The 55,371-nt window shown below is 72.7% G+C and carries 52 protein-coding genes (1 of these 52 cut by a window edge); 16 read left to right on the top strand and 36 right to left on the bottom strand.

What is annotated here, in order from left to right:
• Positions 1–2,306, top strand: the 3' portion of a protein-coding gene (locus ACFYMU_RS02030; protein ID WP_388366701.1) for a dolichyl-phosphate beta-glucosyltransferase. Its footprint begins 151 nt before the window's first position; the window shows 2,306 of its 2,457 coding nt (coding positions 152–2,457); its start codon lies beyond the left edge, outside the window; it ends in the stop codon at positions 2,304–2,306.
• Positions 2,307–2,375: 69 nt separating this feature from the next.
• Complete coding sequence (locus tag ACFYMU_RS02025) at positions 2,376–3,026, top strand: hypothetical protein (protein WP_388366699.1); 651 nt, start codon at positions 2,376–2,378, stop codon at positions 3,024–3,026.
• Between the two features lie 169 nt (positions 3,027–3,195).
• On the opposite strand, the gene ACFYMU_RS02020 is transcribed toward ACFYMU_RS02025, so the two are convergent.
• Positions 3,196–4,479 carry an adenylosuccinate synthase gene (locus ACFYMU_RS02020; RefSeq protein WP_388366698.1) on the bottom strand — a complete coding sequence of 428 codons (1,284 nt, stop codon included), beginning with the start codon at positions 4,477–4,479 and terminating at the stop codon, positions 3,196–3,198.
• A 194-nt stretch (positions 4,480–4,673) separates the two neighbouring features.
• Here ACFYMU_RS02020 and ACFYMU_RS02015 point away from each other — a divergent pair, with 194 nt between their 5' ends.
• Positions 4,674–5,570 carry a diacylglycerol kinase gene (locus ACFYMU_RS02015; protein WP_388366696.1) on the top strand — a complete coding sequence of 299 codons (897 nt, stop codon included), beginning with the start codon at positions 4,674–4,676 and terminating at the stop codon, positions 5,568–5,570.
• Between the two features lie 34 nt (positions 5,571–5,604).
• Here ACFYMU_RS02015 and ACFYMU_RS02010 read toward each other — a convergent pair whose 3' ends face one another.
• Positions 5,605–6,102 (bottom strand): GbsR/MarR family transcriptional regulator, encoded by a 498-nt coding sequence (locus tag ACFYMU_RS02010; RefSeq protein WP_388366694.1) that lies wholly within the window; start codon positions 6,100–6,102, stop codon positions 5,605–5,607.
• Positions 6,103–6,206: 104 nt separating this feature from the next.
• On the opposite strand from ACFYMU_RS02010, the gene ACFYMU_RS02005 reads away from it, so the two are divergent.
• Together ACFYMU_RS02005 and ACFYMU_RS02000 are read left to right on the top strand one after the other, a co-directional pair.
• Positions 6,207–7,136 (top strand): ATP-binding cassette domain-containing protein, encoded by a 930-nt coding sequence (locus ACFYMU_RS02005; RefSeq protein WP_388366692.1) that lies wholly within the window; start codon positions 6,207–6,209, stop codon positions 7,134–7,136.
• Positions 7,133–8,743, top strand: coding sequence for an ABC transporter permease (locus tag ACFYMU_RS02000; protein WP_388366690.1), 1,611 nt, complete (start codon positions 7,133–7,135; stop codon positions 8,741–8,743). The genes ACFYMU_RS02005 and ACFYMU_RS02000 overlap by 4 nt, the downstream gene beginning before the upstream one ends.
• 17 nt (positions 8,744–8,760) lie before the next feature.
• Here ACFYMU_RS02000 and ACFYMU_RS01995 read toward each other — a convergent pair whose 3' ends face one another.
• The 9 genes from ACFYMU_RS01995 to ACFYMU_RS01955 form a co-directional block, all read right to left on the bottom strand.
• Positions 8,761–9,312 carry a Uma2 family endonuclease gene (locus ACFYMU_RS01995; protein WP_388366953.1) on the bottom strand — a complete coding sequence of 184 codons (552 nt, stop codon included), beginning with the start codon at positions 9,310–9,312 and terminating at the stop codon, positions 8,761–8,763.
• Between the two features lie 100 nt (positions 9,313–9,412).
• Positions 9,413–10,633, bottom strand: a complete 1,221-nt coding sequence (locus ACFYMU_RS01990; protein WP_388366688.1) for a cytochrome P450 — start codon at positions 10,631–10,633, stop codon at positions 9,413–9,415.
• 203 nt (positions 10,634–10,836) lie between these two features.
• Complete coding sequence (locus ACFYMU_RS01985; protein WP_388366687.1) at positions 10,837–11,511, bottom strand: response regulator; 675 nt, start codon at positions 11,509–11,511, stop codon at positions 10,837–10,839.
• Positions 11,508–12,851, bottom strand: coding sequence for a sensor histidine kinase (locus tag ACFYMU_RS01980; RefSeq protein ID WP_388366685.1), 1,344 nt, complete (start codon positions 12,849–12,851; stop codon positions 11,508–11,510). Before ACFYMU_RS01980 ends, ACFYMU_RS01985 begins: the two co-directional genes overlap by 4 nt.
• A gap of 100 nt (positions 12,852–12,951) precedes the next feature.
• A complete protein-coding gene (locus ACFYMU_RS01975) occupies positions 12,952–13,626 on the bottom strand; it encodes a response regulator (RefSeq protein WP_388366683.1) in 675 nt (224 codons plus the stop codon).
• A complete protein-coding gene (locus ACFYMU_RS01970) occupies positions 13,623–15,044 on the bottom strand; it encodes a histidine kinase (protein WP_388366681.1) in 1,422 nt (473 codons plus the stop codon). The genes ACFYMU_RS01975 and ACFYMU_RS01970 overlap by 4 nt, the downstream gene beginning before the upstream one ends.
• Positions 15,045–16,200: 1,156 nt before the next feature.
• Positions 16,201–17,397, bottom strand: a complete 1,197-nt coding sequence (locus ACFYMU_RS01965; RefSeq protein ID WP_388366951.1) for an acyltransferase — start codon at positions 17,395–17,397, stop codon at positions 16,201–16,203.
• Positions 17,398–17,551: 154 nt separating this feature from the next.
• Positions 17,552–18,577: an alpha/beta hydrolase gene (locus ACFYMU_RS01960; protein WP_388366679.1), complete on the bottom strand. Its 1,026-nt coding sequence runs from the start codon at positions 18,575–18,577 to the stop codon at positions 17,552–17,554.
• Between the two features lie 182 nt (positions 18,578–18,759).
• Entirely contained in the window at positions 18,760–19,716 is a 957-nt protein-coding gene (locus ACFYMU_RS01955) for an alpha/beta hydrolase family protein (protein WP_388366677.1), read from the bottom strand.
• Between the two features lie 300 nt (positions 19,717–20,016).
• Between ACFYMU_RS01955 and ACFYMU_RS01950 the strand changes: the two genes are divergently transcribed.
• Positions 20,017–20,697, top strand: a complete 681-nt coding sequence (locus ACFYMU_RS01950; protein WP_388366675.1) for a TetR/AcrR family transcriptional regulator — start codon at positions 20,017–20,019, stop codon at positions 20,695–20,697.
• A 210-nt stretch (positions 20,698–20,907) separates the two neighbouring features.
• Here the strand turns inward: ACFYMU_RS01950 and kynU are convergent, their stop codons facing one another.
• Together kynU and ACFYMU_RS01940 are read right to left on the bottom strand one after the other, a co-directional pair.
• Positions 20,908–22,110, bottom strand: a complete 1,203-nt coding sequence (kynU, locus tag ACFYMU_RS01945; RefSeq protein WP_388366673.1) for a kynureninase — start codon at positions 22,108–22,110, stop codon at positions 20,908–20,910.
• Entirely contained in the window at positions 22,103–22,960 is an 858-nt protein-coding gene (locus ACFYMU_RS01940; protein ID WP_388366671.1) for a tryptophan 2,3-dioxygenase family protein, read from the bottom strand. Before ACFYMU_RS01940 ends, kynU begins: the two co-directional genes overlap by 8 nt.
• A gap of 327 nt (positions 22,961–23,287) precedes the next feature.
• On the opposite strand from ACFYMU_RS01940, the gene ACFYMU_RS01935 reads away from it, so the two are divergent.
• On the top strand, positions 23,288–24,277 hold the full coding sequence (locus tag ACFYMU_RS01935; protein WP_388366669.1) for an aldo/keto reductase: 990 nt from the start codon (positions 23,288–23,290) through the stop codon (positions 24,275–24,277).
• A 13-nt stretch (positions 24,278–24,290) separates the two neighbouring features.
• Here ACFYMU_RS01935 and ACFYMU_RS01930 read toward each other — a convergent pair whose 3' ends face one another.
• Positions 24,291–24,854 carry a cysteine hydrolase family protein gene (locus ACFYMU_RS01930; protein ID WP_388366668.1) on the bottom strand — a complete coding sequence of 188 codons (564 nt, stop codon included), beginning with the start codon at positions 24,852–24,854 and terminating at the stop codon, positions 24,291–24,293.
• 170 nt (positions 24,855–25,024) lie between these two features.
• Here ACFYMU_RS01930 and ACFYMU_RS01925 point away from each other — a divergent pair, with 170 nt between their 5' ends.
• Positions 25,025–25,675 (top strand): hypothetical protein, encoded by a 651-nt coding sequence (locus ACFYMU_RS01925; protein ID WP_388366666.1) that lies wholly within the window; start codon positions 25,025–25,027, stop codon positions 25,673–25,675.
• 237 nt (positions 25,676–25,912) lie between these two features.
• Here ACFYMU_RS01925 and ACFYMU_RS01920 read toward each other — a convergent pair whose 3' ends face one another.
• From ACFYMU_RS01920 to ACFYMU_RS01900, 5 genes are all read right to left on the bottom strand, one after another.
• Positions 25,913–26,299 (bottom strand): toxin-antitoxin system, toxin component, PIN family protein, encoded by a 387-nt coding sequence (locus ACFYMU_RS01920; RefSeq protein ID WP_388366664.1) that lies wholly within the window; start codon positions 26,297–26,299, stop codon positions 25,913–25,915.
• Positions 26,289–26,945, bottom strand: a complete 657-nt coding sequence (locus ACFYMU_RS01915) for a DUF433 domain-containing protein (RefSeq protein WP_388366662.1) — start codon at positions 26,943–26,945, stop codon at positions 26,289–26,291. The genes ACFYMU_RS01920 and ACFYMU_RS01915 overlap by 11 nt, the downstream gene beginning before the upstream one ends.
• Positions 26,946–27,030: 85 nt before the next feature.
• A complete protein-coding gene (locus ACFYMU_RS01910; protein WP_388366660.1) occupies positions 27,031–27,927 on the bottom strand; it encodes a hypothetical protein in 897 nt (298 codons plus the stop codon).
• A gap of 283 nt (positions 27,928–28,210) precedes the next feature.
• A complete protein-coding gene (locus tag ACFYMU_RS01905; RefSeq protein ID WP_388366659.1) occupies positions 28,211–28,342 on the bottom strand; it encodes a DUF397 domain-containing protein in 132 nt (43 codons plus the stop codon).
• Entirely contained in the window at positions 28,305–28,931 is a 627-nt protein-coding gene (locus tag ACFYMU_RS01900) for a Scr1 family TA system antitoxin-like transcriptional regulator (RefSeq protein WP_388366658.1), read from the bottom strand. The genes ACFYMU_RS01905 and ACFYMU_RS01900 overlap by 38 nt, the downstream gene beginning before the upstream one ends.
• Before the next feature lie 178 nt (positions 28,932–29,109).
• Between ACFYMU_RS01900 and ACFYMU_RS01895 the strand changes: the two genes are divergently transcribed.
• Both ACFYMU_RS01895 and ACFYMU_RS01890 read left to right on the top strand, forming a co-directional pair.
• The gene (locus ACFYMU_RS01895) at positions 29,110–29,658 is read left to right on the top strand and encodes an ATP-binding protein (protein WP_388366656.1); all 549 of its coding nucleotides are present in this window, start codon (positions 29,110–29,112) and stop codon (positions 29,656–29,658) included.
• Between the two features lie 12 nt (positions 29,659–29,670).
• Positions 29,671–30,090, top strand: coding sequence for a DUF3151 domain-containing protein (locus ACFYMU_RS01890; protein WP_388366654.1), 420 nt, complete (start codon positions 29,671–29,673; stop codon positions 30,088–30,090).
• Positions 30,091–30,189: 99 nt separating this feature from the next.
• Here ACFYMU_RS01890 and ACFYMU_RS01885 read toward each other — a convergent pair whose 3' ends face one another.
• The 7 genes from ACFYMU_RS01885 to ACFYMU_RS01855 all read right to left on the bottom strand — a co-directional run bounded on the left by ACFYMU_RS01885 (position 30,190) and on the right by ACFYMU_RS01855 (position 38,042).
• Positions 30,190–31,698 (bottom strand): MFS transporter, encoded by a 1,509-nt coding sequence (locus ACFYMU_RS01885; protein WP_388366652.1) that lies wholly within the window; start codon positions 31,696–31,698, stop codon positions 30,190–30,192.
• An 87-nt stretch (positions 31,699–31,785) separates the two neighbouring features.
• Complete coding sequence (fbaA, locus tag ACFYMU_RS01880) at positions 31,786–32,817, bottom strand: class II fructose-bisphosphate aldolase (RefSeq protein ID WP_388366650.1); 1,032 nt, start codon at positions 32,815–32,817, stop codon at positions 31,786–31,788.
• 167 nt (positions 32,818–32,984) lie between these two features.
• Positions 32,985–33,536 (bottom strand): orotate phosphoribosyltransferase, encoded by a 552-nt coding sequence (pyrE, locus tag ACFYMU_RS01875; protein WP_388366648.1) that lies wholly within the window; start codon positions 33,534–33,536, stop codon positions 32,985–32,987.
• Between the two features lie 66 nt (positions 33,537–33,602).
• Positions 33,603–34,391 carry an aldose 1-epimerase gene (locus ACFYMU_RS01870; RefSeq protein WP_388366646.1) on the bottom strand — a complete coding sequence of 263 codons (789 nt, stop codon included), beginning with the start codon at positions 34,389–34,391 and terminating at the stop codon, positions 33,603–33,605.
• 130 nt (positions 34,392–34,521) lie between these two features.
• On the bottom strand, positions 34,522–35,661 hold the full coding sequence (locus ACFYMU_RS01865) for an SRPBCC family protein (protein WP_388366644.1): 1,140 nt from the start codon (positions 35,659–35,661) through the stop codon (positions 34,522–34,524).
• A 76-nt stretch (positions 35,662–35,737) separates the two neighbouring features.
• Positions 35,738–37,390: a polyamine aminopropyltransferase gene (locus ACFYMU_RS01860; protein WP_388366642.1), complete on the bottom strand. Its 1,653-nt coding sequence runs from the start codon at positions 37,388–37,390 to the stop codon at positions 35,738–35,740.
• Positions 37,391–37,484: 94 nt separating this feature from the next.
• The gene (locus ACFYMU_RS01855; RefSeq protein WP_388366640.1) at positions 37,485–38,042 is read right to left on the bottom strand and encodes a DUF2617 family protein; all 558 of its coding nucleotides are present in this window, start codon (positions 38,040–38,042) and stop codon (positions 37,485–37,487) included.
• A 684-nt stretch (positions 38,043–38,726) separates the two neighbouring features.
• Here ACFYMU_RS01855 and ACFYMU_RS01850 point away from each other — a divergent pair.
• The 3 genes from ACFYMU_RS01850 to ACFYMU_RS01840 all read left to right on the top strand — a co-directional run bounded on the left by ACFYMU_RS01850 (position 38,727) and on the right by ACFYMU_RS01840 (position 41,669).
• Positions 38,727–39,005 (top strand): hypothetical protein, encoded by a 279-nt coding sequence (locus ACFYMU_RS01850; RefSeq protein ID WP_388366639.1) that lies wholly within the window; start codon positions 38,727–38,729, stop codon positions 39,003–39,005.
• A 66-nt stretch (positions 39,006–39,071) separates the two neighbouring features.
• Positions 39,072–40,253, top strand: a complete 1,182-nt coding sequence (locus ACFYMU_RS01845) for a pyridoxal phosphate-dependent aminotransferase (protein WP_388366638.1) — start codon at positions 39,072–39,074, stop codon at positions 40,251–40,253.
• Positions 40,254–40,466: 213 nt separating this feature from the next.
• The gene (locus ACFYMU_RS01840) at positions 40,467–41,669 is read left to right on the top strand and encodes a mannosyltransferase family protein (RefSeq protein WP_388366636.1); all 1,203 of its coding nucleotides are present in this window, start codon (positions 40,467–40,469) and stop codon (positions 41,667–41,669) included.
• 12 nt (positions 41,670–41,681) lie between these two features.
• Here ACFYMU_RS01840 and ACFYMU_RS01835 read toward each other — a convergent pair whose 3' ends face one another.
• A complete protein-coding gene (locus ACFYMU_RS01835) occupies positions 41,682–42,209 on the bottom strand; it encodes a YbjN domain-containing protein (protein WP_388366635.1) in 528 nt (175 codons plus the stop codon).
• Between the two features lie 214 nt (positions 42,210–42,423).
• Here ACFYMU_RS01835 and ACFYMU_RS01830 point away from each other — a divergent pair, with 214 nt between their 5' ends.
• Complete coding sequence (locus ACFYMU_RS01830; RefSeq protein WP_388366633.1) at positions 42,424–42,798, top strand: hypothetical protein; 375 nt, start codon at positions 42,424–42,426, stop codon at positions 42,796–42,798.
• Positions 42,799–42,805: 7 nt separating this feature from the next.
• On the opposite strand, the gene clpB is transcribed toward ACFYMU_RS01830, so the two are convergent.
• Positions 42,806–45,403, bottom strand: a complete 2,598-nt coding sequence (clpB, locus tag ACFYMU_RS01825) for an ATP-dependent chaperone ClpB (protein WP_388366632.1) — start codon at positions 45,401–45,403, stop codon at positions 42,806–42,808.
• 138 nt (positions 45,404–45,541) lie between these two features.
• Between clpB and ACFYMU_RS01820 the strand changes: the two genes are divergently transcribed.
• Positions 45,542–45,955, top strand: a complete 414-nt coding sequence (locus tag ACFYMU_RS01820; protein ID WP_388366630.1) for a pyridoxamine 5'-phosphate oxidase family protein — start codon at positions 45,542–45,544, stop codon at positions 45,953–45,955.
• A gap of 134 nt (positions 45,956–46,089) precedes the next feature.
• On the opposite strand, the gene ACFYMU_RS01815 is transcribed toward ACFYMU_RS01820, so the two are convergent.
• Positions 46,090–46,425, bottom strand: a complete 336-nt coding sequence (locus ACFYMU_RS01815) for a hypothetical protein (protein WP_388366629.1) — start codon at positions 46,423–46,425, stop codon at positions 46,090–46,092.
• Positions 46,422–46,634 (bottom strand): hypothetical protein, encoded by a 213-nt coding sequence (locus ACFYMU_RS01810; RefSeq protein WP_388366627.1) that lies wholly within the window; start codon positions 46,632–46,634, stop codon positions 46,422–46,424. The genes ACFYMU_RS01815 and ACFYMU_RS01810 overlap by 4 nt, the downstream gene beginning before the upstream one ends.
• A 235-nt stretch (positions 46,635–46,869) precedes the next feature.
• Between ACFYMU_RS01810 and ACFYMU_RS01805 the strand changes: the two genes are divergently transcribed.
• Complete coding sequence (locus ACFYMU_RS01805; RefSeq protein WP_388366626.1) at positions 46,870–47,862, top strand: helix-turn-helix transcriptional regulator; 993 nt, start codon at positions 46,870–46,872, stop codon at positions 47,860–47,862.
• 416 nt (positions 47,863–48,278) lie between these two features.
• Here ACFYMU_RS01805 and ACFYMU_RS01800 read toward each other — a convergent pair whose 3' ends face one another.
• The 6 genes from ACFYMU_RS01800 to dnaK all read right to left on the bottom strand — a co-directional run bounded on the left by ACFYMU_RS01800 (position 48,279) and on the right by dnaK (position 55,371).
• Positions 48,279–49,316: a LuxR C-terminal-related transcriptional regulator gene (locus tag ACFYMU_RS01800; RefSeq protein WP_388366625.1), complete on the bottom strand. Its 1,038-nt coding sequence runs from the start codon at positions 49,314–49,316 to the stop codon at positions 48,279–48,281.
• A gap of 398 nt (positions 49,317–49,714) precedes the next feature.
• Positions 49,715–50,821 (bottom strand): sugar ABC transporter substrate-binding protein, encoded by a 1,107-nt coding sequence (locus ACFYMU_RS01795; RefSeq protein WP_388366624.1) that lies wholly within the window; start codon positions 50,819–50,821, stop codon positions 49,715–49,717.
• Positions 50,822–51,186: 365 nt separating this feature from the next.
• On the bottom strand, positions 51,187–51,639 hold the full coding sequence (locus tag ACFYMU_RS01790; protein ID WP_381084320.1) for a heat shock protein transcriptional repressor HspR: 453 nt from the start codon (positions 51,637–51,639) through the stop codon (positions 51,187–51,189).
• A gap of 4 nt (positions 51,640–51,643) precedes the next feature.
• On the bottom strand, positions 51,644–52,825 hold the full coding sequence (gene dnaJ / locus ACFYMU_RS01785) for a molecular chaperone DnaJ (protein WP_388366622.1): 1,182 nt from the start codon (positions 52,823–52,825) through the stop codon (positions 51,644–51,646).
• A 51-nt stretch (positions 52,826–52,876) separates the two neighbouring features.
• A complete protein-coding gene (grpE, locus tag ACFYMU_RS01780) occupies positions 52,877–53,536 on the bottom strand; it encodes a nucleotide exchange factor GrpE (RefSeq protein WP_388366620.1) in 660 nt (219 codons plus the stop codon).
• The gene (gene dnaK, locus ACFYMU_RS01775; RefSeq protein ID WP_388366618.1) at positions 53,533–55,371 is read right to left on the bottom strand and encodes a molecular chaperone DnaK; all 1,839 of its coding nucleotides are present in this window, start codon (positions 55,369–55,371) and stop codon (positions 53,533–53,535) included. Before dnaK ends, grpE begins: the two co-directional genes overlap by 4 nt.

Raw genomic sequence — 55,371 nt, 5'->3', positions numbered from 1 at the left:
TCGGCACCTGGGAGGTCGTCGTCGTCGACGACGGGTCCACCGACGGCACCCGGGACATCGTCACCGCGGCCTCGGCCCGCGAGACGCGCGTGCAGCTCGTCACCAGCCCCCGCAACCGCGGCAAGGGCAACGCCCTGCGCCTGGGCGTCCTCGCCTCCTACGGCCGCCGCGTCCTGATCACGGACGCCGACCTGGCCGCACCCATCGAGGAACTGGAGGCGCTCGACAAGGCGATGGGCGAGGGCCACGCGGCGGCGATCGGCTCCCGCAGCGCACCCGGCGCGACCATAGAGCGGCACCAGCACCGGATGCGGGAACTGCTCGGGCGCGCCGGCAACGTCCTGATCCGCCGGATCGCCGTGCCCGGCATCCGCGACACCCAGTGCGGCTTCAAGCTCTTCCACGGCGACCGCGCCCGCGAGGCGTTCGCCGCCTCCCGGCTCAGCGGCTGGGGCATCGACGTGGAGATACTCCAGCACTTCCGCCGCTCGGGCTGGCCGGTCGCCGAGGTGCCGGTGCGCTGGGCGCACCAGCCCGGCTCGAAGGTGCACGCCCTCGACTACGCCCGGGTGCTGGCCGAGCTGACCGTGCTCAAGGTCCGCTCCGTCCGCCCCGCCGACGTCCTCGCGGCGGCCGCCTTCCTGCTGATGGCGCTGGCGCTGTACTCGGGCCGCTGGGCGGGCCCCGACCACCGCTACCTGCCGGACTCGCTGCAGGACCAGAACCAGTGGGAGTGGTTCTTCGCGGTGACGGCCGACAACGTGGCCCACCTGCGCAACCCGCTCTTCACCACCCTCCAGGGCTTCCCCGACGGCGTGAACCTCATGGCCAACACGGTCATGCTCGGCCTGACCGTGCCCTTCGCACCGGTCACGCTGCTGTTCGGCCCCGCGATCTCCCTCGCGCTGGTGATGACGCTCGGGCTGGCCGCCACCGCCGCCGCCTGGTACCGGCTGATCGCCCGGCGGGTGGTGCCGCACCGGGGCGCGGCCTTCACCGGCGCGGCGCTCGCCGCGTTCGCGCCCCCGATGGTCAGCCACGCCAACGCGCACCCCAACTTCGTCGTCCTGTTCATGATCCCGCTGATCGTCGAGCGCGTGCTGCGGCTGTGCGCGGGCGCGAGGGTCGTGCGGGACGGGGTGGTCCTCGGGCTGATGACGGCGTACCAGATCTTCCTCGGCGAGGAACCGCTGCTGCTGGCGTCCCTGGGCATGGTGCTGTTCGCGGGCGCCTACGCGGTCGTGCGCAGGGACGTGGCGAGGGCGGCCTGGCGCCCGCTGCTGAAGGGCCTGGCGATCGGCGCGGGGGTGTGCCTGCCCCTGGTCGCGCTCCCCCTGTACTGGCAGTTCTTCGGCCCGCAGAGCTACCGGAGCGTGCTGCACGGCGACAAGGCGGGCAACAGCCCGCTCGCGCTGTTCTCCTTCTCCGGGCGCTCCCTGGTCGCGGGTGACGACGCGGTGGCGAACGCGCTCTCCCTCAACCCCACCGAGCAGAACGCCTTCTACGGCTGGCCGCTGGCCGCCCTGGCCTTCGCGATCGTGATCCGGCTGTGGGAGCACGCCCTGGTCAAGGCGCTGGCGTTCACGGCGGTGGCCGCCGGGCTGCTCTCCCTGGGCCCGCGCTTCCAGATCCCGCTCAGCCACTCCACGCTCCCGGGGCCGTGGGCGCTGCTCGCGGACAAGCCCCTGTTCGAGTCGGTCATCGAGGGCCGGGTCGCGATGATCTGCGCGCCCGCGCTCGGCATGCTGGTGGCGTTGGCGGTCGAACGGCTGGTGCGCACGCCGAACGTCGGCAACCAGTTCATCGGTCTGACGGCGGTCGCCGCCGCGCTCATCCCGATCGTTCCGGCACCGCTCCGGGCGGTCGAGCGCGCTCCGGTGCCGGCCTTCATCGCGGACGGGACGTGGAAGTCGTACGTGGGCAGGGACGAGACGCTCGTGCCCGTCCCGCTGCCCGACTCGGGCAACGCGGAGGCACTGCACTGGCAGACCGCGGCGGACCTGGAGTTCAAGCTGCCCGGCGGCTACTTCAACGGCCCCTACGGCAGCGAGCGCATCGGCATCTACGGCGCCGCACCCCGCTACACCTCGAACATGCTGCGCGACATCAGCTTCACCGGCGTGGCCCCCGTGATCGGCGAGAACTGGCAGGCGCAGGCGCGCCGCGACTTCGCCTACTGGAAGGCGGGGGTGCTGGTGCTGCCCCCGCAGCAGTACCAGGACAAGCTGCGTGAGACCGTGGACAAGCTGGTGGGGCGGCCCGGTAGGTGGGTCGGCGGGGTGTGGGTATGGGACCTGCACGGCTGAGGCACCGCGCCCTCGCGCCCACGACCACTACGCTGCCCGCACCGCACCGACGACCTGAGGAGCTTACTGTTGGCCTGTGACCTCTGGCTGGTCCCGCTCGTCGACGTGTTGTGCCACACGCCCGACAACCCCTTCGCCGAGGAACTCGCCCTCTACGACAAGGCGCTGGCCGAGGCCGGGCTGCCACCGGTGCCGGTGTACCAGTACATGCCGGGACTGACCGGCGATGTCGCGCCGGTCGCGGGCTTCGACTACGACGCGCTGCACTTCCTGCGCCGCGCCTACCTGCTCCAGGTGTGCGGTCTCGCCGTGACCCCGGTCGACGAACTGGGCGGGGACTACGAGCAGTTGCTGGAGATGTTCGAGTCGACGGCCCAGCAGTCCCACCTGGTGTGGCACTACGACCACGCGGGCGCCTACGTCCCGGTGGACTTCCCGCACCCCCTGTCCGACGACGAACTCCTCGCCGGCGGCGGCCCCCTGGGTTCCTCCCAGGCCCTGCTGCGGGAGCTGGAGCTGGTGGCGCCGTCGATCGGCATCGACCCGGCGAACCCGCCCGCCGCCCCCGACCCGCCGCTCGCGCCCACCGCGCTGGAGGAACCCGCGCTGCCCGCCCCCTACGACCCGAGCCCCTTCGCCCGCGAACGGCACGTGTGGCTGGGCCTGCACGCGGCGGCGACACGGAGCCTGGCCCAGGGCTCGATGATCGTCTTCAGCTGAGCCGCCGGTGCCGGGGGCCCGGGCTCCGGCACACGCCGTGCCCGGTTCCGGACCATGCCGGTCCGGGCCGGGGACGCGTCGGCGGGGCCCGCACCACCGCCAGGACATGTGGGCCCGCGACACGGTCGCGGGGCCCACACGCGGGGCGGGGCAGGGGGCGATGTGCGCGTCAGAGGAAGGAGTTGACCTCGATCGTCTCGTCGCGGCCCGGGCCGACGCCGATCGCCGAGATCGGGGCGCCCGACATGTCCTCCAGCGCCTTGACGTAGGTCTGGGCGTTCTTCGGGAGGTCGGCGAAGGTCTTGGCCTTCGTGATGTCCTCCTGCCAGCCCGCGAGGTACTCGTAGATCGGCTTCGCGTGGTGGAAGTCCGTCTGGGAGTAGGGCAGCTCCTCGACGCGCTTGCCGTCGATCTCGTAGGCGACACAGACCGGGATCTGCTCCCAGCCGGTGAGCACGTCCAGCTTGGTGAGGAAGAAGTCGGTCAGGCCGTTGACCCTGGTCGCGTAGCGGGCGATCACCGCGTCGAACCAGCCGCAGCGGCGGTCACGGCCGGTGGTGACACCACGCTCGCCGCCGATCCGGCGCAGCGCCTCGCCGTCCTCGTCGAACAGCTCGGTCGGGAAGGGGCCCGAGCCGACACGGGTCGTGTACGCCTTCAGGATGCCGATCACGCGGCTGATCTTCGTCGGGCCGACGCCGGCGCCCGTGCAGGCACCGCCCGCGGTCGGGTTCGACGAGGTCACGAAGGGGTACGTGCCGTGGTCGATGTCCAGCAGGGTGCCCTGACCGCCCTCGAAGAGGACGACCTTGCCGTCCTCGAGCGCCTGGTTGAGGACCAGGACGGTGTCGGCGACGTACGGCTCCAGCTTCTCGGCGTAGCCCAGCAGCTCCTCGACCACCTGGCCGACGGCGATCGCGCGCCGGTTGTAGAGCTTGGTGAGGATCTGGTTCTTGACGTCGAGGGCCGCCTCGACCTTCTGCGTCAGGATCGACTGGTCGTACAGGTCCTGGACCCGGATGCCGACGCGGTTGATCTTGTCGGCGTAGGTCGGGCCGATGCCGCGGCCCGTCGTACCGATCTTCCGCTTGCCGAGGAAACGCTCGGTCACCTTGTCGACCGTCACGTTGTACGGCGTGATGACGTGCGCGTTCCCGCTGATCATGAGCTTGGACGTGTCGACGCCACGCTCGTTCAGACCGCTCAGCTCGGAGAGCAGGACCGACGGGTCGACGACGACGCCGTTGCCGATGACGGGCGTGCATCCGGGCGAGAGGATTCCGGAAGGGAGGAGATGGAGGGCATACTTCTGGTCGCCCACGACCACCGTGTGGCCGGCGTTGTTGCCGCCCTGGTAGCGCACCACATAGTCCACCGAGCCACCGAGCAGGTCGGTGGCCTTTCCCTTGCCTTCGTCACCCCACTGAGCACCGAGCAGCACAAGTGCGGGCACGCGCGTACACCCCTTCCGGGCGGGGCATGTCCAGGGTCGGGGGAGTACGCGGAGGGTCCACCGCCGCGTGCACCGCGACCATCGTTGGCCGCAACCGTCGGACCGGATGCCCCGGAATAGACGAAGCCCCTGGCGCAATAGCGCAAGGGGCTCTTGCACAAAGATGCTACCCGAGGAAGCGAGGCAGGACCGAGGTGGCGACTTCCGACCAGTTGCTGGTGGTCATCGACCCGGTCGCTCGTCACAGTGACGGTGAGTCGGTCCGGATCGCGAAAGACGTGCTCAGCGCGGGTGCGGCCACCAAATTGTGCCTCCCCGAGGGGCCCGAGGAATTCGCCCGGGCACTGACCCGCAGGGGGGCGCGACGGCCGGTGGTCGTGGGCGACGACCAGGCGCTGCTGCGCGCGGTGACGCTGCTGCACCGGCGGCGGGAACTGGCCACGACGGGCCTGTCGCTGGTCCCGGTCGGGGCCGCGCTGTCACTGGCCAGGTCCCTGGGGGTGCCGACGGGAGCGGTGGCGGCGGCGCGGGCCGTCCTGGACGGGGTGGAGCGGCGGCTGGACCTGCTGGTGGACGACAGCGACGGGGTGGTGCTCGGGGATCTGCGGATTCCGTCGCTCCCCGCCGCCGCGTCGGCTCCCGCCGTGCCGACGGTGCCGTCGGGGCGCCGCTCCGCGCCGGTCGGCGCGGAGCCCTCGCCGGCCGACGGGCCATGGCTGCGGATGCGCCGCTCGCTGGTGCGGACGCTGGCGGCGCGCCCGCCCCGGATCGCGGCCCCGTCGGCGCCCGGGCCGTCCCGGCTGCGGGTCGAGGTCGACGGCGTGATGCTGGTGGACCTGGACCAGCCGGTGGAGGCGGTGTCCGTGGCGCCGGGGAATCCGGGGGTGGCCGAGGTCGAGGTGCGGCCGGTCGCGGTGGGGGCCGAGGCGGCGGCACTGCGCGCGTCGGGGCGGAAGGTGACCGTGTCGGGGGCGGACTTCCGCTACCGGGCGGACGCGGTGGTCGCGGGTCCGGTGCGGACGCGGACGTGGGTGGTGCGGGAGGCCGCGTGGGGGCTGACGCTGCCCGCCACGGGTACACCCGGCCTGTGAGGGACGAGGGAGCGGACGCGGTGGGCGCGGGCGCTCAGCCCTCGCCGTAGAGCCGCTCCCGGTGGGTGCGCCAGCGCTCCATCATCCCGGCGATCTCGCCGTCCACGAACTCGAAGAAGGCGAGGGTCTCCGCCAGCCGCCGGCCCGCCGCGGTCTTTGCGCCGAGGCTGTCGACCCCGTCCCGCAGGGCGTGCTCCCAGCGCTTGAGCACCGCGTCGCGATTGGTCAGCGCCTCGTACCACTGGTTGCTGCTGACGCGGTACCGCTCGCGGCGCGACCCGGGTTCCCGCTCCCGGGAGACCATGTGCTGCTGGGCGAGGTAGCGCACCGCGCCGGAGACGGCGGCCGGGCTGACCTGGAGCCACTCGCCGAGTTCCGCGGCGGTCAGGGAGGCGGAGTCGGAGGCCAGCAGGGCCGCGAACACCCGGGCGGGCATCCGCTGCATCCCGGCCTCGACCAGTTGTGCCGCGAAGCCCTCCACGAACTTCGAGACGGCCTCCGGGTCCCGCCCCGCCTCGCTCGGTCCGCTCATCGCCCGCTCATCTCCCCTGCTCGCCTGCCCGTTCCCGAGTGTATCCGTGGTTTACACACTTCCTTAACTTCACAAGTTTCTGAAACAAGCGTAGCTTCTGAAGCATGACGAAGGCCATCACCGTCGCGGGACTCCACAAGTCCTTCGGCAGGACGCACGCGCTCGCCGGTCTCGACCTGGACGTCGAGGCCGGCGAGGTCCATGGCTTCCTCGGCCCGAACGGCTCAGGGAAGTCCACCACCATCCGGGTCCTGCTGGGCCTGCTGCGCGCCGACTCCGGCGCCGCCCAGGTGCTCGGCCGCGATCCGTGGGCGGACGCCGTGGAGCTGCACCGCCGGGTCGCGTACGTCCCCGGGGACGTGACGTTGTGGCGCAACCTCTCGGGGGGCGAGGTCATCGACCTGTACGGGCGCCTGCGCGGCGGCCTCGACCAGCGGCGCAGGAACGAGCTGGTCGAGCGGTTCGAACTGGACCCGACCAAGAAGGGGCGCACCTACTCCAAGGGCAACCGGCAGAAGGTCGCCCTCGTCGCCGCCCTCGCCTCGGACGTCGACCTGCTCATCCTCGACGAGCCCACCTCGGGCCTCGACCCGCTGATGGAAGAGGTCTTCCAGCGCTGCGTCGAGGAGGAGCGCGAGCGCGGCCGGACGATCCTGCTGTCGAGCCACATCCTCAGCGAGGTGGAGGAGCTCTGCGACCGGGTCAGCATCATCCGCAAGGGCCGCACCGTCGAGAGCGGCTCGCTCGCCGAGCTGCGCCATCTGACCCGCACCAGCGTCACCGCGGAACTCGTGGCCCCGCCGAACGGGCTGTCCCGGCTGCCCGGCGTGCACGACCTCGACGTCCAGGGCCACCGCGTCAGGCTCCAGGTCGACACCGACAAGCTGGACGGCGTACTCAAGTCGCTGGGCGAGTCGGGCGTGCGGTCGCTGTCGTCGACGCCGCCCACCCTGGAGGAGCTGTTCCTGCGGCACTACCAGGAGGAGCTGCCCGCGGCCGGAGCCGGGCAGGCCGGGGAGGCGGTGTCCCGATGACCGCCGTGGCGTCGGCCTTCGCGGTGCGCGACGGGGGATCCCGCCCCCTGGCCGGTACGGGAACGCTGTTCAGGTTCGCCCTGCGCCGCGACCGGGTGATGATCCCGGTCTGGGTCGCGGTGAACGCGCTGATGGTGCTGTCCATGCCGAACACCCTCAAAGGGCTGTACGGCACCGCGGCCGCACGCGCCGACCTGGCCGCGCAGATGTCCGCGAACACCTCGTTGCGCGCCATGGTCGGGCCCGTCCTCGGCCAGTCGATCGGCGCGCTCACCGCCTGGCGCGTCGGCGTCTACGCCGGGCTGCTCGCCGGGGTCATGAGCCTGCTCATCGTGGTCCGGCACACCCGGGACGAGGAGGAGAGCGGACGGCAGGAGCTGATCTCGTCGGCGATGGTGGGCCGGCGCGCCCCACTGACGGCGGCGCTGTCCACGGCGCTGACCGCGAACCTGCTGCTCGCCGTGCTGGTCACCGCGGGCCTCGCCGCCCAGGGCGCCGTGGGGGCGCTGGCGCTGGGGCTGGGGATCGCCGGGGTGGGCATGGTGTTCGCCACGCTCGCGGCCATCGTCGCGCAGCTCACGGAGAGCGCACGGCTGGCCCGCGGACTGACCGCCGCGGGGCTGGGCGCGGCCTTCGTCCTGCGCGCGGCGGGCGACGCCGCCACGAACGACGGCTCGTCCGTCATGACCTGGCTCTCACCGATCGGCTGGCTGGAGAACGAGCGGCCCTACGCCGACGAGCGCTGGTGGGTGCTGCTGCTGTTCGTGGCCGCGGCCCTGATCCAGTGCTGGGCGGCCTACACCCTCGCCGACCGCCGCGACCTCGGCATGAGCTTCCTGCCCACCCGGCCGGGTCCGGCCGCCGGTGGCCTGGGCTCGGCGGAGGCCCTGGCCTGGCGGCTGCAGCGGGGCGGTGTGCTGGGCTGGAGCATCGGCTTCTTCCTCGGCGGACTCGTGTACGGGGGGATGACGCAGGGGGCAGCGGACCTCGTCGGCGACAACGAGAAGGCCCGCGAGATCTTCCAGCGCATGGGAGGCCAGGCCGGGCTGACGGACGCGTTCCTCGCCGCGATCGTCGGCATCATGGGCCTGGTCGCGGCGCTGTACATCGTGGCGTCGGTCCTGCGGCTGCACGGCGAGGAGACGTCGGGGCGGGCGGAGCCGGTGCTGGCGACCGCGGTGGGCCGGCTGCGCTGGGCCGCCGGCCATCTGGTGATCGCGTTCGGCGGCTCCGCGCTGATCATGCTGCTGGCGGGGCTGGGCATGGCGGCGGGCTACGGCAGGGAGGCCGGCCCGATCCTGGGCGCCTGCCTGGTCCAGCTGCCGGCGGTGTGGGTGATCGGAGGCGTGGCGGTCCTGCTGTACGGCGTACTGCCGCGGGCCGGTGCGGCGGCCTGGGCCGTGGCCGGGGCGGCCCTGCTGATCGGCTGGATCGGCCCCGCGCTCGACGCTCCGCAGCTCGTGCTGGACCTGTCGCCGTACGGGCACCTGCCGAAGCTGCCGGGCGGGGAGATGGCCTGGGGGCCGGTACTGACACTGACCGGGATCGCGGTCGTACTGGTGGCCGGGGGGCTGGCGGGGTTGCGGAGACGGGATCTGACGACGTGAGGGTCTCTCAGTCGGCGTTACTTCCTGAGTTCCTCGGTGTCGAGTTCGACGCCCACGGGGTCCGGCAGCGTGATGCGGCCGCCGAACCGGACCGTGTGGACGGCCTGGTAGCCGACCGCCGGGTCGGGGTCGCTGTGCACGACGACCGTGCGGTTGTCCCGGTCGATCAGCAGGTAGACCGGGATCCCCGCCTCGGCGTAGGCCCGGGGCTTCTCCACGCGGTCACGCTGGTGGGTGTCCGCGTCGTACGAGGTGATCTCGACCGCCATCAGCACCCCGTCGGGATCGGCCCAGTCGCCCTGGTCCTTGAAGTACCCCACGGGTGCCAGCACCGCGTCGGGCCGGGCCCGGCCCTTTCGATACGCCTCGACCTTCAGTCCCTGGGTCGCGTTGAAGGTCAGTTCGGGACGTGCCTGCTTGCATTGGAAGACCAACCACATCGTGATCTCGCTGTGGTTGCCGTTCGTCGCCTTCCTGAGCTCGATCTGCCCGTCGACGAACTCCAATCTGACGGTCTCGTCCTCGCGAGTGGAGTACACGGCGATCCGCTCGAACAGCTCCACCGGCATCTGGGACAAGGCTGGCGCCCCCTTCGTAGGCACGCTCCAGCTTGCCGAGCCGCCGACGGGCATCGTTCCGGATCACCCGTCCAATCGTCCGAACGGGTGATCAGCCGATCTCCACCTCCAGCCCCCTCAGCCCCCGGATGACGAAGTTCGGCTTTCGTTCCGGCTCCGCCGCCGGACGGAGGGTCGGGGCGCGTTCCAGCAGGGCCGTCATCGACGCCGTCAGCTCGATGCGGGCCAGTGGGGCGCCGATGCAGTAGTGGATGCCCGCGCTGAAGGAGATGTGCGGGTTGTCCCGGCGGGTCAGGTCGAGGCGCTCGGGGGCGTCGAACACCGCGGGGTCGTGGTTCGCGGAGCCGAACAGCATCGCGATCTCCGCGCCCCGCGGGATGACCGTCCCGTCGATCTCGATCTCGTCGAGGACCCAGCGTTCGAAGAGCTGGAGCGGGGTGTCGTAGCGCATCAGCTCCTCCACGGCGGACGGGACCAGGGAGTGGTCCGCGCGCAGCGCCGCCAGCTGGTCCGGATGGCGCAGCAGCGCCCACCAGCCGTTCACCGTGGCGTTCACCGTGGCCTCGTGCCCGGCGTTCAGCAGCAGCACGCAGGTCGAGACCATCTCCTGCTCGGTGAGCCGGTCCCCCTCGTCGTGCGCCGCGATCAGGCCCGAGATCAGGTCCTGTCCCGGCTTCCTGCGGCGCTCCTCGATCAACTCCCGCAGGTAGGCGGAGAACTCCACCGACGCCCGTACCGCCCTGCGTGCCGTCTCCTCGGACGGGTTCAGCTCGTACATCCCGCAGATGTCCGCCGACCAGGGCCGCAGCGGCGCGCGGTCCGCCTCCGGGATGCCCAGCATCTCGGCGATCACCGCGACCGGCAGCGGCTCGGCGACGTCCGTCAGCAGGTCGCCGCCGCCCGCTGCCACCAGGCGGGACACCAGGTCGCCGGCCAGCGTGCGCACGTACGGCCCGAGCCGCTCGACCGTGCGCGGGGTGAACGCCTTCGACACCAGCCGCCGGATGCGGGTGTGGTCCGGCGGCTCCAGGTCGAGCATGCCGTGGTCGTTGAGCGTGTGGAACGGCTCGTGCTCGGGCGGCGGGGCCGTGCGGCCGAAGTCCTCGTGCGTGAAGCGGTGCCGGTACGTCCGGCCCAGGCGCCGGTCGCGCAGCAGCGCCGACACGTCCGCGTGGTGCGGGACGAGCCACTGGTCGCTGGGCTCGTAGTAGTGCACGCGGCCCCGCGCGCGCAGCTCGGCGTAGGCGGGGTAGGGGTCGGCGACGAACGCCGGGTCCCAGGGGTCGAACGCGAGGTGGGGTCGGGCTGCCATGACGGGACGCTAGCCCGGCCCCTCCCGGTCTGACCAGACGGTGCGCGTCCGCCGGGGCCCTGGCCCGGGGGGATCGGCCGGGGATCGGCCGCGGATCGGCCGGGGATCGGCCGCGGATCGGCCGGGGCCCTGGCCCGAGGGGATCGGCCGCGGATCGGCCTGCAGAGCGGCCGGAAGGGGCGGCCGGGGGGGGCGGCCGGGGGTCAGCCCGGAGTCACCAGCCTGATCTCGTACGCGAACACCGCCGCCTGCGTCCGGTCCCGCAGCCCCAGCTTCACCAGGATCCGGCTGACGTGCGTCTTGATCGTCGACTCGGCCACCACCAGCCGCTCGGCGATCTCCGCGTTCGACAGGCCCTGCGCGATGAGCACCAGGACCTCCGTCTCCCGCTCGGTCAGATCCCCGTACGCCGCCCGCGTGACCGGCGCGAGGCGCGGCTCTTCGGACAGCTTCGAGAACTCCGAGATCAGCCGCTTGGTCACGGACGGGGCCAGCAGCGCCTCACCCGCCGCCACCACCCGCACCCCGTCGGCGAGCTGGCGGGCCGAGGCGTCCTTCAGCAGGAAGCCGGAGGCTCCCGCGCGCAGCGCCTGGTACACGTACTCGTCGAGGTCGAAGGTGGTGAGCACCAGCACCTTCGCCGACGCGTCCGCGGCGACGATCTCCCGGGTCGCCTCGATGCCGTTCAACTCCGGCATGCGGATGTCCATCAGGACGACGTCCGGGGCCAGTTCACGGACCTGCTCGACCGCCTCGCGCCCGTTGACCGCCTCCCCGACGACCTCGATGTCCGGCATCGCCCCGAGCAGCACCGAGAAGCCCTCCCGGACCATCATCTGGTCGTCGGCGATCAGTACCCGGATGGCACCGTTCGTCACTCGGACTCCTCCCCCTTGGCCACCGGCAGGAACACCGTCACCTCGTACCCTCCGTCGTCCGTCGCCCCCGCCGTCATCTCCCCCTCCAGCATGGAGACCCGTTCGCGCATGCCGGTGATGCCGTGCCCGGCGCCGTGCGCCGACTTCCCGAACGCGGCGTGCGGCGGCGGGCCGTTGACGATGCGCAGGCCGAGCCCGCCGAGCACGTACCCGATCTCCACCCGGGCCGTCGCGCCCGGCGCGTGCCGCAGCGTGTTGCTGAGCGCCTCCTGGACGATCCGGTACGCCGACAGCTCGACGCCCTGCGGGAGTTCCCGCACGGCGCCCGTGACGAGCTTGTCGACGGTCAGGCCCGCCTCCCGCACATTCGCCAGCAGGGCGTCCAGGTCGGCCAGGGTGGGCTGCGGTGCGTCCGGGGCCTCGTAGTCCTCCGCCCGTACGACGCCCAGGACGCGGCGCAGTTCGGTCAGCGCCGCCACCGCGTTCTCCCGGATGGTGGCGAACGCCTTCTCCAGCTCCGGCGGCGGGTTCTCCACGCGGTAGGGCGCGGCCTCCGCCTGGATGGCGACCACCGACATGTGGTGGGCGACCACGTCGTGCAGCTCGCGCGCGATCGTGGTGCGTTCCTCCAGCAGGGTGCGCCGGGAGCGCTCCTGCGCGGTCTGCGTCTGCTGGGCGGTGACTTCCTGGGCGGCGCTCCGGCGGATGTGCCAGACGCTGACCGCCAGCAGCAGGAGGGCGGACACCACGAGCATGGGCGCCGAGTTGTTGTCGAGGTGGTAGCCGAACAGGGTCTCGGCGGCGAAGCCGTAGGCCGCGGTGACCACCCACATCCACGCCGCCGTGCGCGGCCGGGTGCGCACGGCCACCACGGTGAGCACCGTCAGGTGCGAGAGGAAGCTGCCGGGCTGCCAGGGCCAGTCGCCCCATGCGCCGGCGAACGCCGACGAGACCATGGTCGCCGCCAGGGACAGCCAGAAGGCGCCGACGGGGCGGACCAGGGTCAGCAGCACCGGAACCAGGGCCAGCAGGCCGGCCACGGGGGCCGCCGGGCCGCCGTCGGTGCTCCGCCAGCCGACGAACATCGCCAGCAGCCCGGCCCCCGCCACCACGGCGTGCGGCGCCCAGGCCGCGTACTCCCGCCTGCGGCCGGACAGTCGCCTGCCCAGCGCGCCGTCGACGCTCCTGGGAGGCAGCGGGCGGTAGGCGAACGCATCGTGGAACAGCTCCTGCCGCAGCCCGCGCAGGGCCTCCACGGCCGCCCGGTACTCCGGGCTGCGCGTCGTGTACGAGCGGAACGCACCGTCCGGTGCCGTCCGCGTCCGGGTCGTCTCGGTCACGGTGGAAACCGTAGGCGGAGGCCGGGGCCGCCGTCGTCACCAGTGAGGAGGGTCCTGGGGGATCCGTCTCAAGTACTACCGGCGGCGCCGGCGCGCCCGCTCAGTGACCCGACGGCCGGACCAGCCCCGACTCGTAGGCGAACACGGCCGCCTGGGTGCGGTCGCGCAGGCCCAGCTTCACCAGGATGCGGCCCACATGGGTCTTCACGGTCTGCTCGGCCACGACGAGGTGGCCGGCGATCTCCGCGTTGGACAGGCCCTGGGCGATGAGGGCGAGCACCTCGGTCTCCCGCTCGGTGAGGTCGCCGACCCGCGCCCTGAGCGGGCCGCGGGGCCGGTCGCCGAGGCGGGAGAACTCGGCTATCAGCCGCCGGGTGATGCCGGGCGCCAGGAGCGCGTCGCCCGCCGCCACCACCCGCACCGCCTCGGCGAGTTGGTCGGCGGAGGCGTCCTTGAGCAGGAAGCCGGAGGCGCCGGCGCGCAGCGCCTCGTACACGTACTCGTCGAGGTCGAAGGTGGTGAGCACCAGGATGCGGGGGTGACCGGTGGCCCGGGTGATGCGGCGAGTCGCCTCGATGCCGCCCAGTTCGGGCATCCGGATGTCCATCAGGACGACGTCCGGGGCCAGTTCGGCGACCTTGGCGATCGCGTCGTTCCCGTCGACGGCCTGGCCCACGACCCGGATGTCGGGCTGGGCGTCGAGCAGCACCGTGAAGCCCTGACGGACCATCATCTGGTCGTCGGCGATCAGTACCCGGATGGCGCTGCTCGTCATCGGTTCTCCACTTCTGTCGGGCCGTTGGGCGCTTCGTCGGACGGATGGTTCCCGGGGCCGGGGAGGAAGCACGTCACGGCGAAGCCGCCGGACGGCGTCCTGGACGTGACGAGGGTGCCACCGAGCATCGCGGCGCGCTCCCGCATGCCGAGCAGACCATGGCCGGCGCCCGGGGACGGCGGGGCCGGGCGCGCGGGCCGGGAGTTGACCACCCGGATCTGCAGACCGCGCGGGACGTGGGCGAGTTGGACGCGGACGGTGGAACCGGGGGCGTGCCGCAGCGCGTTGCTGAGGGCCTCCTGGACGATGCGGTACGCCGACAGCTCCACCCCGGGCGGCAGCGGGCGCGCCTCGCCGGTGGTCTCGGTCAGGACTTCCAGGCCGGCCGCGCGGGTGTTCTCCACCAGGGCGCCGAGGCGGTCGAGGGTGGGTTGCGGGGCGTCGGGGGCGGCGCCGGTGCCGGCACCGCTGCCGAGGCCGTAGGGGTCGGCGGGGTTCTCCGAGCGCAGGACGCCCAGGACGCGGCGCAGTTCGGTCAGGGCCTCCAGGGCGTTCTTGCGTATGCCGTCCAGGTTCTCCCTCAGCTCGGCGGAGGGGTTCTCCACCAGGTGCGGGGCGACCTGGGCCTGTATGGAGATGACCGACATGTGGTGGGCCACCACGTCGTGCAGCTCGCGGGCGATGCGGTTGCGCTCCTCCAGGAGGGTGCGGCGGGCACGCTCCTCGGCGGTGACGGTGGTCAGTTCGATGATCCGCGTACGCGCCTCACGGCGGCCGCGCAACGCCGTGCCGACGAGCAGGACGAACGCGGAGATCACCACGGCCGGCAGTCCGGTCGGGGAGAACGCGGCCGCGCCCTCGACGCCCTCGACCAGATATGTCGTCAGGGCCGTCAGCGCCAGCACCGCGGCGCTGACCCGGGTGGGGACCCGCAGGGCGAGCAGGAACAGCACGAGGGCGCACCCGACGATGCCCGATCCCGTCCAGGGCCACGACGGCAGGTCGTGGGCCGCGGCCGGGGACGGATTCGCGTAGGGGTGCATGGACGGGCGCGCGACGTCGCCCAGGCCCAGCCGGCCGGCCTGCGCGGCCAGGACGAACGCCGCCAGGGTCAGCCACCAGGCGGGCAGCGGACGCCACAGGGCGAGCGCGACAGCCCCGCCCTGCGCGAGGCCGAGCGCCAGGCTCAGCCCGAGGCCCAGCCGGTAGCTGTCGCCGAGTTCGCCCGCGGCCCCGAACGACAGGACGAGGGCGAACGCGCACATCAGGACGTGCGGCGACCGGCGCAGCAGCCGGGGGCGGGACAGGGGCGGCAGCGGGTCGGGGGCGAACGCCCACAGGTCGTCGCGCAGGGCCCGCGACAGCCTCCGCAGCCGACCGAGGCCGGACGCGGCCCGCGCCCCACCGGACCGCGGCACCCCGTACCCGGCCGCCGACCGGGCCCCCGGCGCCGGAACCCCGCCTCTGGCCCCGGCTTCGGGACCGGGATCGGGATCGGGATCGGGCTGGGCCTTGGGTCTGGCCTCAGGCTCGGCCGCCGGCCGGGCCCCCGGCGCCGAAACCCCGCCCCTGGCCCCGGCTTCGGGGCCGGACTGGGGTCCGGGGTCGGGATCGGGATCGGGCTGAGGCTCGGAACCGGGATCGGGCTGGGCCTTGGACCCGGCCTCGGGCTCGGCCGCCGGCCGGGTCCCCGGCGCCGGAACCCCGCCCCTGGCCCCGGCTTCGAGACCGGGATCGGGACCGGGGCCGGGGCCGGGGCCGGGGCCGGGGCCGGGATCGGGATCGGGGCCGGGATCGGGATCGGGGCCGGGATCGGGGCCGGGATCGGGGCCGGGATCGGGGCCGGGATCGGGATCGGGGCCGGGATCGGGGCCGGGATCGGGGCCGGGATCGGGGCCGGGATCGGGGCCGGGATCGGGGCCGGGATCGGGATCGGGGCCGGGATCGGGGCCGGGATCGGGATCGGGGCCGGGATCGGGGCCGGGATCGGGCTGGGCCTTGGGCTCGGCCGCCCGCCGGACCCCCAACCCCGAAACCCCGCCCCTGGCCCCGGCTTCGAGACCGGGATCGGGATCGGGCTGAGGATCGGGCTCGGCCGCCGGCCGGGTCCCCGGCGCCGGAACCCCGCCCCTGGCCCCGGCTTCGGGACCGGACTGGGGCCCGGGATCAGGCTCGGGATCGGGCTGAGGCTCGGAACCGGGATCGGGCTGGGCCTTGGACCCGGCCTCGGGCTGGGGCCCGGGCTGGGGCTGGGGCTGGGGCTGGGGCCCGGGCTGGGGCTCGGAATCAGGAGCGGGCTGGGCCTTGGGGCCGGGCTCGGGCTGGGGCCCGGACACCGCTTCGGGCTCGGTTTCCGCCTCGGGCTCGGGCTCCGCGGGAGCGGGGTCCGGCGGAGACGGGAGCGCGCTGCGGTCCGGGGTGTCGCCCTGCCGCGTCTCGTCCATCCGGGCCACCCTAAGCGGCCTCGGGGACGCCAACCCGAGCGGCCTCGGGAAAGCGGGGCGCGTTTCCGCGTCGTCCGGCGCGATGCCGTGCCGTACCGCGCGGGGGCGTGCCGCACGTTCCCGAGCCCGCTCAGGCACCGCCGGTCCCCTTCGCGCGGGTGCCGCCGGACCTGTGGACGGCCACCACGCGCGACCGGCGGCCCCCGCCCCCGCGTGGTCCCTGTTCCTGGGTGCGGAAGGCCGACCAGCAGACCGCGAGCCCCAGCGCGAACACCGGGAGCCAGACCAGCCGGGCCGCCACCCAGGCCAGGTCCTCGGGAGTGGTGTGCAGGCCGGGCAGGCGGCCCGCGAGGAGGCCGGTCGCGGTGGTCGCCATCAGCGCCGTCTGGTGCCAGAGGAAGACCGTCATCGCCGAGAGGTTCACCAGCGCCACCGCCGCCCAGACCAGGGGCCGGCGCATCGCGCGACGCAGCCGTTCGCGCAGCAGCAGGGCCAGCCCGCACTGGGCCAGGCCGAAGGTGACGGCGGCCAGCGTCGGCGGATCGAGGTTCGAGACCGCGGAGCCCGGGACGCCGACCATCGACGCCGGGTAGCCCGCCCACGCCACCAGCCCGGCCGTCGCCGCCGCGCCGCCCCCCAGCAGCACCCAGCCCGCGCGGCGGCCCTCCAGTTCGCCGCGCGTCCAGGCCGCGCCCAGCGTGTACGGCACCAGCCAGCCCGCCGCCACGTTCGCCCAGCCGAGCCAGGACGGGCCGCCGAGTCCGAAACGAACGAGGTCCACATGGAGGACGACCGCCAGCGGCCACAGCGGGTTGAGACGCGTCAGCAGCGGGGTGGCCGCCGTCAGAGCGGCGAAGACGAGCAGGAACCACAGGGGCGACAGGGCCAGCTTCACCAGGGTGCGGACCGTGCCGACATCCGCGCCGGCCGCCGACAGGCCGGCCGCCGCCACCGTCCACAGCGCCAGGAGCGCCACGACGGGCCGGAACAGCCGGACCAGGCGGCTGCGCAGCCAGGACCCGTACGGGACGCCCCGGGCGCGCGCCGAGACGTACCCCTTCGTCGCCGCGTGGCCGCCCACCAGGAAGAACACCGCAAGCGTCTGGAACGCCCAGGAGACCGGGGCCAGCCACGGCATGGAGTGCAGCGGGCTCTCGGCGCGCAGCGCGCCGCCGTCCGCGACCAGGGCGGTCACCAGCCAGTGGCCCAGGACGACGCCGAGGATCGCGAGGGCCCGCAGGGCGTCGACCGCGCGGTCCCTCCCCGCGGGGGTGGCGTCGTCGATGCGGCGGGCGGTGGCGCGCAGGGCGTCCCGTGCCGCGTGCAGGGCGTTCCGCGCCCCGTGCGGGGCGGCCGGGACGGGTGCGGGGGGAACCGGGGCCGTGGTGCGGGACGTGTGCCGGGGCTCGGGGCCGCCGGTGGCCGGGCGGGGGTGCGGTCGGGCGGTCGTCCCGGCCCGGACCGGACGCCGCGGTGTCAGGTCACGCACGGGTCACCTCCGCGGTCTCGCCGAGGACGATCCGGGCCAGGTTGGCCAGCGAGACCGAGCCCGGCGCGAAGTAGTCGCTGTGACCGCCGCCGCCCGCCGCGAAGACCCGGGCGCCGTAGGCCGGGGACACCGGGTCCGTGCCGAAGCCGACGGTGGCGCCGAACAGGTCCACGCGGGTGTGGGGCACCTCCGCGATCCAGTCGTCGGCGCCCCGGGCCGCCCAGACGCGGGCGCGGGTGTGCAGACCGGCGGCGGAGTCCACGCCCGTGCCGGGACTGCCGAACAGCACGATGTCCTGGACGTCCGCGGCGGCGGCCGCCCGGGCGCACACCACCGAGCCGTAGGAGTGGCACAGGAGCGAGATGTGGGGTGCCGTGCCCCAGGCGCCGCGCAGTTCGCGGACGAACCGCACCAGCAGCGGGGCGGCCCGGTCGGCGCGGGCGGCCGTGAGGGCGGTGGTGCTGATCGTCCGGGGGGTGTCGTAGCCGAGCCAGGCGACGACCGCGGTCCCGGCGCCCGTGGCGCGGTGCAGGGCCGACGCACCCGCGCGGAAGCGGTCGTAGGTGTCCAGCGTGGTGTCCGACCCGGGAACCAGGACCGCGATGTGCCGCGCGGTGGCCGGGTCGCCGAAGACCTCGACGGCGCGGCCCGTGCCCCGGCCGTCGTAGGCCAGGAGGTGGCGGGCCGGGGAGGCCATGGCGCGGTCCGCCGCGGCGCGCCCGCGGTCGCCGTGGGCCGCCGCCATGGCGGACGCCTCGGCGGCGTCGGCCCGGTTCGCCGCGTACGTCCCGGCGAGCGTGGCCGTCGACAGCGGGGGGAGCGACGCCGGTGCCGGCGCCGGGATCGCCGGACGCGCCGCGGCGGAGAGGGGGACGACGACGGCAGCCGCGACGAACGCGGCGAGCAGGCCGCGGCGGAAGCGGCCAGGGCGGAAGCGGCCGGCCCTGGCCCGCCCGGCGCCGGCGGTGCCCCCCTCCGCGCTCGTGACCGCGGCCGGTCCGCTCCCCCGTGTCCCCATGACGTCCTCCCCTTCCGGCGGCCCTCGTCGGACCGTTCGGGGCAGGACGCTACGGAGCGTGACACGTCGTCGGCATCACGCCGGAGGACTCACCTCGGAGGTAGCTCTCAGGTATGACGGGTATGACGGGGAGGCCGGCCGACGGGGGCGTGGGGCGGCGGCGCGGCGACCGCCTCGCCGCGCTACCAGGCCAGTTGGGCGATCTCCTCCGCCACCACCGCGCACGCGTCCGCCGCCGGGTCGATCAGCGGGAAGTGGCCGACGTCCTCGAGGAGGGTGAGGCCGACGACCTCGCCCGCCCTCGCCGCCGCCTCCGCGTAGGACTCGGCGACGGCCTGCGGGACCACGATGTCCGTACGGCCCTGCACCAGGGTCGTGGCGATGCCGGTGGGCAGCAGCAGAGCCGGGTCCGCGTGCGGCTGCCGCTCCGCGAACAGGGCGTCACCGCCCAGGAACTGGACGGTCGCACCGGCACACACCTCCAGCTTGCGGGCGATGTGGAAGTCCGCGATCGGGGCGAGCGCCACGACGCCGCGCAGCGGGGCCGGGCCGTCCGTGCGCCACGGGGAGTCCGCCGGGAGGACGTGGCGGGCCGCGGCCCAGAGCGCGAGGTGGCCGCCCGCCGAATGGCCGGTGACGACGGTGCGGCGCGCATCCGCCTGCGGGAGGGCCTCGCGGACGAGCGCCGGGAGCGCGTCCAGGGCGGCCGCGACGTCGTCGAGCGTGTCCGGCCAGCGGCCCGCGACCGGCCGTGCGCCGCTGCCCTCGCCCTCGGCCTGGGCCGGGATGAGCGCGCCCCGGCGGTACTCGACGTTCGCCACGGCGAAGCCCCGCCGGGCGAGGAAGTCCGCGAACGGGGTGAGGTGCCGGCGGTCGTAGGGCGCGCGCCATGCGCCGCCGTGCAGGACGACGACGAGGGGGGCGAGGTCGGGTGCCCCGGCCGCCGCGCGTTCCGCCTCTCGCGGGGCGTAGAAGTCGATCACCTGGTCCGGGTGGTCGCCGTACGCGGCGGTCGCGTCGGGGTCCACCGGCGCGTGCGAGAAGGCGGACGCCTCTTCCGCGGCGTCGCGGGCCGCGGCGGCCCGGGCGGACGCGTCGTCCGGTTCTGCGGCATCGCGGGGGGCGGCGTCGTCCGGCATGCTCCAACCTCTCAGCGGCAAAACGGATTTGGATACACGGTGGCCGGAAACGCAACCGGCCGTTGGCGGGGACGGTATCAGGCGGATGACGTGCGCCGGCATGGGGTTGTCACGCTCGGTGAGGGGCAAACGGACTCGCCGTTCCGTTACGGTGTGCGGCGGAAGCGTTCCGTCAGCTCAGCGCGTCCGTTCGTCGTCCGACACCCCGTTCGACGCTGTGTTCGGCGCGGTGTTCGACGCCGTGTCCGGCGCCCGGTCGGCGGCGCCCGGTCGGCGGCGTCCTTCGCGCCAGGAGGTTCCATGCCCGAGTCCGACGCCGAGGTCGAGTCCGAGTCCGACGCCGAGGTCGAGGCGTCCGCGCCCCCCGGCGAGGGGACGCCCGAACCCGGCACCGTGCGCCCCGGCGGGCGCACCGCGCGGGTCCGTGCCGCCGTACTGCGGGCGGCCGGGGACGTGCTGGCCGAGCACGGGTTCGCGCATCTGGACCTGGCGGACGTGGCGAGGCGCGCGGGCGTCGGCAAGACGACCGTGTACCGGCGGTGGGGCTCGGTGACCGCACTGGTCGCGGAGCTCCTGCGCGACATGGCCGAGCAGTCGCTGCCGCGGGTGGACACCGGCTCCGCCCTCGGGGATCTGCGGGCCAACGCGGAGCTGGTGCAGCGGACGCTGGCGGACGAGCGGCAGGGGGCGCTGTTCCGGGCGGTGATCGCGGCCGGGGTGTGCGACACGCACGCCGCAGCGGCGCTGCGGCACTTCTACGAGGTCCGGGTCGCCGAATGGGAGCCGTGCGTGACGGCGGCGGTGGCACGGGGGGAGTTCCCGGAGGGGACGGACGCCGGGGCGGTCGTACGGGCCGTGTCCGCACCGCTGTACTACCGGATGCTGACCACGGGAGCGGCACCGGACCCCGCCGACGCGCACCAGGCGGCGCGGGCGGCGGTGGCCGCCGCGGCGGCGGGGGTGTACGCGGCACCGCGGTGACGGGGTGTGCGCGGCACCGCGGTGACGGGGTGTGCGCGGCACCGCGGTGACGGGGTGTGCGCGGCACCGCGGTGACGGGGAAGCCGTGCGGCCCGGCCGACGGCCGCCGACTGTGCGCCGACCTCCCGGTGCGTCGTCGCGGGCACCGAGGACCTCCCCCGGTGCGTCGTCGCCGCCACCGGGGGAGCGCCTGTCAGGGCAGGGTCCGCGTCAGGACAGGATCCGTGCCAGGACGCGTGCCGCCCGTTCCACGTCCGCGAAGCCCACGTACAGCGGCGTGAAGCCGAAGCGCAGCACGTCCGGCGGACGGAAGTCGCCGACCACGCCGTTCTCGATCAGCCGCTTCATGGCATCGCCCGCGCCGGGGCACCGCAACGCCACCTGGCTGCCGCGCTCGGCGTGCGCCTGCGGTGTCAGCGACTCGGCCGCGCCCGCGGGGACGTGAGCCGCCACGCACTCCAGGAAGAAGTCCGTGAGCGCGAGCGACTTGGCGCGCACGGCGTCGACCGACACGCCGTCCCACACCTCCAGCGCCGCCTCCAGGGCGAGCATGGACAGGATGTCCGGGGTGCCGACACGACCGCGCACCGCGCCGGCCGCCGCTTCGTACTCCGCCCGCATGCCGAACGGCTCCGCATGCGAGTTCCAGCCCGGCAGCGGGGAGTCGAAGCGGTCCTGGAGCTCCCGCCGTACATACAGGTAGGCCGGTGAACCGGGGCCCCCGTTGAGGTACTTGTAGGTACAGCCGACCGCCAGGGCGACCCCGTGCTCGTCCAGGCCGACCGGCAGGGCGCCCGCGCTGTGGCACAGGTCCCAGACGGCCGTCGCGCCCGCCGCGTGCACCGCGGCCGTCAGGCCGGGCAGGTCGTGCAGCCGGCCCGTGCGGTAGTCGACGTGGTTCAGCAGGACCGCCGCCGTGCGGTCGGTGAGCGCCCCTGGGACCTCGGCGGGGGCCACCGGGCGCAGCGTGCAGCCCGTCATCCGGGCCGCCGAGCCGGCGATGTACCCGTCCGTCGGGAAGGTCGTGGCGTCGACCAGGATCTCGTCCCGGCCGCTCGCGCCGCTCCCGCCGTCCCGGGCCATGCGGACCGCCGCCACCAGCGCCTTGAAGACGTTGACGCTGGTGGAATCGCCCACCACGATCTGCCCGGGCGCCGCCCCGACCAGCGGGGCTATCCGGTCGCCGATCCGTTCCGGGGCCGTCCACCAGCCGCTCTCGTCCCAGGAGCGGATCCGCAGCGATCCCCACTGCCTGCGGACGACGTCCTCCATCCGGCCCGGCACGACCGCCGGCAGCGCGCCCAGCGAGTTGCCGTCCAGGTAGACCACGTCGTCGAGCACGAACCTCTCGCGCAGCCCGGCCAGCCGGTCGGCTGCGTCCAGTTCCTTCGCCTTCGCGGCCAGTTCAGACATGCGACCGCGCCGTCCACAGCTCGGGGAACACGCCCTTCTGCGCCCGCTTCTCCAGCCACGCCACCCCGGCGGAGCCACCCGTGCCCTGCTTGGCGCCCATCGCGCGCCGGGTGGCCATCAGGTGGTCGTTGCGCCAGCGCCACACCAGCTCGGCCACATCGGTCAACGCCTCGCCGAGGCGGGCGAGTTCATGCGTCCCGTCACCGGAGTAGATGGCCGCCCAGACCGCCTCCACCTCCTCCGACGGCTCGTGGCGGAGGGACGGGTCGCGCCGCAGCACCGCGTCCGGGACGGCGTGCCCGCGCCGGGCCAGCAGCCGCAGCACCTCGTCGTACAGACTGGGCTCGTGCAGCGCCTTCTCCAGCTCGGCGTGCACGCGGGGCGCGCCGCGGTGCGGAACGAGCATGGACGCGGACTTCTCACCGAGCAGGAACTCCATGCGGCGGTACATCGCCGACTGGAAGCCGGAGCCCTCGCCGAGGGCGGAACGGTAGGAGTTGAACTGGGCGGGCGTCAGTTGCGCGAGCGGCCGCCAGGACGCGTTCAGCGCCTCCATCTCCCGTACGGACCTCTTCAGCGCGTCGATCGCCGCCGGCACCCGGTCCTCGCGCAGCGCGCGGGCCGCGGTCTCCCATTCGTGGACGATGACGGTGAACCACAGCTCCATCACCTGGGTGGTGACCAGGAAGACCATCTCTCCGGGGTCGTCGGAGAGGGTGTGCTGGAGGTGGGTGAGCACGTCCGCGCTGACGTAGTCCTCGTACGGCGTCGTGCCCTGGAAGTCGAGATGCGGGGTCTCGGGCTCCTGCGTCTCCGGGGTCTCCTGGGACTGGTGAGCCTGGTGGGACATCGCTGTCTCCTGTATGTGCTTCGGGTAGCGGTCCGCCCCTGCCGATGCTGGCACGGGGGCCCCGGTCCCCACACCGGCATCCTGCGCAATGACCCCGGCCACCGCAAGGCCCGCCGAGCGGGGGGCGCCGTGCCGGTCCGCCGGAACGGCCGGCTTGCGCTGGAGTGCGCTCCAGGTCGTAGCGTCGCGGACATCGCGGCGCACGAGCCCCGTGTCACCCGATGCCCCGCCCGAGATGCCGAGCGGTGGAGTCCGTCGCTAGATGGACGAGGGGCTTCGTGCCGTCCGGACGACCGACGAGCGTGCAGCGAAAGGCTGGGACACGGCATGCAGAAGCGCAGCCTGCGGGATCTTCAGGTATCGGCCATCGGACTGGGATGCATGGGCATGTCAGCCTTTTACGGATCCACCGACCGGGAGGAGGGGATCGCGACCATCCGGCGCGCCCTCGACCTCGGGGTGGACTTCCTCGACACCGCACAGATGTACGGGCCGCTCACCAACGAGTCACTCGTCGGCGAGGCGATCCGGGGGCACCGCGACGCGTACGTGATCGCGACGAAGTTCAACTACCGGATGGACAACGCCCTGCCCGGCGACATGAGCACGGTCGGCCCGCAGGACGGCTCGGCCGAACACGTCCGCAGCTCGGTCCACGGCTCGCTGGAGCGTCTGGGGACCGACCGCATCGACCTGTACTACCAGCACCGGGTCGACCCGAACGTGCCCATCGAGGAGACGGTCGGCGCACTGGGCGAGCTGGTCGCCGAGGGCAAGGTGCGCTGCATCGGGCTGAGCGAGGCGAGCGCGGAGACCATCCGGCGCGCCCACGCCGTGCACCCGATCACCGCGGTGCAGAGCGAGTACTCGCTGTGGTCACGGGACGTGGAGGCCGAGGTGCTGCCCGCCTGCCGGGAGCTGGGCATCGGCTTCGTACCGTACTCGCCGCTCGGACGCGGCTTCCTCGCCGGGCGGTTCACCTCGCCGGACGAGCTGGACACGAACGACTGGCGCCGGGAGAACCCGCGATTCCAGGACGCCAACCTGGAAGCGAACCTGCGGCTGGCGGCAAAGGTGAAGGAGATCGCCGCCGAGAAGGACGTGACCCCGGCCCAGCTGGCCATCGCCTGGGTACTGGCCCGGGGCGAGCACCTGGTGCCGATCCCGGGCACCAAGCGCCGCACCTACCTGGAACAGAACGCCGCCGCGGTCGACATCGCACTGACCGAGGACGACCTGGCACGCATCGACGCCGAACTGCCCGAGGCGGCGGGTGAGCGGTACGACGAGGAGGGGATGCGAGCCGTCAACCGCTAGTGACGGCCTCCCGCTACTTCGGTGCGATGGCTTTGATCCAGTCCTCGACGGCGAGCACATCTGCCCACTGCGGGAACAGCTTTTCGGTGAGCATCCGATGCACCTCGGGGTCGGTGTCGAGGCAGGCATCCGCCAGGACGGTGAGGCCGAAGTCCAGGTCGATGGCGTGCCAGAGCGTGGACAGCACTACAGCGCTGGTGGCGATACCGGTGAGAACGAGGCTGTCGACATCGCGCGCCCTGAGCACCAGGTCGAGGTCGCTGCCCGAGAACGCGCTCCCCCGCCTCTTGGTGACCACGACGTCCCCCTGCTGGGGCGCGACGTCGTCATGGATCTCGGTGCCAGGGGCCCCCTCGGTGAACAGGCCGGCCCGCACGGCGTTCGTCATCACCCTGTTGCGGGGGCTGACTTCCGGATCGCCGGGCCGTAAGCCGAGCACCACGTAGATCACGGTGATACCTGCCGCCCGGGCACCGTCGATCGCTCTGCGCAAGCGCGGCAGATATCCGGAACCGTCATCGGCGACGGCCACGACGTCCCGTTGGACGTCCATCACCAGAAGTGCGCTGTTCGCCATGCCTGCCGTCCCTTCTCCGTCGGGAAACAGGAGCAAGTCTGGTCGATCGAGCGAGCCGCGGTGGAGGCTTCGGAGATCCTCGCGGCGTCGCGCCGCAGTGCGCCCACGACCGGTGTACGGCGCGAGGGCGAGGGGGGCGGGTGTCACTGCCGTTTGGCACGATGGCGATCATGAGTCACACCCTCGCGTACTCCACCGCGGACAAGGCCCACGTCCTGGCCTATCTGGGCAGCAAGGGCAATCTGAACGCAGACCAGCGGCGCCGCCTCGACGGGATGCGCAAGGCCGCGCGGGCCGCGCAGGACGACCTCGACCGCCAAGGCGTCGACTGGGCCCTGTCCGTCCCCGACGCCCTCGACCACCTCATCGCCGGGCGCACCGACTCGGATGCACTGTGCGCGGGCAACGCCTACAACTGCGCCGTGCAGCACATCATCGACCACAACGCGTCCGACCCGATGCGCCTGGGCACCTACGCGAAGCCCTCGACGTTCTTCGGCCTGGTCGACGACGAGATGCGACGCCTCGGCGTACCCGCCGACCTGCTGCCCCACGGCTACCTCTACGGCGGGCTGCCCGCCGGCTTCCCGTCCCTACCGCACCCGATCGACGGCTACCCCGCCGTCGGCCATCTGCCGCTCGCCAAGGCCAAGCCCGCCGCCGAGGCCTACCGCGCCGTCCTGGACCGGATGGCTGCCGACTTCCGGTACGACGTCCAAGAGCTGATCGACAACCTGGAGACCGAGCACAACGAGGGGGAGTACGCCACGAAGAACATCGGCTGGTACACCCAGGACACCCTCTTCTTCAATCTCACCTGACCGACCGCCCTGCCTCTGGTGACCGTCAAGCCCGGCCGGGGATCGGGTGCCTGACGTCGAGGGGAACATCCGCAGCCCCACGCAGGGTGCATCCCGATACGGGCATCTTCCGGAGGCTCGCCCAGCGGGCGACGCCGAGGCACGTCTGCCGCTCCCTCGCCGCGCGCATCCAGCCGCGCAGCCGGGCCGGCTCCATCCGTCCTCGACCCCTTCCCCGACCGAGACGCTGCCCGCCCGTCATGGCCATGTGCGCTCGATGCGGTCGTGTCGCACCGCGTAGGCCGCCGGACCGCCCTTCACGACAGCCCGGTGGATCGCCTCACGGCGCGCGACGAGCCGTTCGACCATCTCCACGCTGCGAAGCTGCTGGTTGTCGAGGTAGAAGAGCACCGCCTCGCGCTCCATGACAGGCTGGATCTCCAGGTCCCGGGTCTTGATCCGCCCGTCCTTCGAGAGCGGGACCCAGGACCGGTCGAGACCGTGAGCGATCCACTCCTCGTCGGGAACGTCCTGCCCGTCGTTCGTGAAGACGTCTCCGATGCGGTGAACAGTCCACCCGCAGGCTCTCAGTCCCTCGGCGACACGACGACCGAGATTCCGGTCGAGGAAGAACTCAGGCGGCAAGGTGCACCACTGCTTGGCAGAGCGCATGCACCTGCTCAGGCGTCATGTCGTAGTCGTACGCGATGTCCTCGACACTCTCTCCGGCCTCCCACAGGTCGGTGATGGCTTTGACCGTGACCCGGTTGGCGGCCACCACGGGAAGACCGTGGCCGAACCTCGGATCGATCACGACGGGAACAGAGTCCGGGTACTGCCTCAGCTGCAGGCTGGAGGGGAAGTCGTCGCCCGGCTCCCAGGTGAGGTACCGGAGGTAGTCGGAGACCACCTCCTGGATGGGGACCTGGCCGTCACGGGCCCTACGAAGGTCCCCCCAACCATGTTCGATGAAGATGTCCACGCCGTCCGTGGCGATCCGCTTGCACACGAGGCCGTAGGGGGTGTCGAAGGCGTCCCGTACGGCGGCGGCCGCTTCCCTGATCTCGCTCATGCGGAGCCCCAGGGAGCGCAGGGAGCGAAGGACGTGCGCCTCGGCCACCGCGATGAAAGGCACCGAAGGCTGTCCCTTCCGTGCCGGCTCCACCTGGTGGACCAGGGGTGCTCCGGCGGCCCTGCCCTTCAGCCACGAGGTGAGGGTCGACTGGGGAATCTCAAGGTAGGAGGCCGTTTCTGCGGGTGTCAGCAGACCGTCCTTGAACCTGTCGACCATGCCCCACCTCCTCCTGATGCCGGGTTTCGCATCGTCCCACATCGACCCTCCCACCTGCGGGGCAACCGCACACCCACCCACCGACTCAGCCGGCCGCACGAAGGCGGTTACCGGCTCGGCAGTCCCGGCAACGTCCCGGCTTCGGCGCGCGAAACGCGCGGTCGCAGCCGTCGCAGGTCTGGAAGGGCGGCGCGGCCGGACGGTCCAGAGGGTGCGGCGACGCGGGTGGGGCGGGCAGGGGTGTCTCCCGCAGGCGGAAGGCGAGGATGCCTGCCGGGCGAGCACGGAAACGGTCGGGGAGTCCGGCGGTGAGCAACTCGGTGATCTCGGGTGCCTCGACGCCTGCGGCGAGCCACTGGGAGACGGCCGGCGCGAGTCGTTCAGCCTCCTGCCCGGACAGGACCAGCCGTGGATCGACCCGGCGCAGGGCGGCGAGCACGGCGACGGCCCGCGGATCGGCGTCGGCGACGGCGTCGGCGAGCGGGGTCGGCGTCTGCCTCTCGGCCTGCGCGGGCACGTGCGCCGTTTCCCGCACGGTCGCGGCGGACGGGGACGTCGCCCCCACGACGGCGGGCTGTTTCCGGTGTCGGCGCGGCTTCGGCGGCTCGGGCAGCCCGTCCGGATCCGGGCCACCGCCGGGGACGTCGTGGAAGTACGTGCGGGTACGGATCCGCCCGGTGGGCAGGCGCTCGCGGCGGCGCTCCAGGTATCCGGCCGTTTCGAGTTCCCTGAGCGCCCGCGAGATCAGGACCTCGCCCTCGGTGAAGTGCTCGCACAGGGCGGCGATGGTCACGGGGGAGCCGTCGGGAAGGGAGAGGATGTAGGCAGCGACGCCGACCGTGACCGCACTGCCGCGCCGCTGCGCGAGGGCGTTCGAGATCACCGTGAAGTCGGCCGTGAGCCGGGTGCGGACGTGGATCACGCCGGAGGTCGGAGCTCCGGCGCCGGCGCGCAGGCGCGCGTTAGACTGCGGGTCAGCCATCGGGAAGGTCTTCGCTTCCTGAACGGTCAGGCCCTCGATCGGGATGCCAGTCCCGGCCGGGGGCCGTCGTCTGTGTGCGGTTGTCGCGGCGAACGTAACCGCCCGTGTCCCGCCCCGGCAAGCCGGTCACTCGGACGGGTGACACGGGCCGTGCGGTCGGGGAGGGTGGGTGGGCGGGTGGTTCTTTCCCCCGGTTCTTCGGGGAGGTCAGCGGCCCACCGAGCCCTCGCGGACAAGGATCCGGCGGACCCGGGAGACGGCCGGTGACCGGGACCCGGCCGGCTCAGGCGCGGTGGCGCCCGGCCTTCACCTCACCTATGAACACCGCCCAGGAGCCGGTCTCGAAGGACAGAGCGGGACCGTGCGGGACCTTGCTGTCACGGACGGGGACGATGCCGGGGAACCCGTCGGCCACCTCTACGCAGTTGCCGCCCTCCTGATTGCTGTAGCTGCTCCTGCGCCACGCGACGCCGTTCAGATCGGGACGGAACCTTCGCTCCACGGTGGTTGCCCTCCATCACAGAGCGGATCATGTCGAGCGACATGAGCGGGGGCAGGGCTGCCGCCCGTAGCCGATCGTAGGTCAAGGAAAACCTCCTGACCTCGGCCGGATCCTCGATGAGTTGGCCGTGGTGCGCACCTTCCGTGTAGGCGGCTTCCGAGCCTTCGTACAGTGTGAGAATCGTCAGCGAGCCGCCCATCGCACCGTGCTCGCCTTGGTCGAACGGCAGGACCTGCACGGTGATATGAGGTTCCGCTGCGGCCTCAAGCAGTCGCTCCAACTGCTCACGCATCACCGCAGCGCCACCGACCGGCAGCAGGTTGTCCGCGCCGAGGGCGGCGTCGAGCGCGCGGGCCAGTCCCAGTGTCGGTTTCGCGCCGGAGGCCCGCTCGATCTGGGTGATGCGGGTGCTCACCACATGGGTCGTCCTGCCGAGTTCGGCCTGGGTCAGTCCGGCCGCCGTACGGAGTCTGCGTACCCGTGCGCCGAACAGCGCCGCCATCGACGTACTGGGGTCAATTCCGTTGGCCAAGGCGTCACTTCCGTTCCTTACGGCCCGAAAGGTAAGGCCGCGTCACCTTCCGAGCGCAGGGCCGCGCGACGACTCTTGAGTACGGAACGTGACGACTCGCGCACATCGCGGGACGTCCCAGGGCTTGACAGGCAAGGACGGACACACCGTGCTGACAGGAACGACCACCGTCTCGGGCGAAGAACCGCGCGAAGAACCGCGCTGGAGCACCGAACGCCCCGCGGCGGAAGCCGTCGCGTCCGACGGCGGAGGAACCGAACGCAAGGAGGTCACCGCGCAGTTCGCCTCCTCGCCCCGAGGCGCGCGGCTCGCCCGGCGCTTCGCCGTGCGCGGCATGGAGGCGTGGGGGCACCCGCCGGTGTCGGACCTGTCGTGCACGATCGCTCTCGTCGTCGGCGAACTCGCCGCGAACGCCGTACGGCACGGACGCGTCCCGGGGCGCGACGTCCGTCTGCGGCTCTGCCTCGACGAGGTGGCGGGCCTGGTCCGGATCGAGGTCGCCGACGCCGCGGCCGCGAAACGGCCGCCTGCCGCCCCGCCTTCGTCGTACCCCGACGGCGAGTCGGGTCGCGGACTGCTCCTGGTCGACGCCCTGGCACTGCGCTGGGGCTGGACATCTCGTCATCCCGTGGGCAAGACGGTATGGGCGGAGTGCGCCGTGCAGGCGTGGACGTCCCGGGCCCTCGTCCGCAAGTGACAGACTGCGTGCATGACGACGCACAAGAACCTGCTCGGCGGCCCGGAACCGACGTACCTGCCGGAGAACGAAGAGGCGTACCGCCTGCTGGGCGAGGAGTCCCGGTCCCCGGCCGAGGTCGCCGCGAAGCACCCCACGTTCTCGCTCGCCTGGGCGATGCTCGCCGACGACGCCTTCGAGGCGGGGCGCGTGGTCGAGTCGTACGCGTACGCGCGCACCGGCTACCACCGCGGGCTGGACGCGCTGCGCCGGGCCGGATGGAAGGGACACGGCCCCGTCCCGTGGAGCCACCGGGCCAACCAGGGGTTCCTGCGCTGCCTCGCCGCCCTCGCCCGTGCCGCCGGCGCGATCGACGAGAAGGAAGAGGCCGAGCGCTGCCGGCAGTTCCTCCAGGACAGCAGCGCCGAGGCGTACGCCGAGCTGAAGCCGTAGTCGTCACGACGGAGACGGCTGTGCCGCCGGGCCCGCACCGACCGCGTGATCGGCCTCTGCTGGTGTTCGCGTACCCGTCGGCGAAGATCGGGAACGCCGTCACGAAGCTCGACCGGCGCCGGAGGCCTTGGGGCCACCGCGGCCGCGGGGTTCCAGGGGCGGGGCCGTCACGCAGCCGTGCGTGCGGCATTCCGGGTGGCGGCACTCCGGTGCCGGGCGGCGCACCGTCGCGAAGGCCAGCACCGCACCGGCCACCAGGATGCCCGCGCACAGCGGCATCGCCCGGCGAAAGGCCGCGTCGAACGCGTCCGCCGAGCGGTAGGCCTCCGGGCCCATCCCGGTGAGCACCGGCAGCGCGGCCACCGCGACCAGGCCGGCCGCGCGGGCCGCCGCGTTGTTGATGCCGCTGGCCAGGCCCGCCCGGGCGGTCTCCACCGAGGCGAGCACGGTGGCGGTCAGCGGCGCGACCAGGACGACCATGCCCGCCCCCATCACCAGCAGGGCCGGCAGGACGTCGACGGCGTAGGAGGCGTCCGTGCCGACCCTCAGCATCAGCAGCAGCCCGGCCGCACACAGCAGCGGCCCGACGGTGAGCGGAATGCGCGGGCCGATGCACTCGGCGAGCGCACCGGAGCGGGCGGAGAAGAGCAGCATGAGGACGGTCGTGGGCAGCAGGGCCGTCCCGGCCTGGAGTGCCGAGTAGCCCGACACCACCTGGAGTTGGAGCGCGGTGAGGAAGAAGAAGCCGCCGAAGGCCGCGTAGACGCAGAGGGTCACCAGGTTGACCGCGGTGAACTGGCGGGACCCGAAGATGTCCGGCGGCATCATCGGGTCGGCGCGGCGCCGCTCGACGTACACGAAGGCGACCGCGGCGGCCACGCCCGTGACCGCCGTGACGGCCACGGCCACCGAGCCGTGGCGGGCCTCGATCAGGGCGTAGGTCACCAGGGCCAGGGCCAGGGCTCCGAGGGCGGCGCCGAGCACGTCGAACCGGCCGTGCACCCTGCCGTCCGCCGACTCCGGTACGTGCCGGACGGCGACGGGGACGCAGACCAGTGCCACCGGGACGTTGAGGAGGAAGACCCAGCGCCAGCCGGGACCGTCCACCAGCCAGCCGCCGAGGAACGGGCCCACGGCGGCACCGATGCCCCCGAAACCGGACCAGAGGCCGACCGCCCGCGCCCGGTCGTCCGGGTGGAACGACGCCTGGATCAGCGCCAGGGAGCCGGGGGTGAGGAGCGCGCCGCCGATGCCCTGCAGGGCGCGGGCGGCGATGAGCACGCCGGCGGTGGGGGCGAGGCCGCACAGGAGCGAGGCGGTCGCGAACCAGACGACGCCGAGGACGAACACCCTGCGGCGGCCGAAGCGGTCGCCGAGGGCGCCGCCCAGGAGAATCAGACCGGCGAGCGTGACCAGGTACGCGTTGACGGTCCACTGGAGCGCGGCGAGACTCGCGTCGAGGTCGCGGCCGATCCTGGGCAGGGCGACATTGACGACGGTGGAGTCCAACATCGCCATGCCGGAGCCGAGCACGGTCGTCAGGAGGACCCATTTCCCCTGGGGGGAACCGATCCTGACCGCAGGGCCCTGCCGTTCGGCCATAGCCATGGGGGGATCATCCCGCGCCGGCCGCCCTCGGGCCAGACGTGCGACGAGCCCGGCTCCGCGGGGGCGCCGGGCTCGTCGGGGGTGCCGTCACTTGATCCTGGTGCCGGTGGACCGGAGGTTGGCGCACGCCTCGAGGACCCGCTTGGCCATCGACGCCTCCGCCAGCTTGCCCCAGCTGCGCGGGTCGTAGGTCTTCTTGGAGCCGACCTCGCCGTCGACCTTCAGGACGCCGTCGTAGTTCTTGAACATGTGGTCGGCGACCGGGCGCGTGAAGGCGTACTGGGTGTCCGTGTCGATGTTCATCTTGACCACGCCGTTCTCCAGCGCGGTCAGGATCTCCTGCTCGCTGGAGCCGGAGCCGCCGTGGAAGACGAAGTCGAACGGCTTGCTGTCGGTCGGCCTGCCGTACTCGGCGGCGACGCCCTCGTTCAGCTCCTTCAGCAGCTCGGGGCGCAGGACGACATTGCCCGGCTTGTACACGCCGTGCACGTTGCCGAACGACGCGGCCAGCAGGTAGCGGCCCTTCTCGCCCAGACCCAGCGCCTCCGCCGTACGGATCGCGTCGTCGACCGTGGTGTACAGGGAGTCGTTGATCTCGTGGGAGACGCCGTCCTCCTCACCGCCGGTGGGGGTGATCTCCACCTCGAGGACGATCTTCGCGGCGGCGGCGCGGGCCAGCAGCTCCTGCGCGATCTGCAGGTTGTCGGCGAGCGTCTCGGCGGAGCCGTCCCACATGTGGGACTGGAACAGCGGGTTCTCGCCGCGGGCCACGCGCTCCTCGGAGACCGCGAGCAGCGGACGTACGTAGCCGTCCAGCTTGTCCTTCGGGCAGTGGTCCGTGTGCAGCGCGACCGTGATGTCGTACTTCGCGGCGACGATGTGCGCGAACTCGGCCAGGGCGACGGCGCCCGTGACCATGTCCTTCTTGTGCTGGCCGCCCAGGAACTCGGCGCCACCCGTCGAGATCTGGATGATGCCGTCGCTCTCGGCCTCCGCGAAGCCGCGCAGGGCAGCGTGCAGGGTCTGGGAGGAGGTCACGTTGATGGCCGGGTAGGCGAACTTGCCGGCCTTCGCCCGGTCCAGCATCTCGTTGTAGACCTCGGGGGTTGCGATGGGCATCTGTCCGCTCCTTGTATGTGCGGGTCTCGTACTGCGGTACGAACGGGACTGCTGCTTACGGCCCTGACCTAGGGGGGTGCGACGTCATCGTCGGCCCCATCTTTCCAGACGTGACCCGATGCTCAGGTCACAGTTCCGACGTGTGGACGGCCTCCTCCGCAGGGCGCTCAGTCGAGACCCAGCTCGTCCTTCGCATAGGCGAAGCGGTAGGGGACGCCGGCGCCTTCCTGGATCTTCTCGGCCGCGCCCGTGGCCCGGTCGACGATCGTCGCGACGGCCACCACCTCGGCGCCGGCCTCGCGCACCGCCTCCACCGCGGTCAGCGGGGAGCCACCGGTGGTGGAGGTGTCCTCGACGACCAGGACCCGGCGCCCCTTGATCTCCGGCCCCTCCACGCGCCGCTGCAGGCCGTGCGCCTTCGCGGCCTTGCGGACGACGAAGGCGTCGAGCCGCTTCCCGCGCGCGGCGGCCGCGTGCAGCATGGCGGCCGCGACCGGGTCCGCGCCCATGGTCAGCCCGCCGACCGCGTCGTAGTCGAGGTCGGCGGTCAGGTCCAGCAGCACCTGGCCCACCAGCGGGGCGGCCTCCCCGTCGAGGGTGATGCGGCGCAGGTCGACGTAGTAGTCGGCCTCCAGGCCCGAGGAGAGGGTGACCTTGCCGTGCACCACGGCCTTGTCCTTGATCTGCTGCAGCAGGGCGCCGCGTGTGCCTGGCGGCATTACTGCGTAGACGTCACTCATACCGGTCAGCTTAAGGGCGGCGCTCACCCCCGGGACTCCCGCGGCTCACAGCCGGCGCCATGTCCAGGTGGTCGCGGTCTCCAGCGGCTCGATGGGCGTGACCAGGCGCGGAAGGGTGTTCAGACCGTCGGGGGGACCGGTCTGCGGCTCCACGCACACCGCCTCCGGCTGCTCGTCGTACACCACCACCCACTCCTCGCGGCTGGTGACCGCCAGCTCCAGCCGCCCCGGCCAGGTGAGGGTGACGTCGACGCCGCCGGGCATGCCGAAGCAGTCGTCCCAGGGGCCGGGCGTGGGATCGATGCGGTTCCCGGTGGGCAGGTGGTCCTCCCCGCGCTCCTCCTGCCAGGCGGGGCTGAAGGCGATGCGGACGTCCTCGCCGTCCAGGGTGCGGTTGAACCAGGGGTGCCAGCCGGCCTGGGCGGGGAACGAGGAGTCGTACGTCTCCACGGACATGGTGAGCGTCAGCGAGTCCTCGGTGAGCGCGGCGAGCTGGGTGACGCGGCCCGGGTAGGGCCAGGGGGCGGCCAGGTCGTAGGTGAGGACGGCCTCGGTCCGCCCGGCGCGGGCCACGCGCCAGGCACCGTCGCGGACGGTGCCGTGGATGGCGTGCGGCGGGGAGTTGAGGGGCATCCGGTGGAGCTTCGCACCGTCGCGGAACCGGCCGTCCCGCATCCGCCCGCACCAGGGGGCCATGGGGAAGCATCCGAACCGCTCACCCTGGCGCAGCAGCTCCGCGCCGCCCACGCGCAGACTCCGTACGCGCCCGCCGTTGCCCGGCGCCAGCACGACTTCCGCGTCCCCTGCGGTCAACGTGATCTCGTCGTCGCTCACGTGGCCGACCCTACTGGGCCGATCGGGCCGATCGGGCCGATCAAGAGGGCGTGGGCCCGCGGCCCGGCCGTCCGGCGCGGTCGGCGCGGTCGGCGGTGGCTGCCGGCCGGCGACGAGGGCTCCCGCGCGCTCAGCGACGTCGGCGCAGCAGCCGGCCCGCGACGATCGCCGTCGCCACGATCAGGGCCGCCGCCGGGGCCGCCCAGCGGAGGGTCGCGGTGGCGGCGGCGGGCTCGGCGGAGGGGACGGGCGCGTACCGGCCGCGCGGGGGCGCGTGATCGACCTCCTCGGCGCTGCGGCCGATCATCGTGCGCCGGGCGTGCGCCGCCTCGGCGGGCGGCTCTGCCGCGCCGCCGTCCGGTCCCTCCTCGTCGGCGAGGGGGTCGAGGGGCGACGGGGGAACCTCGGCGTCGAAGACCGAGGGAGCCGAGGGCTCCTCCGCCGAGGGAGCCGAGGGCTCTTCCGCCTCCTGCGCGGGCGGTTCCGCCGCCGCCTGCCCGGCCTCCGCGGCGGACTCGCCGGCAGCCTCACCCGTAGCCTCCGCGGCGGACTCCCCCGCAGGCCCACCCGTAGCCTCCGCGGCAGGCTCACCGGCAGCCCCCGCCGCAGGCTCCTCGACAGGCTCGCCGGCGGTCTCTGCGGCAGGCTCCCCGGCGGGGACCTCATCCGGCGTCGCCCCGGCCTCGGCTCCCCCGCGCCCGGCCCCGGCCTGCTCCTCCGGCACGGCCTCACGAGCGACCGGCTCCTCCGGCGCGGCCTCACGAGCGGCGGGCTCCCCGGCAGGGGCCTCATCCGGGGTCGGCCCGGCAGGGGTCTCATCCGGCGTCGGCCCGGCGGCGGACGAGTCCGGCGTCGGCCCGCACAGGTTCTCCGCGAACCGGCCCAGCAGCCGGGCCCCCGCCGAGGCCACCGCCTCCTCGGGCAGTTCCGCGATCCGGCCGTCGCCCGTCGCCGTCCCCGTGAACACCACCGTCGCGCCGCCCTCGGCCGCCAGCACGCGTACGGACAGGGACAGCTCCACCGTGCCCGTGCCACGGGCCTCCGACGCCTCGCCCTGCGCGGTGAACGAGCCGTCGCCCCGCTCCGCGACCCGCAGCGTGCCGCGGTAGGTGATCGTGTGGCCGCCGACGCGCACCTTCAGGCGGCCGGCGACGGGCCGAGTGCCCGCGTCCTGGTGCAGCCCGGGGATCGCCCGGGCCACCCGGGCGGGATCGGCCAGCGCCTCCCTGAGCCGCTCGGCGGGAACCGGAACGAACACCTCATGCTTCATGTCGGCCGAGCCTACCCAGCACGGCCCGAACCGCACCCTTCCTCCGTGGTATTCGCACCGCGGGCCGCCGCCCGGGTCAGTCGGCGTACCTCGGGTGCACCAGCGTCGAAGGGGGCAGCCCCCGCACCCGGGTGCGCGAGGCGGCCCGCGCGTCCGCCCGCAGGGACGCCCGGGTCAGCGCGCCCAGCCGCTGCTCGCGCGGGTCAAGGGTCAGCGCCGGAGGGGTACGGGCCGCCAGCACGAAGCCCCAGTCGCGCGGGGCCCGGGATCCGTTCGGCGAGCGGTCGGGCCCGGCCGCGAAGCCGGAGGCGCGCCCGCCGACGCGATAGGGGACCGTGCGCAGGTCCGCCGCCCGTATCGTCGCCTCGACCGTCCAGAAGACCCACGGGCGGGATGTCACCGGGCCCGCGTGCACCACCAGGCGGCCGCCGGGCGCCAGGGCGCGGCGGGCCAGGCCGTAGAACTCCTGCGAGTAGAGCTTGGCGCTCGCCGTGATGCCCGGGTCGGGAAGGTCCGCGACCACCACGTCGTACGCCCGCCGCGTGCTCCGGAGCCCGCAGAACACGTCCGCCGTGCGCACATGGACGCGCCGGTCGGCGAGGGCGTGGCGGTTCAGGGCCGACAGGGCCGGGTCGTGGCGGGCCAGCCGGGTCACCGCCGGGTCCGGTTCGATCACGTCCACCCGTGTCACCCCCGCGTACCGCAGCACCTCGCGCACCGCGAGGCCGTCACCGCCGCCGAGGACGAGCACCCGCGTGTGCGGGCCGCCGCTCATCGCGGGGTGCACGAGCGCCTCGTGGTAGAGGCGCTCGTCGCGGCCGCTCACCCGCAGTCGGCCGTCGAGGAACAGGCCGAGCGGACGGCCGTGGGTGCCGCCGGTGAGGACCACCTCCTGGACGCCGGTCCGCAGTGCGACCCGCACGTCCCCGCCGTACACCGCCTGGCGTGCCGCCCGTTCGAAGTCGTCGACCATCACGGCCGCCGTGGCGAGCAGGCCCAGCACGACGATGTTGGCGACCAGGAGCAGCCAGCGGCCGCGCCGGCTCAGGTCGCGGCGGAACAGCCCGAGGACCAGCGCTCCGCCCGCGACCGCGTTGACCGCGCCGGTGAGCAGGGCGCCCGTCAGCTGACCCAGCAGGGGGAGCAGGAGAAAGGGGAAGGCGAGGCCGCCGACCAGCGCGCCCACGTAGTCCGCCGCGAACAGGTCGGCGACCGCTCCGCCCGCGTCCTGGCGGCGGATGCGCTGGATCAGCTCCATCAGCAGCGGAACCTCGGCGCCGATGAGCAGGCCGATCGCCAGCGAGAAGGCGGCCAGCAGGCAGCGCGGCCCGGCCGACCACGGTCCGCCCCAGTCGCCGGTCCAGGCGAAGACCGCGTACAGGGCCATCGCGCTGCAACCGCCGATGAGTGCGAGCGCCGCCTCGACCGCGCCGAAGCCGGCCGCGGCACGGCAGCGCAGCCGCTTCGCGGCGAGGGAGCCGACCCCCATCGCGAAGACCATCACGGACAGCACGACGGATGCCTGGGTGACCGAGTCACCCATCAAGTAGGAGGCCAGGGCGACGAGTTCGAGCTCGTAGACGAGACCGCAGGCCGCGCAGACGAACACGCCGGCGAGGACGAGGAACCGTCCGGTGCCGGGGCGCACGGGCAGCCACGCCTGGCTCTGGCCGCTCTCACCCCAGGAGACGGGGGCGCCGGGCGGAGCGGGCGCGTGCGGTTCGATCACGGTCGGAACGCTACGTCACGCCTGCGCGGGGCTTCGTCACCCACACGTGTGGTCCTGCGGGGTTGTGGGGCACCCGGCACGGCCGTACCCCTCCTCATGCGCGAGAGGGACTCAGTCGCGCCTCCGAGCGGTCCGGGTGTGCCGTCGGCGCCCTCACGCCCACCCGAGTCCGCGTCGCCACCAACTGGCCGTCCTGGGGGTAGGCGTGCCAGGTGCGCCAGTGGACCTGGCCCTCGTGGTAGTGGGCCAGCATGGCCGTGAACGCGTGCGGGCTGCCGGGGAAGACGCCGGCCAGGCCGTGGGGATGGTCGGAGACCAGGGCCAGCAGTTCCTGGGCGCGGCCCGCGAAGGACCGGGGAGACATCACCTCCACCCGGGCCGCGAACTCGTACTCCCAGTCGCCGACCCGTTTGGCGACGCCCAGGGGCAGCGGACTGCTGGAGCCCGCGATGCACGCCACCGTCTCCGAACAACTGCCCCGCTCCTCCTCCAGGAGGACCTGGTGGGATGCGCCGAGGAGTCTCAACTGGAGTTGCGCGCCGGCAAGTTCCAGGTCGAGTGTGGCGAGTGCCGGCAGCGGCTCGCGGCCCAGGGCCCAGGCGAGGTCGGCCGCGCGCGTGTCGGTGTAGGAGGTGTTCAGGGTCGTGAGCATGGATCGGCTCCGCTAGCACGCAAAAGTGGGGAGGGATTCCGGCGCACCCCGGCCGGGCACCGCGGGTGCGGCCGGCTCAGCCGGTCGGGCACGACGTCCGGGTCGGCCCGGTCGGGCGGAACGCCTGCGGGTCGGTGGCCGCAGGGCGTCCGGGGGGCTGCATTGGTGGTTGAGAGGGAATCATGAACTGTGGCGCCCCCACAGCGTTTTTACCCAAGTTCGTAGGGTTTCCATCCCACCGAGGGCTCAACAGAGCAATTGTTCAACTATGTTGTGCGCCGGGAGTGTTGATATGCGCGCTGTACGCCCCCTTGTGACGGGTCGTTGGGAGCGCACCTGGCGCGCAGCGCCCCGGCATGCGCCTACGCGCTCCCTCTGCCGGGTGATCCGGTCTCGGACGGCTGACGAGTCGCGCGGCGCACAGGCCGAGTGCCCGCCGGCATACCTCCCGGCGGGCACTCGGCGTACTCGGATGCGTTTCCCCCGCGGAGCTCGGCTGCCCCGTGTCAGCTGCCTCCGCCGCATCCGCCCCCACCGCACGACGAGTGGCCCCCGCCGCACGAGTGGCCCCCGCCGCAGGAGTGATGGCCGCCCGAGTGCCCGCCCCCCGAGTCGTGGCCCCCCGAGTGATGGCCGCCCGAGTGATGGCCACCCGAGTGATGGCCGCCCGACGACGAACCGCCGATGTCGCCCCAAGCCCACCAGCTGCTGCCGCTGCCACTGCCGCTGCTACTGCCGCTGCCGCTGCTGCCGCCGCCGGACCGAGCGCTCTGCCGCGTCCTCGTCCGCGTGCCACGGGCCCCGGACCACGCCGCCGCCTTCCTGGAGCCGCGGCGGGCCACCACGACGAGCGTCACCACAGCGATAAAGACGAGCGCCAGAATGATGCCGAAGGTCATGGCGTCGCCCCCTTTCGAATCCCCCGAAGCGGCCCCCCGTGGGCCCCTCTTCCTCGGTGCGTGAACGGGGGATGCCCCCGCGTCCCACCGGTCAAAGCAGAGTTGAGGAAGTCCAGAGCTTCGGCGCAGGATGGCGGCCATGACCTCCAGCGCGCGCCCCCTCCTCAACCGCCGGCTCGCCGAGTTCGGAACGACGATCTTCGCCGAGATGTCCGCCCTCGCCGTGAGCACCGGGTCCATCAACCTGGGCCAGGGCTTCCCCGACACCGACGGCCCCGGGGAGGTCCGCGAGGCCGCCGTCCGGGCACTGCGGGACGGACGCGGCAACCAGTACCCGCCCGGCCCCGGCGTCCCCGAGCTCCGCACCGCCGTCAGCGACCACCAGCGCCGCTTCTACGACCTGGCCTTCGACCCCGACACGGAGGTCCTGGTCACGGCGGGGGCGACCGAGGCCATCGCGGCGGCCCTGCTCGCCCTCCTCGAACCGGGGGACGAGGTGATCGCCTTCGAGCCGTACTACGACTCCTACGCCGCCTGCATCGCCATGGCCGGCGCGAAGCGCGTACCCCTCACCCTGCGCGCTCCGTCCTTCCGTCCGGACCTGGACGAGCTGCGGTCCAAGATCACTCCCAGGACCCGGCTCCTCCTCCTCAACACCCCGCACAACCCGACCGGCACGGTCCTCACCGCCGAGGAGCAGGGCGCCATCGCCGCACTCGCCGTCGAGCACGACCTGCTCGTCGTCACCGACGAGGTCTACGAACACCTCGTGTACGAAGGCGCGCACCACCCCATCGCGGCCCTGCCCGGCATGCGCGAGCGCACCGTGACCATCTCCTCCGCCGGCAAGACCTTCTCCTTCACCGGCTGGAAGGTCGGCTGGGTCACGGCCGCCGGCCCACTGGTCGCCGCCGTCCGGACCGCCAAGCAGTTCCTCACCTACGTCAGTGCGGGCCCCTTCCAGTACGCGATCGCCGAAGCGCTGCGCCTGCCGGACGCGTACTTCGACGGCTTCCGCGCCGACCTCCGCCGCAAGCGCGACCTGCTCGGCGACGGCCTGCGCGCGGCCGGGTTCCAGGTCTACCAACCCCAGGGCACGTACTTCATCACCACCGACATCACCCCGTTCGGCGAGAAGGACGCCTACGCCTTCTGCCGCGCGCTCCCCGAACGCTGCGGCGTCGTCGCCATCCCGAACTCCGTCTTCTACGACGACCCCGACGCCGGCCGCACCCAGGTCCGCTTCACCTTCTGCAAGAAGGACGACGTCCTCCAGGAGGCCGTCCGGCGGCTCGGGACGCTGGTGGGCTGACCCTCAGCGCCCTCCTCCGCCTTGCAGCTGCACGCACCGGACCCCGCTCGGGTCGGCGGGAAGGCGCCGGGACCCGCAGCCGGCCCGATCCGAACGACAGGGCCTAGCAGCACCGCCGCCCCACCCGCGGGCGGCGCGCCGGGGGCCCCGGATCCGTACCCGCACGGTGGTGCAATGCTCGCGTGCCGGTCCTGAGCGACGCATGGTTCCCGTGTGACCCACGCCAGTACCGTGCACGCTCCCCCCGTCCAGCGGCCGGGGGACCACGACCGTACCCGTCCGGCGGGGCGCGGGCCGCGGCTGCCGACGACGGCCGCCGCCGCGCTCGGCCTGTTCGCCGCCGCCCGCCTGTGCGGCGGCCTCGTCCTCGCCGCCGTCGCCCACGCCTGGGACAAACCGCCCCTGCTGCTGCTCGGGCACTCCTGGGACTCGGTCTGGTACCTGGGGATCGCCGCGCACGGCTACGGACTCACCCGTCCGGGCCCCACCGGCAGCCAGAGCGACCTGGCCTTCTTCCCGCTCTATCCGGGGCTGGTCCGTGCCCTCACCACCCTCACCCCGCTCGACGGCGTCACCGCGGGCCTGCTGCTGTCGTGGACCGCCGCCGCGGTCGCCGCCTACGGGATCCACCTGATCGGCGCCCGGCTGCACGGCCCCGCCGTCGCCACCGTGCTCGTGCTGCTGTGGGGCCTGCTCCCGCACTCCGTCGTGCTGTCGATGGCGTACACCGAGCCCCTGCTGACGGCGTTCGCCGCCTGGTCGCTGTACGCGGTCCTGACCCGCCGCTGGGTGGCGGCGGGCGCGCTGGCGGCCCTCGCCGGCCTGACCCGGCCCAACGGCGTCGCGGTGGCCGCGGCGGTCCTCGCCGCGGCCGGGCACGAGGTGTGGCGGGCGCGCGGCCGCGCGGTCACCCACAGGCTGTGGACGGGCGCGGCGCTCGCACCGCTCGGCTGGGCCGGCTACGTGCTGTGGGTGGGCCACCGCAGGGGCGATCCGCTCGGCGGCTACTTCACGGTGCAGCGGCTGTGGGGCTCGCGCTTCGATTTCGGGCGGGGTGCGCTGCGCTTCGCCGGGCACATGCTGCTGCACGGCACCCGCCTGCTGTTCCCGATGGCGCTGGTGATCGTCATGGTGAGCACCGTGCTCTTCGCGCTGCTGCTGGTGGACCGCGCCCCGCTGCCGCTGGTCGTCTACAGCGGCGCCCTGCTGGTGATCACGCTCGGCGGCTCCGGTTTCTTCGAGTCCAAGCCGCGCTTCCTGCTGCCGGCGTTCCCGCTGCTCATCGTGGTGGCGCGGGCGCTGGTACGGACGGCGAGAGCCCGGCCCTGGCACGCCGCCGTGGTGGCGTGCGCCCTGGCCGGGCTCTCGTTCGTCTACGGGGCGTATCTGGTGGTGCTCGGCCGGTCACCCCTGTGACCGGGGGGCTGCCTACTCCTCGGCGTCGGGCTTGTCCGTCTCGTCGACGTCCTCCGCGAGGCCGAGCTGCTCCACGAGCCACCGGTCGAACTCGATGGCGGCCCGCACCCAGCTGACGGTGGACGAGACGAAGTGCTCCAGGCTGACGCCGGTGCCGATCAGCATCTGCGCCTCACCGATGAGCCGCACGGTGCCGTCGTCGTGCGTGTGGCTGTACACCTTCGGCCACAGGGTGCGCCGGTTCCAGTCGTCGATGGACTCCAGCAGCTGCGGCTTCTCGTCGATCTTGTGCGGGCGGTCGTAGAACGTGCGCACCGAGAAGACCTGCTGGTCGCCCTCACCGCGGAACATGAAGTACGTACGGAACTGCTCCCACGGCGCGACGAGGTCTCCCTCCTCGTCGACGAGGTGCTTGAGCTCCATCTGGTCGAGGAGCTGCTTCACGAGGTCCTGATCCGGAACCACGGGGCCCGCCGGTCCTTGCGGCTGCGGTTCGGGCTGGCCCCCGAAGTTCGGAATCGAGGACGGGTCGATGCTCACCGTGTTCTTCCCTTCGTACGGATTACGCCATCCTCCCCCATGCGGGGCGGGGGGTGGCAAGCCCGGACGGGCCGTGTCCGCCGGAGGCTGACAGGATGTGGCCGGTCTCCGCCGTCCGGGGGAGACGAGGGGGTGCATGACCGTGCGCACGACGATGCGCGGGATCCTTTGGGGCCTGTGGTAGCTCTCCGCGGCCTTCCTGGCGGTGTGCCTGGTGGGGGCGGGGTGGGTGGTGTACGCGTATGTGCAGCACGGGGACGACGCGTTCGGCTCCGCCGAACGGGTCGACTGCGCCGAGGTCGTCGGCTTCGCACGCGCCGCGCCACCCGTCGGCACGAGCGACGAGGACTGCACGCTGGACGACGCGGCGGGCCGATCGTACGACGGCACCTGGCGGATGCCGCGCGCCGCGGTGGCCGACTGGCTGGAACGGTCGTATCCGGGCCTGCGGCCGTCGACGCCGTGCGGCACCGACCTGTGCATGCACCTGAGCGACGAGGCGTCGCCCGAGGCCGGCCAGGTGTGGCTGACGGTGGGATACGAGGACGGGCACACCGCCCTCGTATCCCTCCACGTCTCCTCGGTCTGACGCCCGGTCAGAGGGTCTTGCCGGTCGCCGGGCCCACGATCAGCCCGTCGCCGAACCGGTCGACGCGGACCGTGTCGCCGTCCTTGATCTCGCCGGCGAGGATCTCCTTGGCGAGACGGTCGCCGATGGCGGTCTGCACCAGGCGGCGCAGCGGCCGGGCGCCGTACGCCGGGTCCATGCCCTCGTCGGCCAGCCAGGCCAGGGCCTCGGGCGTGACCTCCAGGGTCAGGCGCCGCTCGGCCAGCCGCTGGGCCAGGCGGTCGATCTGGAGCCGCGCGATCCGGCTCAGCTCGTCCTTCGTGAGCGCCGAGAAGACCACCAGGTCGTCCAGCCGGTTGAGGAACTCCGGCTTGAAGGAGGCGCGGACCACCTCAAGGACCTGCTCCTTCTTCTCCTCCTCGCTGGTGATCGGGTCCACCAGGAACTGGCTGCCCAGGTTCGAGGTCAGCACCAGGATGGCGTTGCGGAAGTCGACCGTGCGGCCCTGACCGTCCGTCAGGCGGCCGTCGTCCAGCACCTGGAGCAGGATGTCGAAGACCTCCGGGTGGGCCTTCTCCACCTCGTCGAGGAGCACCACGCTGTACGGGCGTCGCCGCACGGCCTCGGTGAGCTGGCCGCCCTCCTCGTAGCCGATGTATCCAGGCGGGGCGCCGACCAGCCGGGCGACGCTGTGCTTCTCGCTGTACTCCGACATGTCGATGCGGACCATCGCCCGCTCGTCGTCGAAGAGGAAGTCGGCGAGCGCCTTGGCCAGTTCGGTCTTGCCGACGCCGGTGGGGCCGAGGAAGAGGAACGAGCCGGTCGGGCGGTCGGGGTCGGCGATGCCTGCCCGACTGCGGCGCACCGCGTCGGACACCGCGCGCACGGCCTCGGCCTGGCCGATGAGCCGCCTGCCGATCTCCTCCTCCATGCGCAGCAGCTTCTGCGTCTCGCCCTCCAGCAGGCGTCCGGCGGGGATGCCGGTCCAGGAGGCGACGACGTCCGCGATGTCGTCGGAGCCGACCTCCTCCTTCACCATGGTGTCCCTGGCGGCCTCCTCCTCTGCCTCGGAGGCGGCCTCCAGCTCCTTCTCCAGGCCCGGGATCTCGCCGTACAGCAGCTTGGAGGCGGTGTCGAAGTCGCCGTCGCGCTGGGCGCGCTCGGCCTGGCCGCGCAGGTCGTCGAGCCGTTCCTTCAGCTCACCGACGCGGTTGAGGGACTGCTTCTCCTTCTCCCAGCGGGCGGTCAGGCCGCGCAGTTCCTCCTCCTTGTCGGCGAGGTCACGGCGCAGCTTCTCCAGGCGCTCCTTGGACGCCTGGTCGGTCTCCTTGCTCAGCGCCAGCTCCTCCATCCGCAGCCGGTCGACGGCCCGCTGGAGTTCGTCGATCTCCACCGGGGACGAGTCGATCTCCATGCGCAGCCGGGAGGCCGCCTCGTCGACCAGGTCGATCGCCTTGTCGGGCAGGAAGCGGGAGGTGATGTAGCGGTCGGAGAGGGTGGCCGCGGCCACCAGCGCGCTGTCCGCGATCTGCACCTTGTGGTGGGCCTCGTAGCGGCCCTTCAGGCCGCGCAGGATCGCGATGGTGTCCTCGACGGTCGGCTCGGCCACCAGCACCTGCTGGAAGCGCCGCTCCAGGGCCGCGTCCTTCTCGATCCGCTCGCGGTACTCGTCGAGGGTCGTGGCCCCGACCATGCGCAGCTCACCGCGCGCCAGCATCGGCTTGAGCATGTTGCCGGCGTCCATGGCGGAGTCGCCGCCGGCCCCGGCCCCCACGACGGTGTGCAGCTCGTCGATGAAGGTGATGATCTGGCCGTCGGACTCCTTGATCTCGGCGAGGACGGTCTTCAGGCGCTCCTCGAACTCGCCGCGGTACTTCGCGCCCGCGACCATGGCGCCGAGGTCGAGTGCGACCAGCCGCTTGTCCTTGAGGGACTCGGGCACGTCGCCCTTCACGATCCGCTGGGCGAGCCCCTCGACGACGGCGGTCTTGCCGACGCCGGGCTCCCCGATGAGGACCGGGTTGTTCTTCGTGCGGCGGGACAGCACCTGCACCACGCGGCGGATCTCGTGGTCCCGGCCGATCACCGGGTCGAGCCTGCCCTCCCGCGCGGCGGCGGTGAAGTCGGTGCCGAACTTCTCGAGGGCCTTGTACTGGCCCTCCGGGTCCGGGGTCGTCACCCGGCGTCCTCCCCTGGTCTTCCGGAACGCGTCCAGCAGCTTCTTGGCGTCCGCACCCTGGCGGGCGAGCACCTCGCCGGCGGCGCCGCCCTTGGCGGCGATGCCGATGAGCAGGTGCTCGGTGGACAGGTACTCGTCACCGAGGTCCTTGGCGCGCTTGCTCGCGTCGGCGATCACGGCGAGCAGCTCGCGATTGGGCTGGGGCGGCGCGACGGTCGAACCGGTCACGCTGGGCAGACCGGCGAGCACGCGCTCGGTGCCGGCGCGCACGGACGCCTGGTCGGCGTCCACGGCGGCCAGCAGGTCGATGATGTTCTCGTTGTCCTGCCCCTCGAGCAGCGCGAGGAGCAGGTGGGCGGGGGTGAGATCCGGGTGCCCGTCGGACACGGCCCGCTGGGTGGCCGCGTTGATCGCGTCCCGGCTCCTGTTGGTCAGCTCGGCGTCCACGTTCGCCTTCTCCTCCTTGCGTCGGCCCGCGCTCAGCTGTCGTCGCTGTCGTCGACTCTGACTTGAGCAACGTACACAAAGTTGAGTCTATTCCACTCAAGGCGTCGAGCGGGAGAGGAAGCGGCTAAGTTCCGGGCCATGGCCACGCACTCCGTAGACCCGGGCTCGCCCGACGCCCCGTACCTCAGGTTCTGGCGGGAACGGCACCTGTGCACGCTGACGACCCTCCGCCCGGACGGGAGCCCGCACGTCGTACCGGTCGGCGTGACCTACGACCCCGGGACGCGACTGGCCCGGGTGATCGCCGACAGGGCGAGCGCCAAGGTGGGGCATGTGACGGCTGCGGGGCCGGACGGGGCACGGGTCGCGGTCTGCCAGGTGGACGGGCGCCGGTGGGCCACGCTGGAGGGCCGCGCGCACGTCTCCGCGGATCCGGAGCGGGTCGCGGAGGCGGAGCGGCGCTATGCCGAGCGCTACGGGCGGACACCACGCCCCAACCCGTCACGCGTGGTGATCGAGATCGCCCTCACGCGGGCGCTGGGGCACGGCTGATTCCAGCCACCCTCGAACAGGGGTGATACCGGGAGAAGTCCCGCAAAACTGCAGCGGCGTCACCGTGTTCAGGTCACGGTGACGCCGCTGCGGGGGGAAGCACCTGAGCGATCTGTTACGACGGGGGAATCGCGTCAGGCACTGCGGGGGGTGGCTGAGATAGTCCTCACTTCCGCGCTGTCCGGCTCGGCCAGCTGGTGGTCGCGCCGGTCCAGGTTCACAAAGATCATTCCGTATCGAATGGCGCACCGCACGGGCTGCGGCGCCCCCCGAGGCCGCCGCAGGAGCCGGTACGCCCGCACGTCCTCGTCCTCGTCACGGGTGACGACGACGGGCTCGCCGAACACGGTCACCATCAACGAGTCGCCGCTGTGCGGGACGGCGGTGACCAGGTCGATGAAGTGCCAGCCGGAGCGGTAGGCGGTGGCCATCTCGCGCCGGAAGGAACGGTCGTCGGGAGGAATCGTCATGCGTCTGCGTCCACGGGAAGAGCGTTCCAGCCGCTGTCCGCCGGGGCCGCCGCCTGCACGGCGTTCCAGCCGCTGTCCCCCTGCACGGTGTTCCAGCCGCTGTCCGCCGGCACGGCGTTCCAGCCACTGTCCACCGGTGCGGTGTTCCAGCCGCTGTCCGCCGGCACGGCCACACTCACGGCGTTCCAGCCGCTGTCCGACTGGACCACCGATCCGGTCTGCCCGGCATCAAGGACCGAGCCGCTCTGAGCACCGAGAACCACTGCGGCGGAGAAGACGGCTGCAAGCACTGAACCAAGCAATCTCGGTCGCATAGTCGGCTTCGTCCTCACTTGATGGAATCCTCTCCCCCGCAGCACAAGACGATGGCTTATTCAGGCACGTCAATGCCACAGGGGCGATGCATCATGTTCCTGCACGTTCAGGACCCTGGGGGGTGGAGAAATGGCCACACACAACTCAAACCCGACACATCCCCACGCTGTCACTGAGTTGTGCGACGACGGAGCGCGGCTTTACGCCAATGCGCTGCGCTCCGGGAGGATCACGCGTTCCGAGGTGGAACCGGCGCCGTGTCTGCTGGAGTTCGCGCTGCTGCATCCGGATCCGGACGACGCCAACTGGCTGCGACCGGTGCCTCCCTCGGTGGCGCTCGCCCAGCGACTGCACCCGCTGGAGCGCGAGATACAGGAACGCCGGCGCCAGACCATCGAACTGACCGAATCCTTCGACCCGTTCATCACCATCAGTACACAGAGCCCCCAGGCGAGCCTGCACTCGATCACCGTCCTTGAGGGCTTCGACCGGATCAACGCGGCGCTCAACTCGGCCACCGCGGAGTGCCGCTCCGAGATGCTGACGGTGCAACCGGGCGGCGGCCGCCCCACCGACACCCTCATGGAGGCCCTGGAGCGCGACCGGCCGCTCGCCGACCGCGGCGTCACCATCCGCACCCTGTACCAGCACACGGCCCGGCACAGCCAGAGCACCCTCGCCTACGTGGACCGCATCCGCTTCTCCGACGGCAAGATCCAGGTCCGCACGCTCGAGGAACTGATCGAGCGTCTGATCGTCTTCGACCGCACGGTCGCCTTCATCCCGGCCAGCGAGGACCGGCGCGTGGCCCTGGAACTGCGCCACCCCGGCCTGGTGCGGTATCTCGCCATGGTCTTCGAGCAGTTGTGGCAGCGTGCGGTGCCGCTGACCGAGGAGGTGCCCAACACCGTCGACCCCAACGGCATCACCGGCGTGCAGCGCTCGATCGCCAAGCTCCTCATCGAGGGCCACGTCGACGAGGCGATCGCCCGGCGCCTCGGCATGAACGTGCGCACCTGCCGGGCCCACATAGCCAAGATCGCGGCGGCCCTGGGCAGCGGAAGCCGCGCCCAACTGGGCTATCTCATCGCGCAGTCGGGAATCCTGGAGCGGGGCAATTGAATGGCGCGATCCGATCGGTTCCGATTCCACGAGGCAGGGTCCGGAGCCCGCGGCGGCGCCGGCCCGGAGAGCACCGGCCCGGAGAGCACCGGCCCGGAGGGCACCGGCCCGACCGCGTGGGTGGCGGGAGCCCCTGGGCGGCCGCCGTGGCCGCGGCGCGGATCCTGACGACCGTCGCGGGCCCACCGCGGACCCGGCGCGCGGGCCCCTCCCCGCAGCGGTCACGACGCGCGGGCTCCCGGCCCCGCAGAAGACGCGGCACGGGGCCCTGACGGCTGTCTCCGCGCCACGGCGGGGCACAACGCCCGCGCCTGCCCCCCGGCGGGCACAGCGCCGCCGGGAGACTCCCTCGCCCGCCACGGGAGGCCGCAGGGGTCCACGCTGCGCCCGGCGGGCCGGACGCCGGTCCGGGCGTCTCAGAGCTCGGTCGGGGACTCCGCGACACCCGGAGCGGTGACCGGGAGCAGTTCCGGGGCGTGCGGCGGCCCGTCCAGGCCCGCCTGGGCGATGCGGACCCCGAGCTGTGTACGGCTCGCCGCGCCCAGGGTCTCCGAAAGGCGGGCGATGTGCGCCCGGCAGGTCCGGACGCTGATGCCCAGGCGTTCGGCGACCACCGCGTCCTGGTGCCCCTCCGCGAGCAGCGCCGCGATCGAGCGCTCCCGGTGGGTGATGCCGTCGATGCCCGTCTCCGGGAGCGGCGAGGTGAGCGGGATCCCCAGGCGCCACAGCCGCTCGAAGACCGTCACCAGGTAGTCGATCACCGCGGGATGGCGCAGTTCCAGCGCGATCGTGCGGTCGGTGTTGGCGGGGATGAAGGCGACCGTGCGGTCGAAGAGGATCAGGCGCTCGGGCACCTCGTCGAGGGTGCGCGCCTCGGCGGCGTCGCCCATCAGCTCCATGTAGGTGTGCAGGCCCTGGCCGTGCCGGGCGACATGCGTGTACAGGTCCCGCATGCGCACCCCGCGCCGGCGCATCTCCAGCGCCCGGTGCAGGCCCTCGGACAGTTCGTCCTCCCGGCGGATGCCGCCCGGCTGCACCGTCAGGACCTCGGTGGTGCACCGCTCGGTCGCCTGGTCCATCGCGGCGCGGATCCGCGGCAGCCCGTCCAGCACGCGGATCGCCACCCCCTCCACGTGGCCCTGCTCGCGACCGCCGAGCCCGGCGTACCACTCGACCGCCGCCACCGTCGTGCCGACCCGCGCCTGGCTCGCGCTGACCTCCGCGTACACGCCCCGCAACAGCCGGGTCATGACCTCCTGCGGGGAGGTCGGCACCAGCCAGTCCATGTCGTCGGGGTCCGGGTGCAGCAGCGCCAGGTCGAGCAGGCAGGGCACCGGCTCGGCATCGGCCCGGGGCACCCGTCCCCGGCGTACGGCCCGGGAGTACACGCGGTTCCCGGCCTCGCAGAGCCGGTCAGCGCCGTGCGGATGCCCGTCCGTCCCGTGCCCGGCCATCTCCCACCCCTGGCTCCAACTCCTGGCTCCAGCGTCCCCGCGCCACGCGGCTCACCAGCGACGTCCATGCCGTGCGCCGGACGCGCGCCGTCCACGCCGCGCCCCACACGTCTTCGCAGCGCAACTATGCGCGGCCGTGCCCGCCTCCGCAACACGGGTCGACCGCCCCAACGCCCGCAATTCAGCCGCTCCGTGCCGGATCCTCCCCACCTCCGGAAGTTCCACTGCATCAAGCGGATGGGGGGGTTGGGGCCCGCAGGGCCCGTACACGGCGGCGCCCGCGACACGGAGTGGTCGCGGGCGGCGAGAAGTTGCACAAGGGAACGGCAAAGGGCGGGGTGGGCGGCGAGGGGCGGGCGGGCCGGTGGAGGGGAGGAGGACCCGCCCGCCCCGCGCCGCTACTTCAGGTCGATCGCCTGGCAGTCCGACTTGTACGCGGCGGTGCAGATGTCCTTCACGGTGTAGATCTCGTCCTGGATCACCGTGTCCTTGATGTTCTCCCTGGTCAGAGCGACCACGGGCACCAGCATGGCGGGAATCCTCTTCTGGGTCGGGCTGTCGACCTTGTCACGGGTCAGCGCGTCGAACTCGATCGAGCGGCCCTGGACCTTCGCCACCGCCATCTCCGCGGCGTTGCTCGCCTCCTGCGGATACGACTTGTAGACGCTCATGTACTGGTCCCCCGCGACGATCCGCTGCACCGCGGCGAGCTCCGCGTCCTGGCCGGTCACCGGCGGGACCTTGCTGATCCCCGCCTCCTTGAGTGCGTCGATGACGGCGCCGGCGATGCCGTCGTTCGCGGAGTAGACCGCGGCGATGTTGCTCAGCCCGACCGCCCGGATCGCCGCCGCCATGTTGGCCTTGGCCACTTCCGGCTTCCAGTCCGTGGTGTCGTACGTCTTGACGATGTTCACCTTGCCGCCGAGCTCGCCGAGGGCGCCCTGCTTGAACTGCGCCGCGTTGGGGTCGGTGACCGAGCCGTTCATCATGACGATCTTGCTGTACGACGCCTTCGAGCCGAGCGCCTCGACCAGGGAGCGGCCCTGCACCTGGCCGACCAGCTCGTTGTCGAAGGAGACGTAGGCGTCGATCGGACCCTGCGCGAGCCGGTCGTAGGCGATCACCGGGATGCCCGCGTCCTTGGCCTTCTTGACGCCCGGCGCGATGGCCTTGGCGTCCACCGCGTCCACGAGCAGCACGTCCACCTCGTCGGCGATCATCTGCTCGAGCTGCCTGCCCTGCTCGGCCGCGTCCGCGTCGGCGTTGGCGTACACCACCTTGCCCTCGCCGTGGGTCAGGGCCGTGACCTGCTTCTTGATGATGGGGTAATCGAACTTCTCGTAACGCGTGTTCTCCTTCTCGGGAAGAAGCAGACCCACCGTGATGTCGTTGCCCTTCTTCAACGTCACGGGGGTGCTGCCCGCGTCGACTCCGTCCATGGCGCCACACGCGGCGAGCGAGAGGGCCGACGCGGACGCGGCCAGGGCTATGGCGGTTCGACGCACAGCGGTTCTCCGAGGAGTACGAGTGTTCACATCAGGCGCCTTCCGGGCGGAGGGGCAGCTTTGAGACCCAGGTGGCTGAAAGCCAACGCGGCGGCGGTGGACCCGTCAAGAAGTAGGCGTTAACGAGATGGCAACGGCATTCCTGTGGAGGTCAAGTGAAGACAAAGGGCGCCATGTGCGCATGTGCCACCCGCACATCTTCGTGACCTGAAGACACCACCCCCGGCGCACAGCGGTACGCCACCCGTCGGCGACGATCCGTCACGGCGGCCCGTCCGGCGCCTCCCCGGCATCCCTTCATTCCGACAGCACACGGCAAAGGGCCCGGAGGTCGTCCGCCTCCGGGCCCTTGGGACGAGATGCCGTCAGTCCGTCTGCTGCTGCCGCTTCGGCCGCCACACCACCAGCGCGCTGGTCTGCTGGACCTCCTGGTACGGGACCAGGTCGCGGCGGTACGAGGCGTGCACCGCCGCCTCGCGCTGCCGCATCGCCGCGGCCGCGCCGTCCAGCGCGGCCTCCAGCTCCGCGACGCGGGACTGGAGCGCGGCGACCTGGTTCTCCAGTTCGATGATCCGCTTGATGCCGGCCAGGTTGATGCCCTCGTCCTGCGACAACTGCTGCACCTGACGGAGCAGTTCGATGTCGCGGGCCGAGTAGCGCCGGCCCCGGCCCGCCGTGCGGTCCGGGGACACGAGGCCGAGGCGGTCGTACTGGCGCAGCGTCTGCGGGTGCAGGCCGGAGAGCTGGGCCGCCACCGAGATGACGTAGACCGGGGTTTCCTCGGTCAGTTCGTACGGATTGCGTCGACGGCCGTCCATCTGGTCATGCTCCCTTCGCGGCCTGGAACAGCTCCGCCCGCGGGTCCTCCCCCGCGGTTGCCTCGCGATACGCCTCCAGCGCGTCACGAGCCTTCCCCGAAACGTCCCTGGGGACACTCACCTCGACCGTCACCAACAGGTCGCCGCGCGTGCCGTCCTTGCGGACCGCGCCCTTGCCGCGCGCACGCATGGTGCGCCCGTTGGGCGTGCCCGGAGGCAGCTTCAGTGTCACCGGGGGCCCGCCGAGCGTGGGCACCCGGATGTCCGCACCGAGCGCAGCCTCCGCGAACGTCACCGGCACGGTCACCGTCAGGTTGTCGCCCTTGCGGCCGAACACGGGATGCGCGTCCACGTGGACGACCACGTACAGGTCGCCGGCCGGGCCGCCCCGCTCACCGGGCGCGCCCTTGCCCCGCAGCCTGATGCGCTGGCCGTCCGTGACACCCGCGGGGATGCGGACCTGCATGGTCCGGGACGACTTCGCCCGGCCGCTGCCCTTGCACTCGGGGCACGGGTGCTCCGCGATCAGCCCGCGGCCCTTGCAGTCCGGGCAGGGGTCGGTCAGCGAGAAGCCGCCGCCCGAGCCGCGCGCCACCTGCCCGGTGCCGACGCAGGTCGGACACACGCGGGGTGTGCCGTTCTCGTCGCCGGTGCCCGAGCATGCCTTGCACGGCGCCTGCGAGGACATGCGCAGCGGCACGGTCGCGCCGTCCACCGCCTCCATGAAGCTCAGCGTGACCTCGGACTCGATGTCCTGGCCGCGCCGCGGCTGCGTCCGCGTGCCCGCGCCGCCGCCGCGGTTGAACAGGCCTCCGAAGACGTCGCCGAGACCGCCGCCGAAGCTTCCTCCGGCGGTGCCGCCCTGGCCGCCCTGGCCGCCGAAGAGGTCACCCAGGTCGAAGTTGAACGAGCCGCCGCCCGCCCCGGGGCCGGGGCGGAAGCCGCCGTTGCCGAAGAGGGCGCGGGCCTCGTCGTACTCCTTGCGCTTCTTGGGGTCGCCGAGGACGTCGTTCGCCTCGGAGATCTCCTTGAAACGCTCCTCCGCCTTGGCGTTGCCCTTGTTGGCGTCCGGGTGGAACTCGCGGGCGAGCTTCCGGTACGCCTTCTTGATCTCGGCCTCGGTGGCGTCCTTGGGGACGCCGAGGACCTTGTAGTAGTCCTTCTCGATGAAGTCCTTGGTGCTCATCCCCGACGTCCCTCCTTCCTCACGCCCGACCGGCGCACACCGGCGTGTACGTCAGCCCTCGTCCGGGCCACCGCTCTCCTTGTCCTCGCCCGCCTCGTCGCCCTCGTCGGCCTTGACCGTCTGAGCCCCCGGCTGCGGCTCCGCCACCGCCACCCGCGCGGGGCGGATGGTGCGCTCGCCGAACCGATACCCGGGCTGGAGAATCGCCACGCACGTCGTCTCCGTGACGTCCGGCGCGTACGAGTGCATCAGCGCCTCGTGGATCGTCGGGTCGAAGGGCTCGCCCTCCTTGCCGAACTGCTGCAGCCCCATCTTCGCCGCGACGGTCTCCAGCGACTCGGCGACGGACTTGAAGCCGCCGACGAGCTCGCCGTGGTCCCGCGCCCGGCCGATGTCGTCGAGCACGGGCAGGAGCTCGGTCAGGAGGTTCGCGATGGCGATCTCCTTGACCGCGATCCGGTCGCGCTCGACGCGGCGGCGGTAGTTCTGGAACTCGGCCTGGAGGCGCTGGAGGTCCGCCGTGCGCTCGCTCAGCGCCGTGCGCACCTGGTCCAGCTGTGCCACCAGACCCGCGGTCTGTGCGGTTGCGTCCCCCGCCGGGGCCGCCGCCTCCTCCGGAGAGGGGGAGGCGGCCTGCGGCTCGGCGTCATCAGGGGTGGCGCCGGAGGGGACGTCGGGCTTCTCCTCGAAGCCCGGGGTCTCCTCCGTCACGCGGCACCGTCCTTCCGCTCGTCGTCCACGATCTCGGCGTCGACCACGTCGTCGTCGGCCCGGGCCTCGGAGGCACCGGCACCGCCGGCGGCCTGGGCGGCCTGGGCGTCGGCGTACATGGCCTGGCCCAGCTTCTGCGAGACGGCCGCGACCTTCTCCGTGGCGGTGCGGATCTCGGCCGTGTCCTCGCCCTTCAGCTTCTCCTTCAGCTCCGCGACGGCGGCCTCGACCTCGGTCTTGATCTCGCCGGGGACCTTGTCCTCGTTGTCCTTGAGGAACTTCTCGGTCTGGTAGACGAGCTGCTCGCCCTGGTTGCGGGTCTCGGCGGCCTCGCGGCGGCGGTGGTCCTCCTCCGCGTACTGCTCGGCCTCATGCCGCATCCGGTCGACCTCGTCCTTCGGGAGCGAGGAGCCGCCGGTGACGGTCATCTTCTGCTCCTTGCCGGTGCCGAGGTCCTTCGCCGTGACGTGCATGATGCCGTTGGCGTCGATGTCGAAGGACACCTCGATCTGCGGCACGCCGCGCGGGGCCGGCGGCAGACCGGTCAGCTCGAACATGCCGAGCTTCTTGTTGTACGCCGCGATCTCGCGCTCGCCCTGGTAGACCTGGATCTGCACGGACGGCTGGTTGTCCTCGGCCGTGGTGAAGATCTCCGACCGCTTCGTCGGGATCGTCGTGTTCCGCTCGATCAGCTTGGTCATGATGCCGCCCTTGGTCTCGATACCGAGGGACAGCGGCGTCACGTCGAGCAGCAGGACGTCCTTGACCTCGCCCTTGAGGACACCGGCCTGGAGCGAGGCACCGATGGCGACGACCTCGTCCGGGTTGACGCCCTTGTTGGCCTCCTTGCCGCCGGTCAGCTCCTTGACGAGCTCGGCGACGGCGGGCATACGGGTCGAGCCACCGACGAGGACCACGTGGTCGATCTCGTTGATGGAGATGCCGGCGTCCTTGATGACGTTGTGGAACGGCGTCTTGCAGCGCTCCAGGAGGTCGGCCGTCAGCTGCTGGAACTGCGCCCGGGTGAGCTTCTCGTCCAGGTGCAGCGGGCCCTCGGCGGACGCGGTGATGTAGGGCAGGTTGATCGAGGTCTCGGTGGAGGAGGACAGCTCGATCTTGGCCTTCTCCGCGGCCTCACGGAGGCGCTGGAGGGCCATCTTGTCCTTGCCCAGGTCCACGCCGTGACCGGCGGCGAACTGCTTGACCAGGTAGTCGACGACGCGCTGGTCCCAGTCGTCACCACCGAGGTGGTTGTCACCGTTGGTGGCCTTCACCTCGACGACGCCGTCGCCGATCTCCAGGAGGGACACGTCGAAGGTGCCGCCACCGAGGTCGAAGACGAGGATGGTCTGGTCGTCCTTGTCGAGGCCGTAGGCCAGGGCGGCCGCGGTCGGCTCGTTGACGATGCGGAGCACGTTCAGACCGGCGATCTCGCCGGCCTCCTTCGTGGCCTGCCGCTCCGAGTCGTTGAAGTACGCGGGGACGGTGATGACGGCGTCGGTCACCTTCTCACCGAGGTACGCCTCCGCGTCCCGCTTCAGCTTCTGCAGGATGAAGGCGGAGATCTGCTGCGGGTTGAAGTCCTTCCCGTCCAGCTGGATCTTCCAGTCGGTGCCCATGTGGCGCTTCACGGACCGGATGGTCCGGTCCACGTTGGTGACCGCCTGGCGCTTGGCCACCTCACCCACCAGCACCTCGCCGTTCTTGGCGAAGGCGACGACGGACGGCGTGGTCCTGGCGCCCTCGGCGTTGGTGATGACGGTGGGCTCGCCGCCCTCCAGAACGCTGACGACGGAGTTAGTCGTGCCCAGGTCGATGCCGACCGCACGTGCCAT

Source organism: Streptomyces sp. NPDC007264 (assembly GCF_042869095.1).
Taxonomy (GTDB): domain Bacteria; phylum Actinomycetota; class Actinomycetes; order Streptomycetales; family Streptomycetaceae; genus Streptomyces.
This window is presented reverse-complemented; position numbering and strand designations above follow the sequence as displayed.

What these genes read in the sequence shown, in the direction of transcription:
- ACFYMU_RS01800 (WP_388366625.1), bottom strand. Translation starts at nt 49,316, where the DNA reads ATGGCCGGGCACGGGACGGACGGGCATCCGCACGGCGCTGACCGGCTC.
- dnaJ (WP_388366622.1), bottom strand. Translation starts at nt 52,825, where the DNA reads ATGAGCACCAAGGACTTCATCGAGAAGGACTACTACAAGGTCCTCGGC.
- ACFYMU_RS01950 (WP_388366675.1), top strand. Translation starts at nt 20,017, where the DNA reads ATGCCCGAGTCCGACGCCGAGGTCGAGTCCGAGTCCGACGCCGAGGTC.
- ACFYMU_RS01995 (WP_388366953.1), bottom strand. Translation starts at nt 9,312, where the DNA reads ATGCCGGTGGAGCTGTTCGAGCGGATCGCCGTGTACTCCACTCGCGAG.
- ACFYMU_RS01990 (WP_388366688.1), bottom strand. Translation starts at nt 10,633, where the DNA reads ATGGCAGCCCGACCCCACCTCGCGTTCGACCCCTGGGACCCGGCGTTC.
- ACFYMU_RS01930 (WP_388366668.1), bottom strand. Translation starts at nt 24,854, where the DNA reads ATGGCGAACAGCGCACTTCTGGTGATGGACGTCCAACGGGACGTCGTG.
- ACFYMU_RS01935 (WP_388366669.1), top strand. Translation starts at nt 23,288, where the DNA reads ATGCAGAAGCGCAGCCTGCGGGATCTTCAGGTATCGGCCATCGGACTG.
- ACFYMU_RS01940 (WP_388366671.1), bottom strand. Translation starts at nt 22,960, where the DNA reads ATGTCCCACCAGGCTCACCAGTCCCAGGAGACCCCGGAGACGCAGGAG.
- ACFYMU_RS01910 (WP_388366660.1), bottom strand. Translation starts at nt 27,927, where the DNA reads ATGGCTGACCCGCAGTCTAACGCGCGCCTGCGCGCCGGCGCCGGAGCT.
- ACFYMU_RS02000 (WP_388366690.1), top strand. Translation starts at nt 7,133, where the DNA reads ATGACCGCCGTGGCGTCGGCCTTCGCGGTGCGCGACGGGGGATCCCGC.
- ACFYMU_RS01805 (WP_388366626.1), top strand. Translation starts at nt 46,870, where the DNA reads ATGGCCACACACAACTCAAACCCGACACATCCCCACGCTGTCACTGAG.
- ACFYMU_RS01915 (WP_388366662.1), bottom strand. Translation starts at nt 26,945, where the DNA reads ATGGTCGACAGGTTCAAGGACGGTCTGCTGACACCCGCAGAAACGGCC.
- ACFYMU_RS01885 (WP_388366652.1), bottom strand. Translation starts at nt 31,698, where the DNA reads ATGGCTATGGCCGAACGGCAGGGCCCTGCGGTCAGGATCGGTTCCCCC.
- ACFYMU_RS01865 (WP_388366644.1), bottom strand. Translation starts at nt 35,661, where the DNA reads ATGAAGCATGAGGTGTTCGTTCCGGTTCCCGCCGAGCGGCTCAGGGAG.
- ACFYMU_RS01890 (WP_388366654.1), top strand. Translation starts at nt 29,671, where the DNA reads ATGACGACGCACAAGAACCTGCTCGGCGGCCCGGAACCGACGTACCTG.
- ACFYMU_RS01955 (WP_388366677.1), bottom strand. Translation starts at nt 19,716, where the DNA reads ATGCCGGACGACGCCGCCCCCCGCGATGCCGCAGAACCGGACGACGCG.
- ACFYMU_RS01855 (WP_388366640.1), bottom strand. Translation starts at nt 38,042, where the DNA reads ATGCTCACGACCCTGAACACCTCCTACACCGACACGCGCGCGGCCGAC.
- dnaK (WP_388366618.1), bottom strand. Translation starts at nt 55,371, where the DNA reads ATGGCACGTGCGGTCGGCATCGACCTGGGCACGACTAACTCCGTCGTC.
- ACFYMU_RS01815 (WP_388366629.1), bottom strand. Translation starts at nt 46,425, where the DNA reads ATGACGATTCCTCCCGACGACCGTTCCTTCCGGCGCGAGATGGCCACC.
- ACFYMU_RS01925 (WP_388366666.1), top strand. Translation starts at nt 25,025, where the DNA reads ATGAGTCACACCCTCGCGTACTCCACCGCGGACAAGGCCCACGTCCTG.
- ACFYMU_RS02010 (WP_388366694.1), bottom strand. Translation starts at nt 6,102, where the DNA reads ATGAGCGGACCGAGCGAGGCGGGGCGGGACCCGGAGGCCGTCTCGAAG.
- ACFYMU_RS01960 (WP_388366679.1), bottom strand. Translation starts at nt 18,577, where the DNA reads ATGGGGACACGGGGGAGCGGACCGGCCGCGGTCACGAGCGCGGAGGGG.
- pyrE (WP_388366648.1), bottom strand. Translation starts at nt 33,536, where the DNA reads ATGCCGCCAGGCACACGCGGCGCCCTGCTGCAGCAGATCAAGGACAAG.
- ACFYMU_RS01850 (WP_388366639.1), top strand. Translation starts at nt 38,727, where the DNA reads ATGTCGCCCCAAGCCCACCAGCTGCTGCCGCTGCCACTGCCGCTGCTA.
- ACFYMU_RS01820 (WP_388366630.1), top strand. Translation starts at nt 45,542, where the DNA reads ATGGCCACGCACTCCGTAGACCCGGGCTCGCCCGACGCCCCGTACCTC.
- ACFYMU_RS01845 (WP_388366638.1), top strand. Translation starts at nt 39,072, where the DNA reads ATGGCGGCCATGACCTCCAGCGCGCGCCCCCTCCTCAACCGCCGGCTC.
- ACFYMU_RS02005 (WP_388366692.1), top strand. Translation starts at nt 6,207, where the DNA reads ATGACGAAGGCCATCACCGTCGCGGGACTCCACAAGTCCTTCGGCAGG.
- ACFYMU_RS01790 (WP_381084320.1), bottom strand. Translation starts at nt 51,639, where the DNA reads ATGGACGGCCGTCGACGCAATCCGTACGAACTGACCGAGGAAACCCCG.
- kynU (WP_388366673.1), bottom strand. Translation starts at nt 22,110, where the DNA reads ATGTCTGAACTGGCCGCGAAGGCGAAGGAACTGGACGCAGCCGACCGG.
- ACFYMU_RS01975 (WP_388366683.1), bottom strand. Translation starts at nt 13,626, where the DNA reads ATGACGAGCAGCGCCATCCGGGTACTGATCGCCGACGACCAGATGATG.
- ACFYMU_RS01900 (WP_388366658.1), bottom strand. Translation starts at nt 28,931, where the DNA reads ATGGCGGCGCTGTTCGGCGCACGGGTACGCAGACTCCGTACGGCGGCC.
- fbaA (WP_388366650.1), bottom strand. Translation starts at nt 32,817, where the DNA reads ATGCCCATCGCAACCCCCGAGGTCTACAACGAGATGCTGGACCGGGCG.